We start from the raw sequence: 57,671 nt of genomic DNA, 5'->3' as shown, positions 1-57,671 counted from the left end.
TGCGCGACTGGCTGTCCACAAAGGACATCACACTCGGCTGGCGGCGGCACTGACCGGCCGTCATCCATCGTTCGGTTGATTCCGCCTCATCCCTTCGATGAGCGGATCCCGACCGGCCGACGGATTCCCGGGAAGCCGCCCACGCGGGACTCTCGATCACGGGTGAAACCGATCGAGAGGGGGCGGATACCCGTGGTCATCGAGACCGAGGGACTCCGGGAACGGTCCGGTGAGCGGGAACGCACGGAAGTCGCGCCGTTCGCCAGGGCACCGGTGCTGGCGATCGCCGGGGCGATGGGAGCGGTACTAGCGGCGACGGCCGGCCGCTACGGCTACTTCGGCGACGAGCTGTACTTCCTGGCGGCCGGTCGGCATCTGGACTGGGGGTATGCCGACCAGCCGCCGTTGTTGCCGCTCCTGGCGTGCCTGATGGACACGTTCGGCGCCGATTCTCCGTTCGTCCTGCGGATCCCGGCGATGCTGGCGATGGTCGCGGGCGTCGTGCTCACCGCCTTGATCACCAGGGAACTGGGCGGCGGCCGCAGGGCGCAGATGATCGCGGCGGCGGCCTTCGCGGTGTCCCTCCAGATGCTCGGCAGCGGGCACTACCTGGCGACCAGCACGATCGACCCGTTCCTGTGGACGCTGCTGCTCTGGCTGCTCGTCCGATGGGTCCGGATCCGCGCGGACAGGCTCCTGATCTGGAGCGGCGTGGCGACCGGATTCGCGCTGAACACGAAGTTCCTCATCGGGGCGTTCTGGATCGTCGCGCTGGTCGCCGCGGTGGCCTTCGGTCCCCGCGATCTCCTCCGCCGTCCGGCGCTCTGGCTCGGCGCGCTGATCGCCGCCGCGATGATCGCGCCCACCCTCGTGTGGCAGGCGGCCAACGGCTGGCCACAGCTGACGATGGGCGCGGCGATCTCGCGAGAGGTCTCGGCAGGCTGGGGCGGGCGGGCCACGTTCGTCCCGACCTTGGTGATGAGCGCGGGCGTGCCGATCGGGATGATCCTGGTCTGCTACGGACTGTGGCGGCTGCTGCGATCCGAACGCCTGCGGCCGTACCGGTTCCTGGGGTGGACGGCACTCGGCGTGCTCGCGGTGTTCCTGCTGGCGAACGGCCGTTACTACTATGCGGCGGGAATGTTCGCCCCGCTGTTCGCCGCCGCGGCGGTGGAGATCGAAGCGGGCCGGGCGTCGAAGTACTGGCGCTGGATCGCCACCTGGCCGGTGTACCTGGTGGCGGCGGTGATCGCGATCCCACAGGCGCTTCCGATCCTTCCGCGGTCGGCCATGGCGACCGCCCCGGAGTGGGTGCGGCCGATCTTCGCCGACGAGGAGATCGGCTGGCGGGAGATCACGGAGTCGGTGGCACAGGCGTACCGGGCCGCTCCCGATCCACCCCATACGGGCATCATCGCGGCGAGGTACTGGCAGGCCAGTGCGATCGACCACTATGGACCGGAGCTCGGGCTTCCGTCGCCGTCGAGCCCGAACCGCGGCTACGTGACGCTGCCGAGGCCGCCGGAATCGGCACGCGACATCCTGTTCGTCGGGAACGACCCTTCGGGACTTGTGCCGTACTTCACGCGAGTGCGCGAGGTCGGCGCGCTCGACAACCGGGCGGGGATCCAGAACGTGAGTCAGGGCATGAAAATCTGGCTGGCCACCGGCCGGAACGGGCCCTGGGACACGATCTGGCCGAAGCTCGCGGACTGGGGCTTCTGAGCCTCGCCGGTCCTCTCACGACCGACGCGCCACGCCGGTGGCACGTAAGGTGCGAGAGGACCGGCACCCGAGGGATCTGCGAGGAATGGATGGAAGCCGCCCACGCGGCCGAAACACCGACCGTGTCCGGCGCGGCGTTCGCCCGGCTCCCGGTGGCGTTGCTCGCCGCCGCGGCCGCGGCGGCCCTGCTGGCGACGGCGTGGCGGTACGGCTACTTCGGCGACGAACTGTACTTCCTCTCCGCCGGCAAGAGGCTGGCCTGGGGGTACGCCGACCAGCCGCCGGTGCTCCCGTTCCTGGCTCTGCTGATGGATTCGCTCGCACCGGGCAACGTCTTCGTCTTCCGGCTCCCCGCCGTCCTCGCGACGGCCGCCGGTGTGGTGTTCACCGGGCTCATCGCCTACGAGATGGGCGGGGATCGCCGGGCGCAGACCCGCGCCGCCGCCGCGTACGCGATCTGCGGACAGTTCCTCGGCAGCGGGCACTACCTGGCCACCTCGACGATCGACCCGGCCCTGTGGGCACTCATCGTGTGGCTGCTCGTGCGCTGGATGCGGACGCGCGACGACAACTTGTTGCTGTGGCTGGGCGTGGCGACCGCCGTCGCACTCAACGTCAAGCTCCTCGTCGCGACGTTCTGGGTCGCCGCCGGGATCGCGATCCTGGTCTTCGGGCCGCGGGATCTCTTGCGCAGGCCCAAACTCTGGATCGGCGCGGGTATCGCCGCGCTCTCCCTCGTGCCCACCCTCTGGTGGCAGGCCGCGAACGACTGGCCGCAACTGGAGATGGGCGACGTCATCGCCCACGAGACCACCGGCGGCTGGAGCGGCCGCGCCGGCTTCTTGCCCGCCCTGCTGACCGGCGCCGGGCTCGGCGGCGGCGTCGTCGGCGTCCTTTATGGACTCTGGGTCCTGCTGTTCTCGGCGAGGATGCGCGAGTTCCGGTTCCTCGGCTGGACCGCCATCGGCGTGATCGCGCTCTTCATCCTGTCCAACGGCCGGTACTACTACGCGGCGGGCATGTTCGGCGTCCTCTGGGCGGGTGCGGCCGTCCATTTCGGACAGGTGAAGCCGTCCCGATGGTTCCGCTGGGTCCCGACCTGGCCGGTGTTCCTGCTTTCCGCGCTGTACACCCTCCCCTACGCGTTGCCGGTGTGGCCCGCGGCCTGGCTCGCGGAAGGCCGGGACGTACCGCGCCCGGCGTACGCGCTGGAGGAGATCGGCTGGCCGGACCTCGCCCGTTCGGTCGCGGACGCCTATCACCGGCTCCCGCCGGAACAGCGGGAGCGCACCACACTCGTCACGGCCGGGTACTGGCAGGCCGGCGCGCTGGACCGGTACGGCGCCGACTACGGGCTGCCCGCCGTGTACAGCCCCAGCCGGGGTTTCTGGTACTTCGGGCACCCGCCGGAGACCGCGGACAGTGTCCTGTTCGTCGGGCCCGATCCCGCGCGGCTGCTGCGTTCGTTCACCGACGCCCGGATCGTCGCCCGCGTGGACAACGCGGCAGGCGTCCGCAACGTGAGCCGCGGGATGCCGATCTGGCTGGTCACCGGCCACACCGAAGCCTGGGCGACGGCGTGGCCGGGCCTGCGGGAATTCCGGGTCTGACCAGGCTTACGGGGTCCAGCCGGTCGACTCGGCCCAGGCGTCGGCCCGCGTGAAGGCCGCGTCGACCCAGAACTGCTTCTCGTCGGTGTACTGCTCGACAGTCCCGTCGCCGGCGTGCTTCGCGGCCATGGCGTTCTTGACCGCGGCGTAGGCGTCGCGTTCGTCCGGGTTCCGCCGCAGCCATTCCGGGAACAGCAGCGCGAGCCGCCATGCCGGTGTCTCCTGGGAACGGACGTGCAGGTTGGCCGGGCGGCGCGGATCGCCACCGAAGTGGAACCGCTTCGGCCAAGTCCCCTCTTCGCCGTGCGCGTCGTCGAACCATTCGCCTTCCGCGCGCGGGAACCCGGCGTCGGACAGCCGTTCGGCCAGCTCATCAGCCTTGTCCAAAGTGGACACCGTCAGCTGGAGGTCGAGGATGTCCTTGGCGGGCAGCCCCGGCACGGAGGTCGAACCGATGTGATCGACCCGCACGGCGTCGTCACCGGTCACCACACGGATCCGCGCGAGCGCCCGCTCGGCCTGCACCGGCCAGGTCTCGTCGTACGGCGCGATCTTCGGCGACATCGGCGCACGCGGCTTGCGGAGCCGCACGTTCGCCTCGAACGGGGTCAGCCTGTCCGCCCACAACGCGTCGACGTCGGCGAGCACGATGTCGGGCGCTCCGCTGTTGTCGAACCAGACGTCGGCAACGGCCCGGCGCTGATCGGTCGTCGCCTGCGCCTTGATCCGGGCACGCGCGTCGGTCTCGGCCATGCCCCGCGCCTCGACCAGACGGCGGACGCGGACCTCCTCCGGCGCGTCGACCATGACGACGAGGTGGTACATCGGCGCGAGCCCGCCTTCGACCAGCAGCGGGATGTCGTGGACGATGATCGCGTCCGGCGCCGCGGCCGCCATCAACTCCGCGGTCCTGGCGCCGACCCTCGGATGGACGATCGAGTTCAACCGCTTCCGGGACTCCTCGTCGGCGAACGCCTTGGCGGCGAGCGCGCCCCGATCGAGCGAACCGTCGGAGGCGAGGATGTCTTCCCCGAACGCCTCGACGAGCTCGGCGAGCCCCGCCGTCCCCGGCTCGACGACCTCCCTGGCGATCTTGTCGGAGTCGATGACGACGGCGCCGTGCTCGGAAAGCCGGTCCGCCACCGTCGATTTTCCGGCGCCGATTCCGCCGGTCAGGCCCACACGCAGCATGCCGGTCAGCCTAGTGGCGCGACCCTGGCCGACCGCCCAGGGTCACGGAACGGCCACACCGGGCACAGCCGGATGCAAAACGCAAGTTCATAGTGACGCGTTACACGACCTTTATGGGTGACACGCCGGGCGGTTACGCGGCTTCGGGAGCTTGATTGCGTACCGTGCGCGGCGAAGGTAGCCCACACGGAGGAAAGATGGCAGACGGTAAGCACGTCGGACGGCACCGGCTCGGAACGCCGGGGCTGGTGCACTGTGTCCTCCATCGTCCCGTGGCCGAGGCCCTCGCCGAATATCGGCGCACGTGGCTGAGCGCGCTCCTGGTCCCCGCCAAGCACAGCTTCGCCGGACTCCGTCGCAGGGCTCGCGCCGCCGCGCTCGACCGCATCTGGGTGCCGGCCGTCCGGCCCGCCACCTCCTGACGCACTCCCCCCGCGTTTAGTCCTCTAAATGCGGTATTTGCCGTGCCCAAGTACCACATCCGGAGGACTAAACGCGAAAAGAAAGCGGCCCCGGTCCGTGGAGGACCGGGGCCGCTGTCTGTCAGCTACTGGCTGAGCGCCTGGATCAGGCAGCGCCGCCCGAGAGCTTCTCGCGGAGAGCCGCGAGCTGCTCGTCGCTGGCGAGCGTGCCACCGCTCTTGGCCTCGGCCGGAGCGGAGGTGTAGCTCTGCTCGCCCGAGTCGCTCGAGGAAGAAGTGACACCGGTCGCGGCGTCCGCAGCGGCCTCGGCGTCGGCCTCGGCGGCCTTGACGACCTGCTTCATGTGAGCCTCGTAGCGGGTGTGAGCCTCGGCGTACTGACGCTCCCACTCCTCACGCTGCTTGTCGAAGCCTTCCTGCCACTCCTGGGTGTCCGGGTCGAAGCCTTCGGGGTAGATGTAGTTGCCCTCGGCGTCGTACTCGGCGGCCATGCCGTACTGAGTGGGGTCGAACTCGGTCTCCGGCGTGACGCCCTCGTTCGCCTGCTTCAGCGACAGCGAGATGCGACGACGCTCGAGGTCGATGTCGATGACCTTGACCATCACGTCGCCGTTGACCTGGACGACCTGCTCCGGGATCTCCACGTGGCGCTCGGCCAGCTCGGAGATGTGCACCAGGCCCTCGATGCCCTCTTCGACGCGCACGAACGCACCGAACGGAACGAGCTTGGTGACCTTGCCCGGCACGATCTGGCCGATCGCGTGGGTGCGGGCGAACTGACGCCACGGGTCTTCCTGGGTCGCCTTCAGCGACAGCGAGACGCGCTCGCGGTCCATGTCGACGTCCAGAACCTCGACCGTGACCTCCTGGCCGACCTCGACGACCTCGGACGGGTGGTCGATGTGCTTCCAGGACAGCTCGGAGACGTGCACCAGGCCGTCGACGCCACCCAGGTCCACGAAGGCACCGAAGTTGACGATGGACGACACGACACCCTTGCGGACCTGACCCTTGGCGAGCGCGTTGAGGAACTCGCTGCGCACCTCGGACTGGGTCTGCTCCAGGTAGGCGCGGCGGGACAGGACCACGTTGTTGCGGTTCTTGTCCAGCTCGATGATCTTCGCCTCGAGCTCGCGGCCGACGTACGGCTGCAGGTCGCGCACACGGCGCATCTCGACCAGCGACGCCGGCAGGAAGCCGCGCAGGCCGATGTCCAGGATGAGGCCGCCCTTGACGACCTCGATGACGGTGCCCTTGACGGGCTCGTCCTTCTCCTTGAGCTCCTCGATCGTGCCCCAGGCGCGCTCGTACTGCGCACGCTTCTTGGACAGGATCAGACGGCCTTCCTTGTCCTCCTTCTGGAGGACAAGGGCTTCGACCTCATCGCCGACGGTGACAACCTCAGCCGGGTCGACATCGTGCTTGATGGAGAGCTCGCGCGAGGGGATGACACCCTCGGTCTTGTAGCCGATGTCGAGCAGGACCTCGTCACGATCAACCTTGACGATGGTTCCTTCGACGATGTCGCCATCGTTGAAGTACTTGATCGTCTTGTCGATCGCTGCGAGGAAATCTTCCTCCGACCCGATGTCGTTGATAGCGACCTGCGGGGCCCCAGTGGGGGCGGTCGGGGCGGTGGCGGTGTCGGTCGTCATTAGGCGGGTTGCTCCGGTGGATGGGAAGTAGTGGGTTTGCGGTTAGTGCACCATGGGCTCTCCGGCATGAGGTGACCACACAAGCAAACGTCCACAGGGAACGACCGCGAGCATCACCGCATCCGGTGCGCGACCCCCTGACCCGGACGCTGAGCGAACCGGGGGAAAGAGCAGCGCGAACCCACTGCGCTAACAGATATCCTACGCGGCCCCCTGTACACGGCACAATCAGGGTCGCCCCCACGATCACGGCGGGCGGATAAACTGTCCCGCGAAGCCCTGACCTGGGGAAAGGATATCGGTTTGAGCCAGCAGTCCGCCACCGAGCCCGAACGGCACGCAGAGGCCGAGGAGCGGCTCGGCACCGCGGGGGTCGCCTACCGGGCGGTTTCCGCTCCCGAGGCGACGGCCGCGAACCTGGCGTGGTGGGACGCCGACGCCGACGACTACCAGGCGACCCACGGCGGCTTCCTCGGCGACGCGGACTTCGTCTGGTGCCCGGAGGGCGTCCGCGAGGCCGACGTGGCACTTCTGGGTGAAGTCGGCGGCAAGCGGATCCTGGAGATCGGCTGCGGGCAGGCGGCGTGCTCGCGCTGGCTCGCCGCGCAGGGCGCCGAGGCGGTCGCGACCGATCTGTCGGCGGGCATGCTGCGGCACGCGAGGGAGGGCAACGAGCGCACCGGCACCCCCGTGCCGCTCGTGCAGGCGACGGCGGAGTCGCTCCCGTTCGCCGACGCGAGCTTCGACGCGGCCTGCTCGGCCTTCGGCGCGGTCCCGTTCGTGGCATCGGTGGATGTCGTGTTCGCCGAAGTCCACCGGGTGCTCAAGCCGGGTGCCCGCTGGGTGTTCTCGGTGACCCATCCGATGCGCTGGATCTTCCCCGACGATCCCGGTCCGCAGGGCCTCACGGTCACCCAGCCGTACTTCGACCGCACGCCGTACGTCGAGGTCGACGAAGAGGGCGTCGCGACCTACGTCGAGTACCACCGCACCGTCGGCGACTACGTCCGCGCGCTCGCCGACGCCGGGTTCGCGCTGACGGACCTCATCGAGCCCGCCTGGCCGGAGGGACACTCCCGCACCTGGGGGCAGTGGAGCCCGTTGCGCGGCAAGCTCTTCCCCGGCACCGCGATCTTCTGCACCCAGCGGGGATGACGTCGGCGGCGGAGCGGCAACGGGCGCGGTTCGCCGCGCTCGACCCGCTGCTTCCGTCGCCGCCCCCGCTCCCGCCCGGCGAACCCCTGGAGGCGGGCGGCGCCATCGGGACGGTCGCGCACGTGCGGTTCGCCGCGGGTTCCTGGCAGCGGCTCTGGGGTCCGGCGCGGCTCCAGATCCTGTCGGCGGTCCTCCCCGCCGACGCCGGCGCGGGAATGAGCGCGCTGCTGTCCGCCTGGCGTGAGCGGATCGCCCTCGCCGACGCCGAACCCGATTCGGCGTGCACGGTCACCTGGCCCAGCCGGGACGTCGCCGTCATGCGGGCTTTTCTCGACCACGGGCTCGCGCCGCAGCTGGCGCTGGCGGTCCGCGCGCCCGCCAAGGGTGACGCGCATACCGTGCCCGGCGTGACCGTCCGGGAGTCCTCGGGCGGCGACCTGGAGGAGATCGTCGAGCTCCGGTTCGAAGAACTTCGCTACACCTCGTTCGTCGGCCACGGTGTCGTCCGGCCAGGGGCCAAGGCCCTGCTCGCGGAGGAGGTCCGGCGCGGCCTGCAGTTCGGCGGCCGTATCTGGATCGCCGAGGAGGAAGGGGTCACGGTGGGGATGGTGACCAGCGGAAAGCGCTCCCCGATCCCCGGTGACGCGCTCGCCGGCCGGCTGCCGCCGGGCGAGTGGGGCTACGTAGGGACGCTCGCGGTCACCGGCGCCGCGCGGGGCCGCGGCATCGGGCGCGCGCTGACCGCCGTCGCGCACGACGAGCTGTTCTCGCCGTCGCTGCGCGGTACCTTCGTCTCGTACAATCCCACCAATCCGCTTTCCCCGGTGTTCTGGCACCGGCAGGGTTATCGTCCACTGTGGACGACGTGGGCGGCGGGCCCCGCGTCGGCCCTGCGGTAGCGATGCCCGGCGCGGTCGACCCTGGGGACGGGATGGAAATCGAGAAGAAGTTGCTCGACGCGCACCGCACCCGGTTCGCGGCGATCGACCGGCTCCTGCCCGAAGCGGCTCCGCCCCCGGTCGTCGGCGAACGCGTGGACGCCGCCACGGCGTCGGGCGTCCAGGTCACCGGCGTGGTGCAGCGGCAGTTGCACGGTCCGGACGACGTCCCCCTGCTCTGGTCGGCCGCCGACGTGCGGCAGCTGTTCCCGTTCATCGGCGGCACCGGCACCGAGGGCATGGACGTGCTGCTGCGCGCGTGGCGGACGTGGATGGACGCCGAATCTCCCGGCGAGGATTCGTCGTGCGTGGTCAACTGGCCGAGCCGGGACGCCGAGGCGATCCGCGCCTTCCTCGACCACGGCCTGGTGCCGATGTCCGCGCTCGCCGTGCGCACCGGCCACCGCCGCGAAGACCCGGCAGGCGACGGGGTGACCGTCCGCCGGGCCCGGTACGAAGACTTCGACGACGTGCTCGCGATGGCCGTGTCGACCCACGACTACATCGGCCAGGTCGCCACCCGGCACCGCTCGAACGCCGCCGAACTGCTCGCCCCGGCACTGGAACGCGCGCTCGACAAGGACGCCCCACTGCTGTGGCTTGCCGAACGGGACGGCACGGTCGCCGCGTTCGCACACGCCGCCTGGGTGATTTCGTCACCGGGGTCGGCCGAGGCCGAACTGCTCCCCCACGGCCGCTGGGGCTACGTCAACAACGTCGTCACCGTGGCGGGACTGCGCGGGAGCGGGCTCGGCCGCGCCCTGATGTCCGTGGTGCACGAGGAGTTCACAGGCGACGGCGCGGACGGCACGTACCTCTATTACAACCCGACCAACCCGCTCTCTTCGGTGTTCTGGCACCGGCAGGGTTATCGTCCACTGTGGACGTCCTGGGAGGTCCATCCGGCGTCGGCGCTGCGCTGATCGAAAAGCAGGGTTAGCCGAAAGGCACGGCGAGTCGTCCGGTTTGCGGAGGTTTCGTCACTCTTGTGTGTGACATGGGCCCCCCACGGTTGTATACCTCCCAGGTCAGGGCTAACTTTTGAACTGACCAGTCAGTTTAAAGTTCCGCGAGTCACCGACCTGGGAGTTCTTCGTGCGGGTTCAAGCCGACAGGGTGTCCGTGACCGGACCCCACGGCACGTTGCTGTCGCCTACTTCGCTCACGGTTTCGGGCGGTGAGCTGGCGATCGTGCACGGCGAGCCAGGGGTCGGCGTCACCGCCTTCGGGCTGGCGCTGGCGGGCAGACTGAAGCCCGCCACCGGGACGGTGACCGTCGAGGGCGGCGACCCGCGGAAGGTCGTCGCGATCGTCGACTCCCCCGGTGTGAGCGAACCGGACGGCGCGTTGTCGCTGCAGGTCGTCGTCGGCGAGGAGCTCGAACTCGCGAAGCGCCCGGCGAACAAGGCTGCCGTGGCGAGCTGGCTGGCCGAGCACGACGCCGACGACCTCGGCACCACCCGGTTCGAGAACCTCGAAGCGGTGACGCGCACCCGGCTGCTCACCGCGCTGGCCGCCGGCCGCGAGGGCGTCGGCGTACTGGTGCTCGACACCCCGGACAGGCACACCAGCGACGTCGACAGCTGGGCGACGCTCGCCCGCGAGCACGCCGAGCGCGGCCTCGCCGTGATCGTGCTGACCGCCACCACCCCGGTTTCGGCCCTGCCGGAGAAGCCCGCTCGCTGCGGCGCTCTCGAGCAGCCCGACCCTGTGCGCTGTGCGCCCGTCGAGGCGGAGGCCGAGCCGGAGGAAACCGAAGAGACCGCGAAGACTTCAGGAGACCAGGAATGAACCCCGTCCGGATCGCCGCGAACGAGCTGCGCCGGCTGAGCAGCGGCACCCTGCCGAAACTCGCCATGGCCGCGCTCGTCCTGGTGCCGCTGCTGTACGCGTCCTTCTACCTCTACGCGAACTTCGACCCGTACTCGCGCCTGGACAAGCTGCCCGCCGCCGTCTTCACCTCGGACGCCGGTTCGAAGGACTCCGCCGGTGCGGAGCGCAATGTCGGCCGCGAAGTGACCGACGAGCTGGTCAAATCCGGCACTTTCCAGTGGCACGAGGTCTCCCCCGAGGAGGCCGCCAAGGGCGTCCGCGACGACAAGTACTCGTTCGCCATCGGCATCCCGCGTGACTTCTCCGCGGCGTTGCTGTCCTCGGGCAACTTCCAGCCCCAGCAGGCGACCATCACGCTGACCACCAACGACGCCAACAACTATCTGTCGGGGACCATCGCGAAACAGGTGGCCGAACAGGTCCGCAAGACGATCGCGGAGAAGGTCGGCAGCGAGGCGGCGGACAAGTTCCTGGTCGGTTTCTCCACGATCTACGGCAAGATCCAAGAAGCGTCGACAGGCGCTTCGCAGCTCGCAGACGGCGCGGGCAAGCTCAAATCGGGTCAGCAGCAGCTGGCCGACGGCGCCTCCCAGCTCGCCTCCGGCAGCTCCCAGCTGGCGACCGGGCTCGGCACCCTGAAATCCAGTACCGCCCAGCTCCCGGCCCAGACGAAGAAACTCGCCGATGGCGCCGGTCAGGTCGCCGACGGGAACCAGAAGGTCGCCGACGCGGCCTCGCTCGCGGCGACGGCCTCCGGGGACATCCAGGCCAAACTCGACGGCTACCGCACCCAGCTCGCGCAGGACCTGCGCGAGGCCGGCCTCCCCGAGACGAAGGTGCAGGAGATCCTCAGCCGCCTCGACACCCTCCGTTCGCCGGTCGACCAGGCGAACACGAAGATCCAGGGCGCGAACAGCCAGCTCATCCAGCTCGCCTCCGGCGCACGGCAGGTGTCCGACGGAGCACACCAGCTGGCTTCGGCCACGCCGCAGCTCACCAGTGGCATCGCGCAGGCCGCCGACGCTTCGGTGCAGATCCGGGACGGCGCCGCAAAGCTGAACGACGGCGAGAAGACCGCGGTGACCGGCACGAACCAGCTCGCCGACGGCGCCGTGCAACTGCGTGACGGACTCGCCGCCGGGCTCAAGGAGATCCCGAACCCCGACGACCCCACCCGCGCGGCGACCGCCAACACCATCGCCGACCCGGTCGCGGTCAACTCCTCCGGCGTCGCCTCGGCGGGGACCTACGGCGCGGGGCTCGCCCCGTTCTTCATCTCGCTCGCGACCTGGATCGGCGCGTTCGTGCTGTTCCTGTTGCTGCGCCCGCTCTCGACCCGCGCGCTGACCGCCGGCGCGTCACCGTTCAAGGTCGCGCTCGGCGGCTGGCTGTCCTCGGCGCTGCTGGGGATCGCGCAGGTGATCGTGCTCTTCGGCGCGGTGACCTGGCTGGTGGGCATCGACGTGGCGCATCCGCTCGGCGCGATCGGGTTCGCGGTGCTGGTGTCGCTGACCTTCACGTCCGTGGTGCACGCGCTCAACGCCTTCTTCGGTGCCGTCGGGAAGTTCCTCGGCCTGGTGCTGCTGGTGTTGCAACTGGTCAGCGCGGGCGGCACGTTCCCGTGGCAGACGATCCCGGACGCGTTGTACCCGTTGCACATCGTGCTGCCGATGGGTTACGCGATCGACGGGTTCCGGCACCTGCTCTACAGTGGCGCCTCGATGGAGATCCTCGGTGACATCGGTGTCCTGGTCGCGTATCTCGTCGGCGGGATCCTGGTTTCGACGCTGGCGGCGCGGAAACGGCGCACCTGGACGGTGTCGGCGCTGAAACCCGAGCTGGCGTTGTGAGTCCCCGGGGTGAGGCGACGAAGCAGAAGCTGTTCGAGGCGACGCTGAGGCTGTCCGCCAGCCGCGGCCTCGTCGGGCTGACGGTGGACGACATCGCGGCCGAGGCGAAGGTCGCCAAAGGCACCGTCTACTACAACTTCGGCAGCAAGGACGGTCTTGTCGACGCACTGCTGCGCTACGGCGTCGGTGTGCTCGCGGACCGGCTGCGCGCGGCCACCGGCGACGGCGACCCGATGGACGTGATCGAGTCGCAAGTGGACGGTGCGCTGGAGTTCATCGCCGAATACCCCGGTTTCTCGCAGATCCTGGTGAGCGAGATGTGGCGCACGCCAGGGACCTGGCACGAGACGCTGACGTTGCTGCGCGAGGAGATCATCTCGATCGTGCGCGACCAGCTCCACCGGCTGGACGCCGCCGGGCGGCTGCCCGACGGCGTCCAGATCCCGACGGCCGCGGCGGGCTTGTTCGGCACGATGCTGGTGGTCGCCCTCGACTGGCAGGTGTTCCAGCCGAAGCGGACGCGCGCGGACGTGCGGGAATCGGTGATGGTGCTGGTCCGGGGCCTCGGGCGTTAGCCGTAACTCGCGTGCTTGAAGCCGTAACTTGCGTGATTGGACTCGTAACTCGCGTGATCAGAGCCGTAAGACACGGTGCGGAGCGTGTTACGGCTCTGATCACGTGAGTTACGCCTTTAAACACGCGTGATCGGGGTTCAGGCTTCGGTGTCCCGGGCCCATTTCAGCTTGACCTCGAAGTTGCCTTCCAGGCCCGTTTTCGCGATCACCGCACCTGCCTGAGCGGTCAGCTTGACGCCGAACTTGAGCTCGACCTCGTCCGGTCCCCTTGTCATCGACCGGAAGGTGTCCAGTGCCGCCGTGGCCGCCTCCTTCACGTTCGCCAGCGCCGCCTCGAACGACCCTTTCGCGTCCTCGACCAGGTCGTCGCGCCGGGAGACGCGGGAGGTGCCGGGGACGGGGTCGATCTCGACGACCACCGAACCGCCGCCTTCGAGCGGGAACCGAGCCAGGTCGTTCACCGATGCTCCTTCACTGTCCACAGGGGATCTTCAACCATTCGCCCGGCTGGATGCTCTTCCGGACGTCTTCGAGTTGTTTCAGCAGGATGTCCAGCCGGTCGCGGTTACTCAGGTACTCCAGGACGGCGCGATGGAAGGCGCCGGTCATCGTCGCGGGCATCAGGTCCGAGGCGTCGAAGCACAGGGCGGACGCCGAGGTGATCCTGTCCGCGACCCGCCTGCTCACCTGATCCGGATAGACGTCGAGGCCGAGTTCCCGGTTGGCGGAAAACGCGTTCGCGCGGGCAATCGACGGCCAGATCCGCTGTGCCTTCTCCGAGGCCAGGAATTCGATCAGCCTCCGCGCCTGGGGCGTGTCCTGGAACATTCCGGCGAGGTCGGCGGCGACCTCGGAGACGTCGCGTCCCGGGAAGGACAGGAAGTCGAAATCGGTGCCCGGCTTGGGGAATGACCCATCCGGTCGCTTGAAGTTCTGGTAGCGGCTCATGATGAACGACGCCTGGTGTTCGAGCGCGCAGCCCGGCGGCTCGGTGAACATCGCCTTGCCCGCGTCGCCGAAGTCGGTCAGCAGCGCGGCCGCGGTGCCGCCGCGGATGGCGGCGGGTTCGAGCACGGAACCCCAGTCGCGCCAGGCCTGTTCGACCTCCGGCGAGGTCCACGGCAGACCGCCGGACGCCCATTGCCGGTACTTGTCCGGTCCCGCCGAGTGCAGCAGGATGTCTTCGATCCAGTCGGTCCCCGGCCAGCCCGAGGCCGGCGGGGCGCCCATCCCGACGCACCACGGGGTGCCGCCCGCCGCGGTCAGTCCGGCGGAATACGTGCGAAGCCCCTCGAACGTCGTCGGACGGATCCCGGTCAGCCGCGCCGGGTTGTACCAGATCAGGCTCTTCAGATCGGCCTTCACCGCGACGGCGTACAACTTCTGGGTGCCGATCTGCTGCAGGGTGACCCATTGCGAGCTGAACGACCGCGTCACCGCGGCGGAGAGGGCGTCGTCGAGCGGCAGCAGATCGCCCGACTTCTGGTACTTCGCCAGCACCCCGGCGTTGGGCAGGACGGCCACGTCCGGCGGTGTACCGCGTTGGACGTCCGAAGCGAGCACCTGGTCGACCGCGCGGGTGCCTTCGTAGAGGTAGTCGATCCCGGTGTCGGCCTTGAACGCGTCCAGCACCTGCCGGAACGCCTTCTCCTCCTCCCCTGTCCAGGACGCGAGGACGACGACCGGCCCGTCCTCCGCCGACGCCGAACAGCCGCCCGCGACGAGCGAGAGCGCCATCAGCACGGCCAGCAGGCGATTCACGGGCGGTACCGGTATTCGTCGATCCGGGCGTGCAGCCCGAGCAGGACCAGCGCGCCCGCGAGCAGGGTGCCCGCCGGGATCAGGAACTCCCGCCCGCCGGATTCGGCCGCGGCGGAGGCGTCGGCCGCCACCGCCTTCGCGCCCGCGGTGGCCACCCGGGTGTTGTCCGTCGCCACCGTGGTGGCCTGCCGTGCCCGCGCCCGGAACTCGTCGACGGTCACTCCGCATCCCTGCTCCTCGTCGCAGTACTCGGCCAGCAGGTCGGCGAGCCGTCGCTGGCCGGCGTCGTCGGCCGCCTTGATCTGCGCGGACCGCGCGGCGGCGACGCCGTCGAGCCGTTCCCCGACCGAATCCAGCCGGTCACGGCTGACCAGGGTGAACACCAGGGCGACCCCGATGGCCGCGATCAGCGCGGTCGCCACGAGCAGCGGGACGTTCGCCACGCGGCGGAACCGTTTCCGCAGATACAGCTGGGTGAGGACCAGCAGCGCCAGGAGAGCCAGCACCGGCAGGAGCCAAAGCGGAAGCATCGCGGGGCTCATCCCGGTGGCCGACAGTTGCCGGTTCAGCGCCTCGCGTTGCTTGCCCTGCAACGCTTCCAGCTCTTCCAGGACACCGCCCGCGGCGTGCAGGAGCCGTGAGGCGTGCCAGAGGTCGACGGCGCCGAGCACGGCGGCGTCCGGCTGACGGAAGTGCACGTCGGCCTGCCCGATGGAGCCCGAGTAGGCCGCGACCTGACTTTCCACCACCTGCAGCGCGTTACCGCCCGCCTCACCCGCCTGGTTGAACTCCGCGACCCGCGCGAGGCTCTGGCTCGCCAGCGCCAGCTGATTCGAGTACTCCTGCCCCGGACCGGCGAGTCTCGCCTCGCCGGAGGCGAAACTCGTGACCGCGGCGGCGTCGGCGGCCACCAGCGCGGCCCGCGCGGCGGTCACTTCGAGCACGGCCTGCGCGGTCCGGTCGCGGACGGTCTCGGCCGTCTTCTGGACGTTCTGGAACGCCCACAGCGAAACCACCAGGACCGCGAGGGTGAGCGCCAGCAGGGCGGTGCGGAGCCGGACCAGCCGTACGCGGGTCGCCGTCACGAAACCGCCTCGCCGAACGGTCTTCCGCAACCGACGCAGAAGTTCGCCCCGGCGGGCGAAAGGGCGGGGCAGTCGGCACAGGCGACCGGTGACGCGTCGGGCATCGGCCGATCTTCCTGCGGAAGGGCGATTTCCGAAACCCTCGACGGGATGACGACGTGCAACGCGTGGCTGCGTGTCGCGTCCGGGCGCAGGCGCACGACCCCTTTCTCCGCGTCCACGATCTCCACGACCCCCGCGAGACGGGTGAGCGTCTCTTCGTCGCCCGCGGCGGTGGCCAGCGCGACCGCCCGGCCCCATTCCCGTTCGGCCCCGGCCCGATCACCCGCCGCGTAGGCGTCGCCGCCCGCGGTCAGCGCGTCGCCGAGATCAGCCTGCGCCGCGTACTTCGAGACCATCGGGTGAATCAGCGTCGGCGGGATCGGGTCGTGGGTCCATCGCCCCGCGATGGCCAGCGCGTCCTCCTCGATCGTGGCGCCGGGAACGGGGACGAGTTCCGTCCACGCGAGCTGGCGGTCCTGCCCGTGGCTGGGTTCGAGGTCCGGATCGAGATCGAGGATCAGCTGGTAGTCCCGCGTCTCGTCACTCGCGAACGAGCCGAGCGAGAGCTCCAGTTCGCGGACGGCGACCTCGTGGCACCGGTCGGTGAGGTCGTACTCGTCAGGGAACACCTGCTTGATCGACCGCAGCCTGCTGAACGGCATGGTGCCGACGCGCAGCCGGACCTCGGGCAGCACCTTCGTCATCGCGTTTTCGATCAGCTGCCGGAAATCCTCCGCGAGCTTGTCGTCCTCGACGACGGAGTCGACGTTCCCGCGCAGCACCCGGCCGATCTGGGTGAGTTCGGCGGGTTCCCAGCCGTCGCCGATCCCCCTGGCGTCGCAGACGAACCGGCCCTCGCAGCTGTTCAGCACACTCATCAGGTCGGCCCTGGTCTGCGAATCGTTGCGGCCGTCGGTGAGCAGGATCGCGTGGCGGACGGCGTCGGGTACGCCTTCGAAAAGGTCGCGCGCCTTCGCGAGCCAGGCGCCCATCGCAGTGCCGCCGACGGCCGCCAGGTGCTCGACCGCGGCGCGTGCCTCCGCCCGGGTCGCCTCGGAGGCGATCACCAGGCCGTCCTCGACCGGGTAGATCATCTTCGCGCGGTCGGTGCCCTGGATGACGGCGAACCGCACGCCGTCGGGCAAGACGTCGATGGCCGCCACGGCGGCTCGCCGTGCTTCGCCGATCTTGGTGCTGGGGAAGCGCATCGAACTGGAGCAGTCGATCATCAGGACTTCGGCGGCCGTCCTGACGACGGCCGCCTCACCGCCGCGGGAGACCACCCGGACGATCGCCGTCATCGCCCGGTCCCGTTCGGCCAGGAACTTGTTCTGATGCACCTCAAGACCCAGACTCGGCTCCCCGCTCATCGCTCCCCTTTCTTCCCAGGTGAACCCGCGACCGCGATCGACCTCGGCAAGGCGCTCATACCAGCGTCACAGGTCTCACCGAGTTGGCGAGGTCGATCAGCACGTCGTGCGCTTCCGGCGCGGGCGCGTGGTGGGCGAGCCGCCGGTACGACTTGTCGAGCACGGTGCGAGCGCCCGTCTCGTCCGCCCGGAGGATCTCGCCGCCGGCGATCCCGTCCTGCCCGAGGAGCACGGCCGCCAGTCCCGTCTCGCGCACGGCCGTCACCAGCCGGTCGAGGGAGTCTCCGTCGAGGTCCAACGCGGCCAGCCGGACCACGGCGTCGTCGAGCTCGGCCGACGCCGGAAGGTCCCCCGTGCCCGGCATCGGCGCGGACAGCACCCGCACCCCGGCGATCCGCGCGGCCTCGTCGTAGCGCGAGAACTCCGGGACCTGGTCGAGGATTTCGACGGCGGCGGCCCGGTTTCCCCGCTGCAACCGGACCCGCGCGAGCCCGAACGCCGCGCTGACCTGGGACCGGTCCCGCACCCACAGGGCGTCGTAGTACCGCTCGGCGGCGGCCGCACCGTTGAGGTGCTCTTCGCAGAGGCCCAGCGCGAGTTTCGGCGGCTCCTCGCCGGGGATGTCGCGGTACACGGCGGTGAACTTCTCCTTGGCCGCGGCGAAATCGCCCGCGCCGAGCGCGAGCAGTCCCCGATGCCACGCCACCCGCCAGTCATGGGCGGCGCGCTCGCCGAGCAGCCGTTCGGACTCCGCCACCGCCAGTGCGCCCTCGACGGTCGCGCCGAGTTCCAGCTGTGCCCGGCACCGGCGGAATCCGACCTCCACCGAGCCCGGCACCTTGTCGAGTTTCTTCAGCAGCCGCGCCGCGTCGGGGGCCCGGACGGCACGGAGGAAGTTCGCCTGCGGATCGTCCGGATCCTCACGCGGCACCGGCAGACCGAGAGCTATCTCCACGGCAGACGGGCGCGCGCCGAGCGAGACCGGTGTCCCCCGCGTCCAGTGCTCCAGCGGCGGCGCCTGGCCGAGTCCCGCGTCGAGCAGGACCGCCCCTTCGGCGAACAGCGTCGATCCGGCGGGCCGGGATTGCTTGTCCCGCAAGGAAAGGATTTCGCTGAGCACGCCGTCGAGCTGGGCCAGCATCTCGCGCGCGGTCGCGAACCGCTGCTCGAACGGCGCGGTCGCCCGGTCGAGGACGCGGATGAACGATTCGATGCCGAACCGGACACCGCGCGCGTCCGTGGTGACCGACCAGCCGTCGCTGGCCTGGAAGAGCTCCCGCAACGTCACGCCGACGGTGTGGATATCGGACCGGACGGTGAGGCCGTGTTTCGCCCGTTCGCGCGGCGTCACCTGATAGTGCTCGGTCCCGACGGTCGGGCTCTCGTCGTCGGAGATCTTGCGGATGGCGCCGAAATCGATGAGCTTGATCCGCTTCTCGCCGTGGATCACGTTGTCCGGCTTCATGTCGCAGTACAGCAGGCCCTCGCCGTGCAGGTAGTCGAGCGCGGTCAGGATCTCGCGCCCGTACGCCACGACGTGCTCGACCAGCAGCCGCCCTTCGCTCGAATCCAGCCCGGCCCGGCCGCGGTTCTTGATCTCCCGCAAGGAGAGCCCGTCGACGAACTCCATGACGATGTAGCGGAACTCCTCGTGCTCGACCACGTCGAGGATCCGGACGACGTTCGGATGGTCCAGCGCGGTGAGCACCTGGCTTTCGGTCTCCGCGATCCGCACGGCGGCGGTGTTGTTCGTGTTGATCAGGCCCTTGAGCGCGACGTACCGGTCGCCGAGCCCGGAATCCGTTGCCAGGTAGACGAAACCGAGTCCGCCGCGCGCGACGCAGCCGAGTACGTGGTAGCGGCCGTCGACCACGTCACCCGCCGCGAGCTTCGGCGAGAAGGAGAACGGGGTCCGGCAGACCGGGCAGAATCCTTCGGTGGGCGCGGGGCCGCCGCCGATCGAGCGGCCGACCGGGGTGGCCGTGCACCCGTGCTTGCCACAGAACCGTTCCTCTTCCGGGACATGCGGTTCGGTCAGCAGGCGGCCCGCGAGGTCGGGGAGTTCGACGATCGGCAGCGGGACCCGGTCGTCCGCGGTCGCGTGGCCCGCGACCTGCTGGGAGCGGGTGACCACCGTGCTGGTGATCCTGGTCGGCGCCTCGCCGGGACCGGGGATCACCAGGGTCGGCTTCTCCCGCGGCGCGGGCTCTTCGGGTGTTCCGGGCGGCAGCCCGCAGATCTTGCAGAAGCCGGTCTTGCCGAGCATGCCAGGGCAGCCGTCGTGTCCGCAGGCCGTCATCCGTCGATCCGTTTCCGTACGGTGTCCGCGTAGCGCTCGACGGCGGCCGCCGCGGCCGCGAGGTCGCACGGTCCTTCGAAGAGCGTCCGCCACGCGGGGGCGTAGGCGGCATCCAGTTCGACGTCTTCGACGAAGCCGCTGTTACGGGCCATTTCCCCGTACGCGTCGAGCCTGGCGCGCAATTCCGCGCGCCGGGCGAGGTTCTCGTCGAGAAGGCGGCGAAAGTCGCGGGCGCGGTCGATGGTCTTGGCGACGGCTCGCTCGCAGACCGGAAGCTGCCGTTTCACCCACTCGGAGTCGCCGTCCTGCTCCGCCGACCGCAGTTGCGTCAACGCGCCGGTCAGCCGTCGTGCCTTGGCATGGACTTGTGGGACCTCGGTGAAGCGGGGCGCGTCGCCCAGATTGTCCTTCTCCAGCCGGCCGAGTTCACCCAATCGGATTTCCAGCAGGGCGAGGCGGCCCTCGATGTCGTCGTCGCCGGCGGGCAGGACGTCCGTGCTCGACCGGACCACGCTCACCCCCGGCGAGGTCTCCTCGCGGAAGGCCAGCGCGAGCCGCAGCCCGAGTTCGTGCGCGCGCTGGGCCAGCGGCACGAGCACGTCACCGACGAGTTCGTCGGGTTCGGCCGCTTCGTCGATCCCGTAGACGACGACCGTGCGGCCGGACCCGTGACGGCCGGCGGGCGAGTCCGCGGCGACGTCGAGCCGGTCGGAGATGCGGCGCCGGACCTCGTCCGCGGTCGTGCCGACCGCGTCGACGGCAAGCACGACACTGCCCACGGGCGGCACCGTCGGCCCGGTCGCGCTCCGGCCCGCTCCGTGTTCGCGGTCGGCGAGGACGACCGCGCGCCGCAACGAGGCGGCGACGGCGGAATCGTCCTCGCCCATGATGATCACCCGGACGTCCGCCTGGCCGTGGCCGCCGAGCCAGCGGGCGAATTCGCGGGCGAACAGCACGTCCATCGCGGGCGGCTCCGGGTACTGCATGAAACCGGGGTCGATCGCGGGACTGCCCTCGGCCCAGCGGCGCAGTTCCGGCAGGTAACCGAGCATGGTTTCGACCGGGATCATCCAGGAGACGCGGGCGGCCTCGGTCGCGTACCGGGTCGCGACCATGCCGACGACGTGCCCGGTCTTGTCGGCGATCACCGCGGAACCGCTGAATCCGTGGGTGATCGGCTCGGTGTCGGGAGTGCGGTGCAGCTGGACCCGTTCGAGACCGTGCCCGCCGTCGCCGACGACGGTCGCCAGCGACCACATGCCGTCCGAACCGGACGGGAAGCCGAACGCGCGGACGCGCTGGCCGTCCTCGAGTGCGGTCCGGTGGAGCGGGGCGCCGGTGATCTGCCCCTCGGGGTCACGCAATCGGAGCAGCGCGATGTCCCCGCCGTCGTCGCCGATGGGCGCCGCCTGCGCGACGATCGTGGCGATTCCCGGCTCCACACCGGGAAGCGCCACGAAATCCACCGCGACGCCGTCGTGGCCTTCGATCACATGTGCGCAGGTGAGGAGGTGTTCACCGTCGAGCATGGTCCCGGCGCCCAGGATCCGCCCACGATGATCGCGCAGCCGCACCCGCCAGCGTCTGCGCTCGGAAGTCACGCGGAAGACCCTACCGATCGTGAGTGGTAATGACGGTTCTGACCGTCATTACCACTCACGAGGCCTAATGCGCGGCGTCGTTCCAGGACCGTCCGTACCCGACCGAGACCTCCAGCGGCACGGCCAGTTCGTAGGCCGAGCCCATTCCCTGGCGCACCAACGCTTCCAGCTGCTCGCGCTCGCCATCGGCGACTTCGAGGACGAGTTCGTCGTGGACCTGCAGCAGCACGCGGCTCTTCAGCTTCGCCTCGGTCAGCGCCTTGTGCACGTTGAGCATGGCGACCTTGATGATGTCGGCCGCGCTGCCCTGGATGGGGGCGTTGAGCGCCATCCGCTCGGCCATCTCGCGGCGCTGCCGGTTGTCGCTGTTGAGGTCCGGCAGATAACGACGGCGGCCGAAGATCGTCTCGGTGTAGCCGACCTTCGCCGCGTCACCCACGACAGAGTGAAGATAATCGCGTACGCCGCCGAAGCGGGAGAAGTACGCCTCCATCTGTTCCTTGGCGTCTTCGGTCGAGATCCGCAGCTGCTGCGAAAGCCCGTACGCCGAAAGCCCGTACGCCAGGCCGTACGACATCGCCTTGACCCGGAAACGCAGTTCCGGCGTGATCTCCTCCGGCGGCAGCGAGAACGCGCGCGACGCCACGAACGTGTGCAGGTCCTCGCCGCTGTTGAAGGCCTGGATCAGGCCCTCGTCCTGCGAGAGGTGCGCCATGATCCGCATTTCGATCTGGCTGTAGTCCGCCGTCATCAGCTCGGCGTACCCGTCGCCGACAATGAAGGCGTCGCGGATGCGGCGGCCTTCCTCGGTGCGGATCGGGATGTTCTGCAGGTTCGGGTCGACCGAGGACAGCCGTCCGGTGGCGGCGATCGTCTGCAGAAGCGTCGTGTGGATGCGGCCGTCGTCGGCGACCGACTTGATCAGGCCCTCGACGGTGGTGCGCAGCCGGGTCGCGTCCCGGTGCTCCAGCAGATGCTGCAGGAACGGGTGCTCGGTCTTCTCGAACAGGCTCTGCAGCGCCTCGGCGTCGGTGGTGTAGCCGGTCTTGGTGCGCTTGGTCTTCGGCATGCCGAGCTCGTCGAACAGGATGACCTGGAGCTGCTTCGGCGAACCGAGGTTGACCTGCTTGCCGATGACCGCGTACGCCTCCTCCGCGGCCTGCGTGACCCGGTTGAGGTAGTGCGCCTCGAGGTCGGTCAAATGCTCGATGTCGACCGCGATCCCCGCCGCTTCGAGCCCGGTGATCACCTGCAGCAGCGGCAGTTCGAGCTCGGCGAGCAGCTGCGCGCCGCCGAGTTCTTCGAGCTCCTTGGTCAGCGCGCCCGCGAGCTCGGCGACCGCGCGGGCCTTGACCAGCTCGGCCTGGATCTCCTTCTGCTCCATGTCCTCGGCGCCGCCGTCGAGCAGCGAAAGCTGCCCGTCCCCGGTGTCGGCCTCGGAACGCAGCTCGCGGTGCAGGTACCGCAGGGCCAGGTCGTCCAGCTCGAAGGTGCGCTGACCAGGGCGGACCAGGTACGCCGCGAGCGCGGTGTCCATGACGAGCCCGGCGAACGTCCAGCCCCGCGCCCGGACGGCGTGCAGCGGGACCTTGAGCTCGTGGCCGATCTTCTGGATCTTCTCGTCGGCGAGCCAGGCCGTGAGCGCCTTGTCGTCCTCGGCGTCCATCGCTGTGACGTCGACGTACGCGCCTTCGCCATCTGCGGCCGCGAAGGAGATGGCCTTCAGATCGGCGCGAACCGAGGCACCGGTGGTGCGGAACGCCAGGCCGACCGGCTGGTCCTGGCCGGTGTGCGAAGACAGCCATTCCGTCAGCGCGCCCGGGGCGAGCTTCGAGCCGCTGACCTCGAAGCCCTCTTCGGCCTCGGGCTCGGCGCTCTGCAGAGTGGCGAAGAGACGGTCTCGCAGGACGCGGAACTCGAGCTCGTCGAACAGCGCGTGCACGGCCTCGCGGTCCCACGGGCGCAGTTCGAGCATGGTCGGGCCGAGCTCCAGCTCGACGTCGCGGATCAGCTCGGTGAGCTGGCGGTTCAGCATGACCGCGCCGAGATGCTCGCGCAGCGCGTCGCCGACCTTGCCCTTGACCTCGTCGACCCTGTCGATCAGCTCGTTGAAGGAGCCGAACTGCCTGATCCACTTCGCGGCCGTCTTCTCGCCGACGCCCGGGATGCTGGGCAGGTTGTCCGAGGGGTCTCCACGCAACGCGGCGAAGTCCGGGTACTGCGCCGGGGTGAGGCCGTACTTCTCCTCGACCGCCTCCGGGGTGAACCGCGTCATCTCCGACACGCCGCGCTTCGGGTACAGCACGGTGACCTGGTCGGTCACCAGCTGGAGCGCGTCACGGTCGCCCGTACAGATGAGGACGTCGAAGCCTTCGGCGGTCGCCTGTGTCGTGAGCGTGGCGATGATGTCGTCGGCTTCGTAGTTCTCCTTGGTCAGCGCCGGGATGCCGAGGACCTTCAGCACGTCCTCGACCAGCCCGACCTGGCCCTTGAACTCGTCCGGCGTGGCGCTGCGGTTGGCCTTGTAGTCCTTGAACGTCTCCGAGCGGAACGTCTTGCGGGAGAGGTCGAACGCCACGGCGAGGTGGGTCGGCGCCTCGTCGCGCAGCAGGTTGATGAGCATCGAGGTGAACCCGAATACCGCGTTCGTCGTCTGCCCGGTCTTCGTCTTGAAGTTCTCCGCGGGCAGCGCGAAGAACGCGCGATACGCCATCGAATGGCCGTCGATCAGCAGCAGTTTGGGCCGCTCGGCCTGTGCGGTGACGGGTGTGGCGTTGGCAACGGTCGTGTTCTCACTCGGGCTCACGGGAGCGAGTCTAGGGTGAGGGTCTGACAGTTCTCCTGTCGTGTCGGTTGCGGGCTGTCGGCGACGCCGCTCGGCCCTCTCGGCACAGGAACCGCCAGGCCCCGCGATCGGGGCGGCAGGGCGTCCTGAGGGCAGGACGTGAGAAAAACTCGATAACGTGCGCCCCGGCGACGCGGTCGCGGGTCGCACGAATGTTAAGGAGCGCTGCGTGACCGAACAAGCCCTCGAATCCTTCGCCGGGATCGACCCGGCCTTCGCCGGACAGCAGCTCAACGACAAGCTCGGGCTCGAAATCAGCGAATTCGGTCCCGAACGCGTCGTGGGCAGCATCCCGGTCGAGGGCAACCTCCAGCCGTATGGCCTCCTCCACGGCGGAGCGAACGCCGTCGTCGCCGAGGCGCTCGGCTCGATGGTGTGCGCGCTCAACGCCGGCACCGACAAGGCGACGATGGGCCTCGAACTCTCCTGCACCCACCACCGGGCGGTCCGATCCGGGCGGGTGACCGGGGTCGCGACGCCGGTGCACGTCGGCCGCGGGACCGTCACCGCCGAGATCGTGCTGACCGACGACCAGGGGCGCCGGTCCTGCACGGCGCGGCTGACGTGCGTGGTGCGGGAACGGCCGCCGGGCGTCTGAGGCGCTCTGGCTCTCGAAGTGTCATGAAAGGGTCGTTCAGGACGTTTTTCGTCCTGAACGACCCTTTCATGACATAGGCGGCTGCCGACTGGAAGTCCGTGAGGGCCTCCTTCACTACCTTGAGGGTAGGCAAGGAGGCCCTCACTACGTCCGAAGGTCGACGCCGGGGCGCCAGGTCCGTGCCGGAAGTACATGAAGGGGCCTTCATTGCGCCTAGGCGGTGTCCTGCGAATATCGCCTGCCGTGCTGACCTGCGAAAAGGGAGCGGGGGACCTTTGGTGTCGCGTTCCCGGCGGGCGGGGTGTGTGGATATAGGGACGTTGAGTGTCCCTATATCCACACACCGCTCGCTCGCTGTCAGGGTCGTCGCTGGCTGTGTGGATTTTGGTGCGTTGGATGACCCGAAATCCACACCGTCACCGCGCGAAGACCGCGAACATGACTTGCAGGACACGGCCCAGGTACATGAAGGGGTCCTTCACGTACTTTGAGGTCGTGGATCTCGACACGGCTCAGGTGCGGGCGTTCGCCGCCGCCGCCGACCACGGCCATTTCGGTCGCGCGGCAGAATCTCTGTTCCTCACCCAGCAGGCGCTGTCGAAGCGGATCCGGAAGCTCGAGGACGCCCTGTCGGTCCAGCTCTTCAGGCGCACCAACCGGTCCGTCGAACTGACCTCCGATGGTGACCGGTTCCTCCCGCACGCGCGCGAGCTGATCCGGGCCGCGGACGCCGCCGTCGCCGCGATGGGCCTGCAGGACCGCCCGCCACGTCTCGACGTCATCGACCCGCGACTGTCCCCCTTGTTCATGCTGCGGCGCATCGCCGAGCGCGACCCGGCCCTGGCGGTCGAGCGTGTCGCCGGGCGTGGGCTGGCCAATGCCCTCGACCCGCTGGTCCGCGGCGAGATCGACCTCGCGTTCGGCCGGGTCGCGGACCTCGGCCGCGAGGTGCCCGCGGAACTCGAGCACCGGCTCGTCCGGCTCGAACCGCTGGTCGCCCTTCTCGCCCCGGAACATCCGCTGGCGAGCAACGAAACGCTGAAACTGTCGGATCTGCGGAACGACGGTATCTGGATTCCGCAATTGGGCGGGCCGATCGAATGGCTTTCTTATTTGCAACGCCTATGCAAAGAATTCGACGTCCCGATCGACGACTCCGGGGTCAGTTACGACCTCCGGCACACACTGGAACAGACCCGTTACGGGAAGCAGCGGGTGACCCTTGCCGGCGCGGACATGGACCTCGCCTCCGATCTCAATCTGCGCGTCCTGCCCTTCGAGCCGTCGCCGTTGTTCCCGTGGTCGGTGGTGTGGCGGCGCGGCGAAGGCCCGGCCCTGCGGCGCCTGCTGGCGCTCGCCGGCCGGACCAGCCACGAAGAAGGTTGGTGCACCTACGATCCCGCGCGATCCTGGCTGCCGGACGACGACCTCAGGCAGCTAGGCGCTGCCCGGTGAGTCCGGTCGCGGTCTTCGCGCCCAGGCGGTCCCTGACGGCACGGGCGAATGCGCCCGAGTACAACCCGGTACGAGGGCGATCCGCCCACACCGCCAGGAACCACCTGGATCACGAAGCCCATCGACCAGACTCACCGGACAACGCCTAGGTGCCGGGCGAACCAGCGCGTGAGCTCGGCGTCGACCAGCTTCGCGTGTTCCGTCTGCGGAGCGGGTTCGAGGCCGGGCGCCTCGGCGAACCCATGCGCCATCCCGGAGATGGTGACGAGTTCGGATCGCCGCTCCCCCAACGCCTTGTGCAGGGCTTCGGCCGGTTCGGTGATCGAGACGTCGTCCTCCTCGCCGATGACGAGCAGCACCGGCGCGGTCAGTTCCTCGGCCCGCCGCACGTAGTCGTACTCGTTCGCGACCGCGCGGGACCGGTCCGACCAGTGGTAGGTGATGTCGTAGACCCGTTCGTTCGCCGCGATCACCGGCGCCAGCTGCGTCACCGGATTCACCAGCGCGGCCGCCGCCACCTCGATCTCGGCGTGGGTCAGCATCTGCAGTGCGACCGCGCCACCCTGCGAACCGCCGACCAGCCCGACCGGACCGTCCTCAATGGACAAGCGCGAGCGCAGCTCCGCCACCGCCGCCGGGAACTCCGCCTCGACCTGCTTGGTGAGCGGTTCGACGACGTTGAGCACGTTGTCCTCGCTCGCGAGGCGGAAGAACCCCTCGAAACCGCCTTCGGGAAACCGTTTCCCGGTCAGTGGCAACCCGAGGTGCACGCGCCACGCGTGCAGTCCCCGCATGGGCAGCGCCGCCGCCATGGCCGCCTCACTGAACGGCGCGCCCAGCAAATGCCAGGTCAGCACCAACGGCGCCGGGCGCTCCCGGTCCGACGGCGGCAACGCCACGAACGGAACTCCCGCGGCCACGCCTTCGATCGCTTCGACGCTCATCGTCATGTTCTCCCCTGTCCTCGTTTTCGGCTCTGGGAACAGCTAATCGCGAGGTCAGGGCCGAGATCCAACAGCCGTTCGGATCGCGACGACAACCATCGGTTGTCACGCGCAAGAGAAGCGGGGGCACGGTTGACGCCCTTTGGGGCAGCATTGCTACGACGAACGGCCGCCCACGAAGGTGCTGAAAAAGCGCAAGATACGCGGCCGAAACATGATCATTACCCACGAGCATGATCGACGTGGTACCGGTGAATCCCCAGCGTGACCAGCGGAGACTCGCCAACCGGCAACATTCGCCTTTTCGTGCAATTCGTTCTGGTTTCGACCGTCACGATGTGGACACAGAGTGATGGGCGTCTGGGCAGATCATGGCGTAGGGGGATATCTTCCTGCCCTAACCTAGCCCCTGTGTCGGGGGCAACGCCTACCGGCGGCTGGTTGGTCATGGGAGGTAGTCGGTGTCAGGAGTGCGTTTTGGACGGGTTTTCGCCGTCGCGGCGGCTGCGTCGCTGGCGCTGGCGGGCTGTGCCGGCGGCAGCAGCTCGTCCGGCAGCGGTGACAGCAGCACGCTGAAGATCGGGTTCATGGGTGACCTCACCGGTGAGAACTCCGGGATCGTGATCCCGCCCCGCAACGGCGCGAAGCTCGCTATCGACGAGTACAACAAGACGAACCCGGCGACGAAGCTGGAACTGAAGGAGTACGACAGCCAGGGCAAGCCCGAGCAGGCGACGTCGCTGATCGCGACCGCCGTCGGCCAGGACAAGATCACCGCGCTGATCGGCCCGGCCTTCTCCGGTGAGTCGAAGGCCATCGGCGGACAGCTGGAGCAGAACAAGATCCCGAGCGTCTCGCCGTCGGCCACCAACGCGGGTCTGTCCTCGAACGGATGGAAGTACTGGCACCGCGTCGTCGCGAGCGACGCCAGCCAGGGCCCGGCCATCGCCAACTTCCTCATCACGGCGAAGTCGCCCAAGAAGGCCTACATCATCTCGGACGACCAGGAATACAGTGTCGGCCTGGCCGACAACTTCGAGAAGACCTTGAAGGAGAAGAACGTCCCGGCCGAGCGCGACAAGTTCGCCAAGGACGCGTCGGACTATTCCTCGACCGTGCAGAAGGTCAAGGCCGCGAACCCGGACATCATCCTCTTCGGTGGCTACTACGCCCAGGGTGGCCGTCTGCTCAAGCAGCTGCGTGACGGCGGCGTGACCGCCACCTTCGCCACCGGTGACGGTTCGCTCGACGCCCAGCTGGTCAGCGGTGCGGGTGCCGCGGCCGCCGAGAAGGCCGTCGTCGGCTGCCCCTGCAACATCCCGGACGCCGGCTCCACCGACGAGTTCAGCACCAAGTACAAGGCCGCGTACAACGTCGACCCGGCGATCTACTCGAGCGAGGGCTACGACGCCGCGACCGCCATCATCAACGCGGTCAAGGCGGGGGCCACCACCTCGGAGAAGATCAACGAGGCCCTCAAGACGATCGACTTCAAGGGTGCCTCGAAGCAGATCAAGTTCAAGGAGAACGGCGAACCGTCGACGGACGCGATCAACATCTACCAGGTCACCGGTGGCGTCCTCAAGAACCTCGGCGTCTCGACCGAAGCCAAGCTCAACGGCTGACGGAGCAGATAGGAACACCTAACGGAAGCGGGGGCGCTGTGCGAACACAGCACCCCCGCTTCCCGCAAATGTGGCGAAAGAAATCCTCGCCCCGTCCCGTAAGGCATCCACGTCATGCTTCAAGATCTGCAAGCCCAGTTCCTCGGTAGCACCATCGGCGGACTGGTCGCCGGAAGCATCTACGCCCTCATCGCCCTCGGCTACACAATGGTCTACGGCGTACTCCGGCTCATCAACTTCGCGCATTCCGAAATCTTCATGATCGGGACGGTCACGTCCCTGTTCGTCCTGATCACCATCGCGGGCGGCACCGCCCCGATCACGCTCGGCGTGTTCGGGATGATCGCGGTACTGCTGCTGATCATCATCGCTTCGGCCGCCGTGTCCGGCGGTGCGGCGGTCCTGCTGGAGCAAGTGGCGTACCGGCCGCTCCGCAAGAAGGGCGCGACCCGGCTCGCCGCCCTGATCTCCGCCATCGGCGCCTCGCTGTTCCTGCAGGAGCTGTTCGGCCTCGAGATCATCGAATGGATCACGGACAAATCCGGCCGTGTGCAACAGAACGCGCCGCGGTTCATCCCGCACGACCCGCTGTTCCACATCGGCAACGGTGTGGTCCGCACGGACCACGTGTTCGTCGTCGTCGGTGCCGTGATCATGATGGTCGTCCTCGACCAGCTGGTCAGCCGCACCCGCATCGGCCGAGGTATCCGCGCCACGGCGCAGGATCCCGAAGCCGCCGTGCTGATGGGCGTCAGCATCGACAAGATCGTGCGTCTCACCTTCCTGCTCGGTGGCGCGATGGCCGGTGTCGCCGCGGCGCTGTACGTCATGGAGTACGAGAACACCGATTACCGCATCGGCTTCCTCCTCGGCATCAAGGCGTTCACCGCGGCCGTGCTCGGCGGTATCGGCAACCTGCGCGGTGCCCTACTCGGTGGCATCGTGCTCGGCCTGGTGGAGAACTGGAGTTCCATCTTCTTCGGTTCAGCTTGGAAGGACGTCACCGCCTTCGTGGTTTTGGTGCTGGTCCTGATGTTCCGACCCACCGGCATCCTCGGTGAATCGCTGCAGCGGGCACGCGCATGAAGGGCAACGAAGAAGTGTCTACAGAAAACGGAAAGCCCGCGCGCGCCGGGTTTCACCCCGTCGACGGCATGCGGGATTGGTGGGCACGCGCCCCGCATTGGCAACGTTATGGCGTGTACCTTGCCCTGATCATCGGCGCACTGATCCTTCCCGCGCCGGCGATCGGCTCGATCATGTCGCCGGAATCGGACTGGACCACGGTCCTGATCTTCCCGGTCGGGGTGTACATCCTGCTGGCGATCGGCCTGAACATCGTCGTCGGTCACGCGGGCATGCTCGACCTCGGTTTCGTCGCGTTCTTCGCGATCGGCGCCTACACGCTCGCCGTGATGGGCACCCTGCACGGCTGGGGATTCTGGGGCACGCTCGTGCTCGGCATCTTCCTGGCGGCGATGTCGGGGGTGATCCTCGGCGCTCCGACGCTCCGGCTGCGCGGTGACTACCTGGCCATCGTGACCCTCGGCTTCGGTGAGATCGTCCGGATCACCGCGACGAACACCGACGCCATCGGTGGCGCCCGCGGTATCACCAACATCCCGCACCCGGAGCCGATGTTCGGGACCGAGTTCCTGCTCGACCCGGCGCCGTACTACTACCTGATCCTCGCGGCGATCGTGATCGCGATCATCTTCTCGGTACGGCTGCACAAGAGCCGCGTCGGACGGGCGTGGGCGGCCATCCGCGAGGACGAGGACGCCGCCGAGTTGATGGGCGTCCCGACGTTCAAGTTCAAACTGCTGGCGTTCGCCATCGGCGCCATGCTCGGCGGTATGGCCGGTGTGATCTACGCCAGCAAGGCCGTCTTCATCGAGCCGAACAACTTCCCGTTCATCCTGTCCGCGACCATCCTCGCGGCCGTGGTGCTCGGTGGTGCGGGCAACCTGCCCGGTGTCATGCTCGGCGCCTTCCTGGTGGCCTGGCTTCCGGAGCGGTTCCGGTTCCTGTCCGAGTACCGCATCCTGATCTTCGGTGGTGTGCTGGTGCTGATGATGGCGCTGCGGCCGGAGGGTCTGCTGCCTTCGCGGCAGCGCAAGGCGGAACTACACGAAGGAACGGGCGGGATGGGTGCCATGGGCGCCGAAGTCGCGGGTCCGGATTCCGAGGCTTCGGCGGAGGTGACGAAATGAGCGCACTGCTCGAGTTCGACAACGTGACGATGCGCTTCGGCGGTGTCACGGCCCTGAAGGAAGTCAACCTCACCATCAACCAGGGTGAGATCTTCGCCCTGATCGGCCCGAACGGCGCGGGAAAGACCACCGTGTTCAACGTGGTCACCGGCGTCTACCGGCCGACCGAAGGCCAGGTGCGCTTCGGCGACACCCGGGTCGACGGGACGAAGCGGTTCAAGATCAACCAGGCCGGGATCGCGCGCACGTTCCAGAACATCCGGCTGTTCCACAACATGTCGGCGCTCGAGAACGTGATGGTCGGTGCCGATTCGCACCACAAGACCGGCGCGATTTCGGCGACACTCGGCCTGCCGAGGCACCGCAGCGAAGAGAAGCGGGGCCGCGAGCTGGCGAGGGAGCTGCTGGACTTCGTCGGGATCGGCCGGGTCGAGAACAACACCGCGAAGAACCTCTCCTACGGCGACCAGCGCCGTCTGGAGATCGCGCGTGCGCTCGCGACCGACCCGAAGCTGCTGCTGCTCGACGAGCCCGCCGCCGGGATGAACCCGGCGGAGAAGAACTCGCTGCAGCAGCTGATCCGCAAGATCCGTGACGACGGCCGTACCGTGCTGCTCATCGAGCACGACATGAGCCTGGTCATGCACATCAGCGACCGGCTGGCCGTGCTCGACTTCGGCCAGAAGATCGCAGAAGGGCTCCCCCACGAGGTGCAGAACAACCAGAAGGTGATCGAGGCTTACCTGGGGGTGGCGGAAGATGCTTCTTGAGGTTCAGGACATCAACGTCCACTACGGGAAGATCGCCGCGCTCAAGGGAATGACCATCGAGGTCGGCGAGGGCGAGATCGTTTCGCTCATCGGGGCCAACGGCGCCGGCAAGACCACGACGCTGAAGACGATCTCGGGGCTGCGTCCGCTCACCAGCGGCCGGATCCTCTTCGACGGCAAGGACATCTCGAAGACCCCCGGTCACAAACGGGTCGAACTCGGGATCGGCCAGTCACCGGAAGGCCGGGGCGTGTTCCCCGGTATGACGGTGCAGGAAAACCTCCTGATGGGTGCCTACACCCGCAAGGACGACCTGAAGGCCGACCTCGACGAGGTCTACGAGCTGTTCCCGCGGCTCAACGAACGCAAGACCCAGTTCGGCGGCACGATGTCCGGTGGCGAGCAGCAGATGATCGCCATCGGCCGCGCGCTGATGACCAAGCCCAAGGTGCTGCTGCTCGACGAGCCGTCCATGGGTCTGGCGCCGATGCTGATCGCGCAGATCTTCGACATCATCCGCGAGATCAACAAGCGTGGGACCACGGTCCTGCTGGTGGAGCAGAACGCGCAACAGGCGCTGAAACTCTCCGACCGCGCGTACGTGCTGGAGACCGGTCAAGTGGTCAAGAGCGCCCGCGGTGCCGAGCTGCTGGACGACCCGCAGGTGCGGGCCGCCTACCTCGGTGGTGACCTGGGCGTCTGACGCCTTTCGAAAGGGCCCCGTCGCTTTCGCGGCGGGGCCCTTTCTCATCCCAGCTTGATGTCCGTGCCGGTGACGTTCTTCATGTCGGTCAGCGTCGGGCCGCCGAAAGCCCGCAGCGCCGCGGGTTTCGCCTCCTTGGGGAGATCGAAGTAGAGATCGAACTCGACCCGCACGCCGCGCCCGAGCTCGAACTTGTCCGGCTGCCGTTTGATCGTCATCGCCTGGTTGTCGACCGCGATCACCGCGCCGGAATCGGTCACCAGTTGCTGGCGCCGGGTGTCGAAGAGGATCCCGGACACACCTTTCCCGGTGACCACCAGCCGGAGCCGGACGAACTGTCCCTTGGCGTCGAACTCGGCGTGGCTGCCGGCGAGGCTGGGGAGCCCGGCGGCGAGTCCGATCACCGCGAACTCGGTCTCCCCGTTCGTCGCCGGTGGCAAGTGCAGGGCGGTCTCGTCCGGGCGGACCTCGCGGGCGGGGAGGTCGTAGACGGGTTTGGCGGGCGGTTGTTCTTGCTCGGCGGAGCACCCCGCGAGCAGGAACAGGACCGAAGCCGCCGCTGTCAGGCACTTTCTCATCGGGCGCACTCCACCCTCAGGTGTGGCCAACCGTCGACCTCCGGCAGTCGTATCGGGCCGATCTCCTCCCCTGGCAGGAAACGCACCGTCGTGCCGGTCGTACCGTCGTCGGCGATCGGCGCGGGGAAGTCGAAAAAGCGCAGATCCTTGGTCGACATGACCGGCTTCTTCACGAACCCGCCATTCCCGTCCGCGCGGGTGGCGGTACCTCGTCCGTCGTCCGCCACGGAGACCGAACCGTCGGGGTGGACCGTCACGGTGGCATGCCCGCCACCCGTGCTTTCGGCCTCCTCGGCCGCATAGGCAAGCACTTCGAGGACAAGGTGCGCGACTCCACCGGGGGCGAACTCTTCGGGGTTCGGGCGGACCAGCGCCAAATGCTCGGCATCGACCGAACCGGCCCAGTCGTGCGTGGTGTTGCGCCATCGGGCGTCTGCGTCACTCACCCCGCCGATTCTGCCTGGTCCGGAGCTACTCTGCGGCTGTGGAGTTACGACGTCTTCGATATCTGTGTGCCGTCGCCGAGGAAGGGCATCTCACCCGCGCCGCGGAGCGCCTCGGCATCCGGGCGTCGTCGCTCAGCCAGCAGATCATCGCCTTGGAACGGGAACTGGACGCGACCCTGTTCGTCCGCACCCAGGCGGGGATGACGCCCACCGCCGCCGCGCTGGCGTTGCTCCCCCACGCCCATCGGATGCTGGAGGAGGCCGATCTCGGCGCGCGGGCCGTCCGCGACACCGTGGACCGGCCGCTCCGCATCGGCGTGACACCGGGCGCGCCGCCGTCCGTGCTCCCCGCCCTGTACTCGAAAGGGGCGGAGATCGACGACGTCTCCGCCACACGGCAGCTCGAACTCCTCCGCCGAGGTGCGCTCGACGCCGGTCTGCTCGCCCTGCCGGAAGACGTGGACGGCCTGCGGGTCGTCGTCGTGAGCGAGAGGCCGTTGGGAGTACTCGTCTCCGACGCTCATCCGCTGGCACGGTCCGAGGACGTGGGTTGGGAGGACCTCACCGGGCTGGACCTCCTTCTGTACGAACGAAAGCTGGCTCCGGGCTATCACGACGCGCTCCTCGCGGACTGCGCCGCGGCGGGCTGGCGGCCGGCTCAGGTGCGCGCCGGGCCGCCCCGGCGGTCGTTGTTCGTCGCCGAATTGCGGCACGGCGGTGACGTCGTCGCCTTGCGTCCCAGGGAGGAACCGGCCGAAGGTCTGCGCTGGCTGGCGTTGCGGGAGGCGCCTGTCGTCCAGCACGCGCTCGTCTGGGACCCGGCACATGAGTCTTCGGATCGGATCGCGGCATTGGTATGACAGCGCCCACATCGGTTCTCCGCGCCGCCCGCTGGACGTCGCCTCTTCGGTGATCCCGAACGGCCGTTCGGATCCGCCTCGTGGACAGCGTCCTCCGTCTCGCGGTTACCTCAGGGTGCCCGTCAACGGAGGAGGAATGTCATGCGACAGTGGGGTTTCGTGTACTTGGCCGATGGTTGCGACCCGGCACGCGATGTGTCCCGTGTGGACAGTGGGGAATGCCTGACGGTGCTGATCGGGGTCGGCCGCGTGGACCAGGTCGTCACCGCTGCCCGGCGACTGGTCGACGAAGGGGCGCAGCTGATCGAGCTGTGCGGCGCGTTCGGTCCGGTATGGACGGCACGGGTGATCGACGCGGTGGGAAGCGAGGTCCCGGTCGGAAGCGTCATGTACGGCGCCGAGGCCACGAAGCAGCTTCACGACCTGTTCGAGCTCGGGGCCTAGCAGTCCTCGAGGTGTGCGGCGTCGACGCAGGCGGCGGGCTCGGTCCGGCTGGTCGCCTGGTACAGCAGGGTGTACAGCGTCTCGCGCTGATCCTTGTCGAGCGCTCCGAGCACCTCGTCCTCGACGGCGGCGAGGGCGAACTCGGCCTTGGCGAGTTGCTTGGCGCCGACGTCGGTGAGTTCGACGATGTGCCGCCGCCGGTCCTCCGGTGACCGCCTGCGTTCGATCAGGTTCGCGGACTCGAGGTCGTTCAACAGCCCGACGACGTTCGTGCTGTCCATCTCCAGCGTCTTCGCGAGGTCCTGCTGCGAGCAGCCGCCCAGGTCGCGCAGCACGGTCAGTGCGACGAGATGCCGGGGCCGCAGACCGAGCGGCGTCAGGACGGACTCGCTGCGCAGCCGGATCCGGCGGGTGACGTGGTCGAGCAGCGCGCCGCAGCGATGCGGGGGCTGGTTCACGACCGGGAGTTCGGGCACTCGTCAAGTGTACGTTCCCTCATGATGACCGCCACAGCATCAATGGTTTGCGTTACACTAACTATCTGTGCAAGATAATAGACATGACGAACCTGCTGCACATCGACTCGAGCATCACGGGCGAGCACTCGACCAGCCGCCGCCTCACCGCGCGGGCGGCGGCCACGTGGCGCGCCGCGCATCCGGAGGGCACCGTCACCTACCGCGACCTGGGCGCCGACCCGCTGCCACATCTGGGCGCGGCGGCCAACACCGCCAAGTTCGTGCCGCCGGAGCAGCACACCCCGGAGCAGGCCGCGGCGTGGCGGCTCATCACGGAACTGGTCGACGAGGTGAAGGCGGCCGACACGATCCTGCTGGGCCTGCCGCTGTACAACTTCGGCCCGCCGAGCACGGTCAAGGCCTGGGTCGACCACCTGATCGTGCCCGGGCTGACGCTCGACGCCGAGACCAGGGAAGGCCTGCTCGGCGACCGCGACTTCATCGTCGTGACCTCACGCGGCGGCGGATACGGCGAAGGCACCCCGCGCGAAGGGTGGGACCACGCGCAGTCGTGGATCCCGCACGGCGTCTCGCTGACCGGCCTCGAACCGCGGTTCGTCACCGCCGAGCTGACCATGGCGAAGACCAACCCGGCGATGGCGGACCTCATTCCGCTGGCCGAGGCCAGCCAAGCCGAGGCCGAACGCGTCATCGACGCGCTGTGGGTACCCGTCGCAGCCTGACTCGGCACCAGTGACCTTGCTCGCCTCAGGTACATGAAGGACCCCTTCCTGTACCTAGCCTTCATGTACTGGGGAAGGTGTGAAGGTCGGGTTTCCTCGGCTGAGCCGAGGGAAGGGGGCCTTCACGCGCCACCGTTGTGACTGTTGTGGCTGATGGTGCTTGTGGGGCGAATGTGGCGGTTATCGAGTCCGTGAAGGCCTCCTTGAGGGACTCTGGGTCCCTCAAGGAGGCCTTCACGGACCGGGCCTGGCACCAACCGCAGCCGGGACCACGTAGGTACCTAAGCCACCCTTGGCTCTAACGTCCTCACTACTCACAAGGTCCAACATCGGCGATGTCACGTGACTGATCGGACGACACACGTGATCCGGCGGACGACACGCGTGACTGGATGGACGACACGACAGCCACTTTGTCCCTAGCCGCCCTTACCACTCACGAGGACTCAGCCGATGCCCGCGGCGAACACGTGCATCGCGGTGTTCGACGGCAAGGTCACCGCGACGACCTCCTTCCCCGCGGTCAGCGGGACGGAGTTCGCGAACACCCGGTACGGCGTGGTCGGATACGCCGCCCCCGCGCGGGTGTTCTTGCCCAGCACGGTCGCCACCGTGGTCGCGCCGTACTGGGCCGGATCGGCGCAGCACCAGTTGGGGAATCCGAGTTCGGCCTGACTGGTACTACCGTCGGCATAGCGGACGACGACAGTGCCCTTCGCCGTGCCCGTACCGGTTCCCGCCAACACCAGCTTGGCGCCCGTTCCTCGCACCGCGATGGTCTGGCCGGACGCGAGGACGTTGTCCTTCTGCCCGGTACCGGTTTGCGGCCAGGTGAGCTGAGCACCGAGTGCGGAGAAGCCGGCACCGGGTTTGAGACCGGCTTCGGCGAGCCCTTCCGCGCGGAAACTGCTGCCACCGCCGTCGATGTCCCCCACCGCGACGTGGGCCGCGTCGGTGACGCCGACATTGCCATAGGCCGCGGCCAGCGAAGCGTGCGGCACGGTGACCGTCACCGAGTCGGTGACCCGATTCTCCCCGAGCCGCGCCTGGTACGACGCCGACGCGGTGAGCTGGTAGTCGTCCGGTTTGATTCCCGCGTCCGGGGTCACCTTCACCGGGACCCGCACGGTCTCGCCGGGCATCACCAGTCGCGGCCCGGCCGGTACCTCGGCGCGGAATCCGTTGGCGGGCACGGAGAACTTGACGTTCCGGACCGGCAGCGGCGTGCCGTTGGTGAAGCTCAGCGTGCCCGTCGCGGTCTGCCCGGGACCAGCGACCGCCGGCACGGAGAGGGCGACCGAGCCGTTGCGGTCCTCGGGGAAGATCCCGCCGACCGCGCTCGTGCCGAACAGCCGGACGTCCTGACGGTCACCGGCACCGATCTTGCCGGTCTTGACCCGCGCGACCCCGCCGGCGGCCGGATCGAACCACCAGCCCGACGCCGCCGCGTCCAGTTCGGCCTTGCTGCCGTATTGCCGCAGGATCGAGGTCCCGGCCAGTACGGTCGCGGGCTTGCTTCCCGTGTGGACGGTCAGCTGGTAGTTCCGCGACGCCGGTTTCCCGGCGTAGGAACCGGAACTGGCACCGATCCCGACCGTCACCGTGCCCAGTCCGGACGTCGGCGCGTCGACGGTGAACGTCTGCTTCGCCTGATCGCCGTTCTTGTAGGCGCGAGTCACGCCGTCGTCCTCGGTGAGCGTGAACGAACCCTTGCCCTGCGGATAGACGTCGAGATCGAGCACGCCCTTGTCCCTGGTCTGCCACGACTTCGTGCCCTCGGCCCACATCGGCACCACGGCCCCGGCGCGGACGAACAGCGGCAGTGTGTCGAGCGGTGCGTCGTAACCGTCCACAGTGGTCGGTCCGGTGTAGGTCTTGCCGCTCCAGTAGTCGACCCAGGTGCCCTTCGGCAGGTAGATGCCGTTGCGCACGGTCGAGTTCTCGTACACCGGCGCGACCAGGAAGTCCTTGCCGGACAGGAACTCGTACTTCGCCTTCTCGCCCCAGACGTTCGGGTCGTCCGGGTATTCGAGCGCCAGCGGGCGGACCTGGCCGACGCCGGTCTTGTGCGCCTCCACCGAATGGCTGTAGGTGTAGGGCAGCAGCCGCTCCTTGAGCAGCAGGTACTTGCGGTTGATCGAGGTGTACGGCTCGCCGTGGCGCCACGGCTGCTTGTCCGACGCGGCCCAGCCGTCCATCGTCATCGAGACCGGCAGGAACGCCTTCCACTGCAGGTCGCGGACGTAGGTCTGCGGGCTGCCGCCGAAGATGCCGTCGATGTCGCCGGTGTTGTACGCGATCCCCGACGTCGTGGCGCCGGCGTAGGTCGGGATCTGCCACTTGATGTAGTCGTAGGAACCGGCCTGGTCGCCGCTCCACAGCACGCCGCAGCGCTGCGCGCCCGCCCAGCTGACCGGCGTCCAGACGAAACCGCGCGCGTCGCTGTTGTCCTCGATGCCCTTGTGCGCGGTGTCGCAGGCGTCCAGCGCGAATTGGTATCCCGGGCCGACCCACGCGACGTCGAGTTTGCGGACCCGGACCCCGGCCTTGACCTCTTCGACCTGGTTCGGCACGCCGTTCTCGGTCCACAGCCCGAGTTGCATGTTGTTCTTGCGGAGGCCTTCGCCGGTCTGCTGGAGGTTTTCGTACCCGCAGCCGTAGCCGTCGTTGACGAGCATCCAGCCGTTGGGCATCCCGTGCTCGGTGTACCCCTCCGCGACCTTCACCGCGTCCAGGGTGTGCCGTTCGCCGCGGTTGGCGTTGTGCAGGTAGCAGTCGGCGTCGCCGTGTTCGAGACCGTAGAGCGGTGGCAGGAATGGTTTCCCGACGAGATCGGTGTAGCCGGTGATGACGTCCTTGAGCCCGTCGCCGACGACATACGTCGCGTCGAACCGGCGCTCGTCGTGCGTGGTGCGCACCGGCTCGGTGAAGGCGTAGGTGCCTTGCGCGAAGGTGTTGCGCAGCACGCCGTATCCCGCCGTGGAGGCGTAGAACGGCTGCGAATTCGGGGCCCCGCCGTCGTTCCAGTTGTAGTCGGCGAAGATCCGGATCGTCCGGTCGCGGTGGCTGAACCGGCCGTTCTGCTCACCGCCGCCGACGAACTGCTCGGCCGCCGTTCGTGCCAGGGTCTGCGTGGTCTGCTTGCCGGTCCAGGACAGCGGCGCCGACTCCTCCCAGAGCCGCTTGCGGTCCGCGCCGTCGTACAACGCGAGCCGCAACGGGTGTTTGTACGCCCGCAGCGTGGCCTTCGCAGTGGAAACCGCCCAGTAGTCCCCCTTGTCGGTCCTCTGCGGCGTCACCGGCTCGCCGGTGCGCGGCAGCACGATCTTGCTCCCGGCCGGATCGGTGAACGTGCCGTCCGGCGCCAGCCAGATCCGGACGGCGCCTTCGGCCGGGAAGCTGACGCGCACCGCGGCGCTTCCCGAGTTCAGGGTGACCGTGGCGCCGTCGCCGGAGATCCCGGTCAGATCGCCCAGTTTGCCGGACGACGCCGCGGCCGGATCGGCGTGGGCGGCGACCGGGGAAAGCCCGAGTAAGGCCACTGCGGCCAAACAACTCAGGGATTGCGCAACTCTGCTCATTCGAGACACCTTTCGCGCATGAATACGCAAGATGGTCTCTGTATAGCGCACGGTTCGCGCAAAGTCATCCGCCGAAGCGGTGCTGCCGACTTTCGTCGGGTCGTACGAAGATCCTTATGGGGCAACGGGTGTGCGCGCCCTGGATGTCATGAAAGGGTCGTTCAGGACATATTTTGTCCTGAACGACCCTTTCATGACACTCGGGAGCGGAGCGGTCAGACGGCTTGGACCTCGACACCGGCGGCCTCGAACGCCGCCAGTACCTTCGGGTCGGCGTTCGAATCGGTGACCAGCGCGTGCACCTGCGGCGTCGCGCAGATCCGCGCGAACGCGCGGCGGCCCAGCTTCGAACCGTCGGCGACCGCGACGACGCGTTCGGCCCGCTCGACCATCAGCCGGTTGATACTCGCCTCGCCTTCGTGGTGCGCGAAGGCGCCGGCGTCCGCGTCGAACGCGTCGACGCCGAGGAACAGCAGGTCGATCGTCAGTTCGCTGAGGACACGGGTGGCCAGCGGACCACTGAGCTCGAACGACTGCGGACGCGCGACCCCGCCGGTGACCACGATCTTCACGTGTGGCCGCACCGCCAGTTCGTGCGCGATGTTCAGCGCGTTGGTGACCACCGTCAGCCCGGGTGAATCACGGAGACTGGCCAGATCGGACCGCGTGGCCAGCGATCGCGCGACCCCGGCCGTGGTCGTCCCACCGTTGAGGCCGACCACCATGCCCTGTGCCACGAGTGCCGCCGCGGCGACGCTGATCCGCTGCTTCTCGGGCACGTGCCGCGCGGTCTTGTAGCGCAACGGCAGGTCGTAGGCGAGGTCGTTGGCCACCGCACCACCCCGGGTGCGGGTGAGCAACTGCTGCTCCGCCAGATGATCGAGGTCGCGCCGGATCGTGGCCGCAGAGACGTTCAACTCCTCGGCCACGTCCTCGACGTCGATCTTTTCCCGCTGCCCCAGCAGGTCCAGCAGGGTGCTCAGCCGTTCGTGCCGGGCCATCGGCGCCACTCCTAGCTCGCTGCGGCCTATCGCGCATGACGTTGCGCTGTTGGCCACTGTTTCGAGCAGTATGCTGCATCGCGGTTGTCCGCCGCGAGCGGCACGCCGGTCGAGTGGCCCGGCCGCTCACTTCATCCGGAAGTCAAGGTGTTCCGGCAGCGGTTCGTTCGAAACCGCCGCCCAAGTGTCCGATAAAGACGTTTCCCCTTCCCTGATGTTCGCGACTTCGAAACCGGTGTCGTACACGGCCTTGGCCCCGGCGACGTCGCCTTGGGCGAGCAGGGTGCGGGCGGTCAGCAAGGCAATCCGCCCTTCCCGGGGAAGCCCCTCCAGCAGCGCACTCGCCTCTTCCGGGAGGCCCGCCGCGAGTTGCGCCGCGATCGCCTCGACGACCAGCGGCCGCACCGACGGCGCGAGAGTGACCGCTCGCCGGTACAGCCAGGCGGCCTCGTGCCCGGCCGTGGCGACCGCGAGATTCCGCAGGGCCCAAGGGTTCTCGTCCACCGAGACCGATTCACGCCAGGCGCGGACCGCGTCCGAATGCCGTCCGGCCGCCCAGTGCGCGACACCGCGGTGATACCAGGTCAGCCAGTTCTTCGGGGCGTACTCCATGAGATCCGCCCAGTACCTGTTCACCAGCGTCGGCGGCGGTACGGCGAGCGGATCCCCGTCCGGCGGCGTCCCGTCGAGCAGAGCGAGCCAGGGCTCCTGGTCCGGCCCGAGCGATTCGTCCGGGAACGGCGTACCGGGCAGGCACATCGGCGCGCGCCGGTTCTCCAGCGCACCCCAGCCGGAACCGGTGGCCAGGAACGATTCCGGGGTGACGTCGGCGATCTTCCGCCAGTCGTCGTGGTATTCGTCCATGGCTTCCGCCGACGGCAGACCGGCGGCGACGGCCTCACACGCCGTCGCCCAGTCTTCCCCGTGCGCCGCCGCGGGATCCGCGGTGACCGGGCCATAGGCCTCCAGCCAGTCCCAGCTCTCCCCAGGCGGCAACCGCAGATGCTCCAGCTGAGTGCGGGCCAGCCCGGCCTGGATCTCCAGGTAGCCACCGGCATCCGGGGCAAGCCACTCCTGCCAGCGGCGCCCACCGGTGGACTCGCCCCACAGGAACAGTTTCCGGCCGCGCAACCGGCCGGTGGACAGCTGGGCCAGCCCCGTCCCGTCCGCCTCGACGGCAGCGACCCACGGCCTTCCGGTCACCTCGAAGAAGTAGTCCGCCGCGGCTTCGGCGCGGGCCGGATAGGTCAGCTCGCCGGGGACGCCGACCAGGTCGAGCCGTCCCGAATAACCGTAGTGCCACGCCTGGGTCGCGGGCGCCAGCACGCGGGTGCCTTCGTTCTGTGGCACCGCGATGTTCGACCACCAGTACACCGGGACGTCGTAGGGATGCGGGTTCCGCACCCGCACGGCGACGAGCAGCCGATCCGACCCGTCCGGCAGCCAGAAGTCGATCTGGTACGGCAGGTCGCGGGTGCGTTCCCACTCCCACAACCGCAGCACCGGCGTGCCGTCCGGGCCCTCGATCTCGGCGGCGAACATCGGCTCGCAGGTCAGCGTCGTATGCCCGGTGCTCCCGAGGTTCCACTCGACGCCGCCGGCGAACCACGCGTCCCGCAGCGCGAGGTTCGCGGGCTGGAAGACCGGATTCCGGTAGAGCAGTTCGCGTCCGGACGGCTTGTGGACCAGCGAGTACAGCCGCCCGCCCAGCGACGGCAGCACCGTGGCGCGCAGCTTGTCGTTCTCCAGCACCAACGCCGGGAGCTCGCGTTCCGTGCGCTCCCGGGTGTAGCCGTCCTGAAGCAGGCACGGCAAAGGTGTGTCCAGACGGCCGTAGCCGATGTTCTCCGCCAGGTCCGGTGGCAGCTCGTCCACATTGGACACCTTGGCCACCGCTTCGGGTTTCCGGAGCGGCGGCAACGGGTTCTCCGGCCCCAGCTCGGCGGCCGGGAGCAGCAGACCGGTGCGGTACAGGCGGGTCATGCGTCCGGGAGCCTGTCACCCGTCGCGGCGTCGAACAGGTGCACCGCACCCGGTTGCGGGGTCAGGGAGATCGGCTCGCCACGCTGCCACGGGGACATCCCCGGCGTGCGAACGGTCAGCACGCGGTCGCCGTCCCGGCAGTAGAGGTACTGGTCGCTGCCCAGTTCCTCGACGACCTCGACGATGGCTTCGAAACCGCCGTCGCCGATCGTCCAGCCCTCGGGCCGGACACCGACGACGATGCCGGGGCCGGCCAGCGCCGACCGCTGCGCCGCGGTCAGCGGCAGCCGCGTGCCACCGGCGACGGCGCCACCACTGTCCACAGTGGTCTCCAGCAGGTTCATCGCCGGCGAGCCGATGAACCCGGCGACGAACACGTTGACCGGCTTCGCGAACAGCCCGACGGGCGTGTCGCACTGCTGCAGGATCCCGTCCTTCAGCACGGCGACCCGGTCGCCCATGGTCATCGCCTCGACCTGGTCGTGCGTGACGTAGAGCGTGGTGATCCCCAGCCGTCGTTGCAGGGAAGCGATCTGCGTCCGCGTCTGCACCCGGAGTTTGGCGTCCAAGTTGGACAGTGGTTCGTCCATCAGGAACACACTCGGCTCGCGCACGATCGCGCGCCCCATCGCGACGCGCTGCCGCTGGCCGCCGGACAGCTTCGCGGGCTTGCGGTCGAGGTACTCGGTCAGGTCGAGCACGGCGGCGGCCTCGCGCACCTTGCGTTCGCGTTCGGCCTTCGCCATTTTCGCCAGCTTCAGGTGGAAGCCGATGTTCTCCCCCACCGTCATATGCGGGTAGAGCGCGTAGTTCTGGAACACCATCGCGATGTCCCGTTCCTTCGGCGGCAGTTCGGTGACGTCGCGATCGCCGATGTGGATGGAGCCGTCGTCGACGCCTTCCAGCCCGGCGAGCATCCGCAGCGTGGTCGACTTCCCGCAGCCGGACGGGCCGACCAGCACCAGGAACTCGCCGTCGGCGACCTCGAGATCGAGGCCGTCGACCGCGGGACGTTCCACTCCGGCGTAGAACCGGGTGGTGTCGGAGAAGGTCACGGTGGCCATCAGGTCCTACTTTCCGGCGCCGAGGGTCATGCCGGTGATGATCCGGCGGGCGAGTACGAGGTAGAGCACGAGCATCGGGAGCACGACGATCGCCACACCGGCGATCAGGCCGCCGTACTCCGACTGGTAGCTCGCGGCCCCGTAGAAGGTGAACAGCGCGCGGGACAGCGTGAAATGCGCCTGGTCCTTGAGGAACACGATCGCCAGCAGCGTCTCGTTCCACAGGCCGATGGCGTTCAGCGTCAACGCGGTGATCATGCCGCCGCGGGTCAGCGGCAGCATCACCGAGAAGAACGTGCGCGTCGGTGAGGCGCCGTCGAGCGCGGCCGCCTCCTCCAGTTCGTCCGGCAGCGACCGGAAGAAACCGGTCATCAGGAACACCGTGAACGGGATGGACAGTGCCACGTACAGCACGAACAGGCCGTACTCGTTGTCCATGTGCACTTTGCTGAGCACCACGAACAGCGGGATGATCACGGTCTGGAACGGCACGCCCATGCCGATCGCGACGACGTTCGTCATCGGACCGGCACCGCGGACGCCGAGCCTGGTCAGCGCGTACGCGCAGGGCGCCGAGACAACGACGGTCACGACCGTCGCCAGCCCCACCAGGACCACGGTGGTCAGCACCGCGTCGCCGAAACCGGCGTTGTTCCAGGCGTAGATGAAGTTCCGGAACGGCTTGCCGTTCTTGAACCATTGGTACGGCAGGTCGAACGGCTTGGTGAAGATCTCCACCGGTGTCTTGAACGACGCCGTGAGCAGCCAGTACAGCACCAGGATGTTGCCCGCGGTGAACAGCCACACGATCGTGGTGCCCAGTATCCGCAACGGGCTGAACCGCTTGGAACCGGGCGCCGGACGCGGTTTGCGTGGCGGCTTGCGCACCGGTTTCGCCGGTCGCCGCGCGGGCGCCTCGACGTCGGTGACGGACATTTCGTCTCCCTCAGAACTGGATCGCGTCACGGCGCATCAGACGGCGGAGCAGGACGACGAGCACGGACACCAGCGCGATCATCGCCACCGCGCAGGCACAGGCGGCACCGAAGTCCGGCGTGCCGTTCGAGCCGAAGGTCCGGTCGAACACGTAGATCCCCAGCGTCCACGCCTCATTGGGCGGGGCGTAGGTGCCGGGACCGGCCAGCACGAACACCAGCTCGAAGATCTTGAGCGCGTTGATCGTCCACAGCACCCCGGCGACGCCGACGACGTCCCAGGTCATCGGCAGCGTGATGTTCCTGAACTTCTGCCACGGCGACGCGCCGCCCAGTTCGGCGTCCTCGTAGAGATACGGCGGGATGCGGTCGACCGCGGCCATCAGGATGGTGATGTAGAAGCCCGAACTGGCCCAGATCAGCGAAGCCGTCACCACCCCGGTCACATTGGACGGTGCGAGGAACTTCGCCGCGTCCGCGCCGAGGCTTTCCAGCACGTAGTTCGCCAGCCCCTGTTTCCCTGGCTGGTACTTGAACACGAAGCCGAGGAACATGCCGAGCGCCACCGGCGCCACGATGTTCGGGAAGAACAGGATGGCGCGGACGATCTTGCCGCCCCTCATGTCCCGCAGCACCATGGTGAACAGGAAGGCCAGCGCGAACGTGCCGATCCCGCCGAGGAACACGTAGATCAGCGTGTTGCGGAAGGCGTACTGGAACGAGTCGCTCGCCCACATCTGCGTGTAATTGGTGACGCCGTTGGGTTCGGGGGTGTCGCCCGCGCCCGCCCAGCTGGTGAAACTCAGCACCACGGTCGCGAGCGTCGGCAGGACCAGGAAGGCCAGGTACAGCACCAGCGCCGGCGCGGCGAACGGCCAGAACAGCCGTTTCTTGCGGCGCAGATGAGCCCCGGCCTTCACGGCCCGCGCCGGCGGTGTTGTCGGCGTCGTCGGCGTCGTGACCGTCGCCATCAGCCCTGGTTCTTCCAGAACTCGGCGCTTTTGACGGCGAGCTGGTCCACGAACTGCTGCGGGGTGAGCTGGCCCTTCAGCAACGCGATGTCGGCCGGGTCGAAGACGTCGGTCTGCCATTTGCCGCCGGCGACGCCGTCGATCCCGTCGTACTGCAGGACGTGCTCCTTCTTCGGGTCGTCCAGCGCGGCCTTGACCTGCTTGAGGTCGTCCGGCACGGCGAGGTCGGCACGCGGCACGAGGTTGTCGGCCACGATCGGGATCCCGGCGAGCAGGTCCTTGTTGAGGAAGTAGGCGATGAACGCCTTGGCCGCCTCTGCGTGCTTGGCCTTCTTGGTCACCGAGAAGCCGATCGACATCTGCTCGACGGTGTCGTGCGTGGCGCCTTCGGGCATCGGGAACTGGAAGGAGCTGTAGTTGATCTTCGTCCCGGCGCCCTGCTTGTCCAGGTACTCACGGGTCTCGCTCGGCGCCCAGCTGCCGACGTAGAGGAACCGGGAGTCGCCGTCGGCCCAGCGCTGCTGCACCTGCGGGAACTTCGCCGCGTCCCAGCCGTCGATGAAGTACTTGGGCAGCTTCGCGGTTTCGGTGGCGGCCTTGAGGAAACCGGGCTCGGTCTTCCACGACTGGCCGGTCTTGTCGGTCGCCGCCTTGTACAGCCCGCCCGCGCCGACGAACCGCTCGGCGAGCTGGGTGTAGTAGTACATGTTGTAGAACGGGATGTCGCCGTCGAGGCTGATGGCGGCCTTGCCGTCGGACTTCGCCTTGTCGAACAGGGCGATCAGCTCGTCCATCGTCTTCGGCTGCTGGATGTCGCCGGCGGTGTCCTTGTTGAACCACCAGGCGCTCGACTGGATCGTGTACGGGACCATGAAGTTGTGGCCCTCGCGGTCCTTGTTCTGCGGGAAGTCGTACGAGCTCGGCGAAAGCACGTCCTTGACGGTCTTGTCGCCCTCGCCGACCTTCATCGCGAACACGTCGTCGACGCTCTGCGTGCCGCCCGGCGTCATGACCGCCGCGCCGACCTTGCTGACGTCCTGGTCGAACAGATCCGGCACCGCGTCGGTGTTCAGCGCGGGCACCAGGTTCTGGGTGTAGGCCTTACGGCCCAGCCACTGCACGTCGACCTTGACGCCGGTCTTCTCCTGGAAGCATTTGAAGGCCTTCTGGAGGACCTTGCCCTGAGGCTCGTCGGCCGTCCACATGGACCAGTACGTGAATTCCTTGTCCGTCGCGGGTTTCACTCCCGCTTCCGGACAGGGCGCGTTGAGGAACTGGTCGACGCCGGGGAGCGCGTTCTCGCCGGTGCCACCGGCCACGTCCCCGCCGCCGCATCCCGCGAGCAGGAGCGCCGCCCCTGCCGTCAATGCCGTCAGCCTGCCTACCCGCATCCGCCACCACCTGGATCGAAGATCACACAAGTTCTGCTTGTTGTTGCGCAGTTTTGTGAGGTTTCACGCACATGTCAACACTCAATCGCGCAAAGTCTGCTCAATCGTCACCTTGACCGGTTCAACATGATCAAGCGTGAGCACTCCCAGCAGCCGCCGCACCTCGACGGCCACCGCCGCCCTTCCCGCACCGAGGTACTTCCGCGGGTCGACGCGCTCCGGATGCGCGCGCCAGTCTTCCGCGGCCGCGGCGGTGAACACCTTGTTCAGCTGGGTGGCGATGTTGATCTTCGTCATCCCGGCCCGCACGGCTTCGGCCAGCCCCTGGTCCGGCACGCCCGACGAACCGTGCAGCACCAACGGCACCGGCACCCGCTCCCGCAGCCTTGCGATCAGTTCGAAGTCCAAGGCGGCGTCACGGGTGAGCATGGCGTGCGAACTGCCCACCGCCACCGCGAGGGCGTCGATGCCGGTGGCCGCGACGAACTGCGCCGCCTCGTCCGGATCGGTGCGCGCGCCGGGTGCGTGGACGCCGTCCTTGCCCCCGACTTCGCCGAGTTCGGCCTCGACCCAGACCCCGTGGTCGTGGCAGTACGCGGCGACTTCCCTGGTCGCGCGCACGTTGTCGGTGTAGTCCAGTTTGGACGCGTCGAACATGACGGAGCCGAAACCGAGCGAGACCGCCTCACGGACGAGGTCGGCCGATTCGGCGTGGTCGAGATGCACCGCGACCGGAGTGACGGCGCCTCTCGCCGCGGCCAGCGCCGCCGTGCCCACCGGCGCCAGTGAACCGTGGTACTTCACGGCGTTCTGGCTCAGCTGCAGGATCACCGGCGCTTCCGCCGCGGCCGCGCCGTCGACGATCGCGGTGATGTGTTCGAGCTGGATCGCGTTGAACGCGCCGCCGCCGTGCCGGGCCGCCGCGGCGGCACCGACGATCTCCCCGGTTCCCACCAGAGGCATGACGTCTCCTAATCCGGGCGGGCGCGCACGGCGACCAGCCCCTGTTCGGCTTCGTAGTGCGCGAGGTCGACGTCCCCGGCCAGCGGGCCCAGCACGGCCGCCCCGGACAACGCGACGGCGCGGCGCAGGATGTCCGGCCACGGTTCGGCGCGGCTCAGTCCCAGCGCCAGCGCCGCCACGACCGCGTCGCCGGCGCCGGTGGTGTTGCCACTGAGCACAGTGGACGGTGCCGCGTGCCAGGTGCCGGATCCGGTCACCGCCAGCAGCCCCTCCGGGCCCAGCGAGACGACGACGGCGCCGGCCCCTGCCTTGCGTAGTTCGGTCGCGGCGGCCACCGGATCCCGCAGGCCGGTGACCTCGCGCAGTTCGTCGGCGTTCGGTTTGACCACGGACGGCCGCCCGGCCAGTCCGGCGAGCAGCGCCTCGCCGGAAGTGTCCAAGATGGACGGTCCACGACCGAGGAGTCCGGCGTACCCCCCGGCGCCCGGCGGGAGGCTGCCCGAGCAGACGAGCACGTCCGGTTTCCGGGCCCGGACGGCCGCCGCAAACGCTTGCCACTCGTCTTCGGCGAGCCGCGGCCCCGGCTCGTTCAGCAACGTGACCGAGCCGTCGCCCGCCAGAACCGTGGTGGTACGCCGGGTCTCCCCGCCGATCGGGACCGCGGTGGCCGGAATGCCCGCCGCCGCGAGGTCGCCGACAACGGCGGTTCCCGTCGCGCCACCTGCGGTGAAGATCGCGCGGACGTCGGCGCCCAGCGTGTGCAGCACCCGGGCGACGTTGACGCCCTTGCCGCCCGCCCGGTGCCGCACTTCCCGCACCCGGTGCACGTCACCGGGCCGCAGACCGTCCACTGTGTAGGTGACATCCAGCGCGGTGTTCGGCGTGACGGTGACGATCACGGCTGCCTCATTGTCTGTTGGTGAACCCGCGACCGCGATCGACGTCGGCAGGACGCTGCCTGGTCTTTCCTGTCACGGATGCGAATAGGGCGCCCTGCCACCGCGATAGCGGGGCCTTCGGCCGGGGCGGGTTCACGCGTCCGGGCACTTTTCCGAATACCTCACAGCTCCGCCAACGAGCTTTCAGGTGAGGACGACGGAACGAGTGAGGCTGCGGGGGTTGTCCGGGTCGAGTCCCTTGCGGGCGGCGATGGCCCCGGCGACACGCTGGGCGCGGACGAGGTCGGCGAGCGGATCCAGGCCGCTCTCGACGAACAGGCCGCCCGCGCGGGCGACGTCGTCGGCCAGCCCTTCCGGCGCCTGTCCGAACATCCACGTCACGCGGCCGGGTTCGCTGATGCTGATCGGCCCGTGCCGGTAGTCCCACGCCGGGTACGACTCCGTCCACAGCAGACACGCCTCGCGGAACTTGAGCGCGGCTTCGTTCGCGATGCCCACCGACCAGCCGGTGCCGAGGAAGCTGAACTGCTCCGCGGCGACCAGTTCGTCGGGCAGCGGTTCGGCGAGCACGCGTTCGGCCTGGTCGGCGACCGCGGTCAGGTCCTCGCCGAGGTGCGCGCGCAGCATCGCCAGCGCCGTCGTCGCGAACCGGGTCTGCACGACCGAGCGTTCGTCCACGACGGACAGGTCGACGATCGTGTCCGCGGCGGCGTCGATCTCGCGGGGCACGCCGGTGATCGCGATGGTCGGCGTCCTGCCCCGCAGTTTCGCCAGCAGGGCGTGGACCTCGGTCGTCGTACCCGACCGGGTCAGCGCCACGACGTGGTCGTAGCCACGGCCCTCCGGGAACTCGGAGGCGGCGAAGGCGTCGGTCTCGCCGAGCCCCGCGGACTCGCGGAGGACGGCGTACGCCTGGCCGATGAACCACGACGTGCCGCAGCCGACGATCGCGACCCGCGCGCCCGGCGGCGGCAGCAGATCACTGTTCGCCGAGGCCAGCGCCGCCGCTTCCCGCCAGCAGCCGGGCTGGCTCGCGATCTCCGCCGCCATGAAGGTCCCGCTCATGAACTCCCCATCCGTGCCAGTTGTGCGCAATAGCTGTCACGTTAGGTGCAGTTTTGTGCAACGTCAATGCTCTGTTAGCGCACTTTCACGCATTTGACTCGCGCAGATGTGCAGGATGGACTGGCGGTGACCGGCGTCACACTCGAAGCTGTCACAACCTCTCCGGCCCACTCGTCATGTGTGCAGGAACCGACCGAGAGGAAAGATCATGGAACCGCGCGTCAACCTGTTCGAGAACGAGGTCATCCTCAAGTACGCCAAGCGTCTCGGCGCCGCGAACCGGCCGATCGAAGAGTCCTCGTTGCCGCACGCGACCCAGGAACTGGTCAAGCTGCGCGCCAGCCAGATCAACGGCTGCGGCTTCTGCACCGACATGCACAGCAAGGACGCCGCGCACGCGGGCGAGACCTCGGTGCGGCTCAACCTGGTCGCCGCCTGGCGGGAGGCGAACGTGTTCACCGAGCCTGAGCGCGCGGCGCTGGCGCTCACCGAGGAGGGCACCCGCATCGCCGACGCGCACCACGGCGTCAGCGACGAAACCTGGGCGCAGGTGCGCAAGCACTACGACGAGGAGCAGATCGGCGCCCTGATCGCGCTGATCGCCACGATCAACGCGTACAACCGGCTCAACGTCATCGCCAGGACGCCGGCGGGCGACTACCAGCCCGGCATGTTCGACTGATCCTCGCGTCCAGCGACAACAGGATCGCTTCGCCGGACAACGATCGAGCTGCCACGGGCTGATAAACCTGCGGAAACACGCGATCCGGAGGTTCAGCCCGTGCAACTCGACGTCCGTTTCTTCCCGGTGACCGGGACCCATCCGCTCAGCACCGACCTCGTCGGGCTCCGCGCGAACTTCCACTACGGCTCCGGGAACGTGCTGGAGCAGCACTACGCGGACCGGACGACGATGATCTGGACGGGTGTGTCCGGCGACTTCGCCGGTGTCCGGCAGAAGGAGGCGACACTGCGTGTCTTCGAAACCGGACCGGCGCAGTATTTCGTCACCTGGTATGAAACCGGAACCGTCGCTACGGCCGCACACGGTGAGGTTTTCGACGGCGGTTACCCCATCGCGGTGATGGCCGACTTCGGCCGTCTGATCGCGACGGCGGCGTATACGAATCCGCGTGAGGACGGCGGGCAGTATTTCCTGGTCGACCAGGCGACCATCGAGATTCTGGAGCGGCCGCACGGGTGGCCGTCCTTTCCCGCGACAAAGTCCTCCGCCGAAAGTTAACCCGGAGCGCTCGCCGGGTACCAGCTGGACATGAGTCGATCAACGGTCGAGCATCCGTCCCGATCGAAGAGCGGGCATCTGACGGTGCCACAAGGCGTCGCGCTGTACGTCGGCGCGGTCCTCGGCACCGGCCTGCTGGTCCTCCCGTCACTCGCCGCCAAGGCGGCGGGGCCGGCGTCGCTGATCGCCTTTCTGGTGCTGGTGCTGGTCTCCGCGCCGGTCGCGGCGACCTTCGGCGCGCTGGCGGGCCGGCATCCGGACGCCGGCGGGCCCGCGACATTCGCCTTGCGGGCGTTCGGGCCGAAGACGTCCGCGGTGACCGGCTGGTGGTTCTATTTCGGCACCCTGGCGGGAATGCCCGCGGCCAGTGCGTTCGGGGCGACCTATGTGACCGAACTGATCGGTGGTGGCCGGACCATGACGATGGTCTTGGCCGCCGTCCTGGTCCTCATCGCCATCGGGGTGAATGTGTTCGGTGTGCACCTGTCCGGCCGCGTGCAATTGGTGCTCACCGGTTTTCTCGCCGTTCTCCTGGTCGGCGCAGTGGTACTCGCGGCGCCGAAAGCGGACACCGCCAATCTCCAGCCGTTCGCACCGCACGGATTCGCCGGTGTCGCGACCGCGATCAGCCTGCTGGTGTGGTCCTTCACCGGTTGGGAAACCGTCACTCATCTGGCCCCCGATTTCCGGAAACCGAAGCGGGACATGCCACTCGCGACGGGAATCTCCATCGTCATCATCGGCGTGCTCTACCTCGCCGTCGGCGGGATGACGATTCTCGTGCTCGGGCCGCGCGCCGGTGAGACCCAGGCGCCGCTGGCGGCGATGCTCGGGGAAGGGCTCGGGACTTCGGTCCGCGTGGTCGCCGCGGTGATCGCCGTGGTGGTGACACTGGGGGTGCTCAACGTCTTCGTGGCGAGCATGGCGAAACTCGGCGCCGCGCTGGGCCGCGACGGCGCGCTGCCGCGGTGGCTGGCCAAGGGCAGCCAGGCGGGCGACGTGCCGCGGCGCAGTCTGCTGGTGGTGACCGTGGGGACCGCGATCAGCTTCCTCGTCGCGATCCTCACCGGATTCGAACTGGAGCAGGCGCTGCGCGCGGAGAACGCCTGCCTGATCGGGATCTATCTGATCGCGATGGCCGCCGGGGTCCGGCTCCTGCCGTCCGGCGGGAAACAGCGGTGGCTCGCGGTGCTCGCGACGGTGCTGGTGTTCGGTGTCCTCGTCCTGGCGGGCTGGTACCTGCTGTTCGCGGCGGCGCTGGCACTGGGAGCGCTGCTCTACTTGAAGTTCTCCAAGCGGAGCCAAGTGTCCTGAAGGGGCCCTTTGAGACGTTGAAGGTCTCAAAGGGCCCCTTCAGGACATCGGGCTTCGACGCGGGGCCTCAGGCGGCGACGGACTTCGCCAGGTCGAAGTACTCCTTCAGCGGCATGGCCACCATGCTTTCGGTGCGCATCGAACCCGACTGGGCGATGAGCGACATCGCCCCGAAGGCGGCACGCGGGTCGTCGCGCAACTCCAGGACGATCAGGTAGTCGTATTTGCCGAGCAGGTTCCACGCGGTGACGATCCGGACGCCCTGTTCCTCGAGCCGTACGGTCAGTTCGGTGAACCTGGCCAGTTCCTCCGCTTCGGTCTTGCAGGCTTCATCGGTCGCGTTGGCGAGGACGACGGTGTGCACGTTCACTCCTTTCAGGTGGCGAGATCCTTGCGGATCGCGCGGTGCAGGAAGGTCTCCGACGTCCGGAGCGGGAAGTGGTCGCCGGGTACTTCGCGAGTGGTCACGTCCGCGGTGGTGAACTCGTCCCATCGGCGCAGGCCGTCCTTGTCGACGTGGCCGTCGGAGAGACCGCGGAACGCCGAGATGGGGCAAGGAACCGGCGGTCCCTCCTGGTATTCGTAGGTCTCCGCGAGCGTGTAGTCGGCACGCAGGCCGGGCAGGAACTCCTCCCGCAGTTCGGCGTCGGCGTGGATCTCCGGCGGCAGCCCGCCGAGCCGGGAAACCTCCCGCAGGAATTCGCGATCCGGGAGTGCGCGCAGGTCACGGCCACGCGACGCTTCGACCGGCGGCACGGCGCTGCCGGAGACGAACAGTCGCCGCGGCGAACCGGAGAGCACACGCACGGCTTCGAAGGCGATGACGGCACCGAGGCTGTGCCCGAAGAACGCGAAATCCTCATCGGCCGCACACTGCTCGACGACCGACTTCGCCGCGTCCTGCAGGCTCAGCGGCTCGTCTTCGGACGGCCGAGGATGCTGGATCGGGACCACCTCGATCTCCGGTGCGAGCGCCTTGATCCAAGTGCGGTAGCCGGCCGGGGTGCCGCCGGCGTGCGGAAGACAGTAGAGCTTGGTCATCACGCCTCCGATCGGGTGCCGGCCAGGATCCCGTCGCAGGTCGGATCCTGGATGAACCGGGCGAGGCTGAGCTCCAGCGACGTCGAATTCCGCACCCTGGCGACGAAACGGGCGGCTTGCAGCGATGTCCCGCCAAGGTCGAAGAAGTCCGCGCCGGGATCGACGGAGCCCTGCCCGAGCACGTCGGCCATGAGCCGCCGGACGGCGCCGCGCGGACCGTCCTCGTCCTGAAGCTCCTCGGCGCCGTCGAAGCCGGCTGAAAGCGCGGAGCGGTCGATCTTCCCGTTGGGCATCAAGGGAAAGATGTCCATCACCTCGATCCGGCTCGGCACCAGGTGCTCCGGCAGCCGGGTGCGCAGTTCGGCCAGGAGGTCTCCGGTGTCGGGCCGCTCGCCGAAACAGGTGACGAACGCGTCGAGCCGGACGTTCTCGACCGGTTTGACCACCGCCTGACGGACTGCGTCCAGGCTCTCCAGCGCCGTTTCGACCTCACCGGGTTCGATGCGGAAGCCGCGGATCTTGACCTGCTCGTCGACCCGGCCCAGGAATTCGATGACGCCGTCGTCGCGATACCGGGCGAGGTCGCCGCTGCGGTAGACCCGGGCCGCCGGATCGGGCGAGAACGGGTCGGGCAGGAACCGTTCCGCGGTCAGGTCGGGACGGAACCGGTAACCGCGTGCGAGACCGGCGCCGCCGACCAGCAGTTCTCCGGCCGCACCACGCGGGACGGGCATCCCCGTGTCGTCGACGAGGTACACGGTGACGTTGTCCAGCGGGACACCGATCGGGACGCCGTCGCCGACGTTCTCCGGCGTGCAGTGCCAGGACGTCACGTCGACGCTGGCCTCGCTGGGGCCGTAGAAGTTGTGCAGTGCGGCCCAAGGGACGGTGTCGAACACGCGGCGGCACAGCTCGGGCGAGAGGGCTTCGCCGCCGGAGAATAGGTAGCGCAGCGCGGTGGCTTCCTTGAGCCCTGGGCGTTCTTCGAGCAGAACGTCCAAAAGGGACGGTACGAGCGGGACCGCGGTGATCCCCTCGTCCACGATCGTGCGGGCGAGGGTCGCGGTGTCGCGTTCGGACCCCAGCGGCGCGAGGACGACGCGGGCGCCGTTGACCAGTGCGCCGAAGATCTCCATCACGGCGATGTCGAACGACGGGGACGTGTGCTGGAGCACCGAATCGCCGGGCCCCAGCGGGTACGCCCTGGTGTCCCAGGAAAGCCGGTTGACGAGACCGCGGTGTTCGATCTCGACGCCCTTCGGCTCGCCGGTGGACCCCGAGGTGTAGATGACATAGGCGAGATCGTCGGCGGTGGCCTGTTCCGCGGGCGGATCGTCCGGTCCTTCCCGGACGGCGGGCTCGGTGTCGAGGCGGATCACCGTCGCCTCCGTTTCGGGCAGCCATTCGGTGAACCAGTCCTGGGTGAGCACGATCCGGGCCCGGCTGTCGGTGAGCATGAAGCCCAGCCGCTGCTCGGGATACTCCGGATCCAGCGGCAGGTAGGCCGCGCCGCTCTTGAGCACGCCCAGCAGTGCGACGACGAGGTCGGCGCACCGCGGCAGGCAGACCGCGACCAGCGAACCCGGTCCGGCTCCGTGTTCGCGCAACAGATGCGCGAGCCGGTTCGCCCGGCTTTCGAGTCCCGCGTAGGTCAGGGACGGTTCACCGGCCATGGTGACGGCGATCTGGTCACCGTGTGCCGCGGCCGCCGCCCCGACAAGGTCGTGGACACGTTCGAATTCCAGCGGTACTTGGGCGCCGCGGCGCCACGACACGGGAATCCGGCGTTCGAGCGCTGTCCGCCGGTAGGGAGTGGCCGCGGGTGACGGCATGTCACGGACCGCGTCGATGTCGGCGACTAGGCGGGCTCCGGTGTCGAGCATCCGTCGATGGCAGGCGCTCACGGGCTGCGGATCGGTGAGGCCGGAAGCGCCGAAGACGTGCACGGCCTGCACGACGGCGTCGTAGGCGTGGCCGCGAACCGACCGCGCGAACAACGCGACCTCACGGGGGTCGGCGACTCCCCGGTCGGCCTCGCCCGCGAGCTGGTAGAGGCGCAGGCGCAGCCCGTCGATCGTCACCGACCGCGCGGCCAGTGGCAGGGAAACCCCTTGGAACCGGGCGATCGGGCCGCCGAACTGCTTCCGTTCCCGCGCCCTGGCCGCCGCGAGCCGCAGCGCACGATGGCCGAGTCCCAGCAGATGCGCGCTGAGCCGCAGCCACCACGACGGACGTTCGGCACGTCCGGGCGGGACGGCGGGGAGATCGAGCCGGAGCCTGCGCCGTCCGGTGATCGCGTCGCCGATCAGGCCGTCGGTGACCGTGTTCTGTTGCTCGGCGAGGATTTGGGCGGTCATGATGTGCTCGGCCACCGCGGTGTCGCGGATCGCGAAGCCGAGTTCTTCCGCGGCCAGCACGGCTTCGGTCTCCCCGAGGCCGAGACCACCACGGCCGACGTCGAGCGTCAGGCCGAGCACACCGTGCCGCGCGCAACCGCTCCAGAGGTCGTCTTCCGCCGACGGCGCGAACGCCGAGGCCAGCCGGGTGCGGAGTTCTTCCTGTGCGTTGGACAATCCCGTGCGCATCAAGCCACCTCCCGCGCTTCGTCGAAGAGCGCGGCCGAAACGGTGGCCAGCATCATCTCCGAGGTCCCGCCCGCGACCGTGAGCCCGGGCGCCTCGCTCAGGGCGGTGGTGAGCTCGACGTCATCCGTCGGCAGGCCGTCCACCCGGTCGGCGGCGGCGGGACGGCGGGCCGCGACCTGTTCGCGTCCGGTGAACGCCTCCCGGACCGACCAGACGAGGGCGGCGACCCGGCTGGTGAGCTCGCTGGTCCACCATTTCGCCCCGGCGGCGGCCGCGGCGGCGTCCTCACCACGGGACAGCAGATCGACGGCGTGCCAGGTCAGCAACCGCGCGGCGGGCAGATCGGCCTGCAACCCCCGCACGTCGGAGACGGCACGCGCGGGCAGTTCGAACCGGGTGAGCAGATCGAACCACCGCTGGGCGTGCCCGTAGAAGTAGACGCCGGTCCGTTCCACCGCCAGTACCTCGTTCACCAGCTGCCAGGCCTCGCCCTCGGTACCGACGAGGGCGTCCGCGGGCAACCGGACGTCGTCGAAGACGATGTGGTCGAACGCCTCCGGGTTGAAGCCCGGGATCTCGCCGATCCGCACGCCATCGACGTGCAGCGGCACCAGGAAGATGCTGAGCCCGGCGTACTTGCTCTTGCCCTCGCCGGTGCGGGCCAGGCAGATTCCGTACTCCGCCTTGTTCGCGCCGACGTTCCAGATCTTCTCGCCCGACAAGCGCCATCCGTCTCCTTCGCGTTCCGCGTGCGTGGCGAGACCACCCAGGTCCGAGCCCGCGTCCGGTTCGCTGTAGAGGACGACGAAAAGCCGTTCCGCGGCGGCCATCGCCGGGAGGAACCGGGCCTTCTGCTCGTCGGTGCCCGCCACGAGCAGGGTCGATCCGGCGTTGTCCACGGTGTTGACCCGCGCACTGTCCGGCACCCCGGCCAACGCCATCTCCTCCGCCACGATCGCGGACTCCACAAGGGACAGTCCGAGGCCGCCGTACTCGGCCGGCCAGTCCGGCGCGAGCCAGCCTCGCTCCCCCAGCCTGCGGTAGGTCAGGTCCGGATGTCGCCATGGCCGGGCGCGCCGGGCGCGGACGAGGTCTTCGCGGCACCGCACCCGCAGGAGTTCGCGCACGTCCTGCCGCAACCGCTCCTGCTCGGGAGTGAAAGTGAAGGGTGGTGTGAACATCGAGTCTCCTCAAGTCCGTACGCGCGCGGGCTGTGACCGCGCGGCGGCCATCTCCGCGAACCAGCGTTCGAATCCCGACGGCCCGCTGTCGCGGAGGACGGTGAGCGCGTGGCTGCCGACGATGAACCCGTCGGCGCCTTGCCGGGCGACGGCGGCGACGTCACCGGGGGCCCGGATGCCGAAGGCCGTGTAGACGGGCAAATCCGGGCGAACCGCGCGGATGTCGTCGATCCTGCGGCCGAGTCCACTGTCGACGGTGCCCGCCCGTCCGGTCTCCGAGCTGAGCGCGAGATACACGAACCCGTCGCCGCTTTCGAGCATGTCCCGCTCCTCGACGGTCACAGGGTCCGCGGACACCCGCAGCGGCGGCACCAGGGCGATGCCCCGGCGGCGCGCCCGTACCGCGTGTTCGGGGAACGGCCGGATGTCGTGCTCGCAGAGCAGGCCCGCGCAGCCCGACAGGATCTCGTCACCGGCACGCCACTCGTCCACGGACGGCCAGGCCGACCGGTAGACGACACCGACCCGGACCGGCGCCTCGGCCAGCCAATCGTGAAGCCGTGGAGAGCGCGGGTCGAGATCGCCCGTTCCCGCCTTCGCCAGCGCATCGGCGACGACCCCGCCGGTGCTGGCGGAGAAGCTTGTGGCGAGCAGGATCGGG

The 57,671-nt window shown here is 68.8% G+C and carries 51 protein-coding genes (2 of these 51 cut by a window edge); 23 read left to right on the top strand and 28 right to left on the bottom strand.

Going from position 1 to position 57,671, the window contains the following annotated elements; all coding sequences use genetic code 11:
* The 3 genes from DMH03_RS30145 to DMH03_RS30135 form a co-directional block, all read left to right on the top strand.
* Positions 1-53 carry the end of a DUF402 domain-containing protein gene (locus DMH03_RS30145; protein WP_125795341.1) on the top strand. The gene continues 463 nt to the left of window position 1, outside the view, so the window shows 53 of its 516 coding nt (coding positions 464-516); its start codon lies off the left edge, out of view; it ends in the stop codon at positions 51-53.
* 139 nt (positions 54-192) lie between these two features.
* On the top strand, positions 193-1,725 hold the full coding sequence (locus DMH03_RS30140) for a glycosyltransferase family 39 protein (protein ID WP_125795340.1): 1,533 nt from the start codon (positions 193-195) through the stop codon (positions 1,723-1,725).
* Between the two features lie 89 nt (positions 1,726-1,814).
* On the top strand, positions 1,815-3,335 hold the full coding sequence (locus DMH03_RS30135; RefSeq protein WP_125795339.1) for a glycosyltransferase family 39 protein: 1,521 nt from the start codon (positions 1,815-1,817) through the stop codon (positions 3,333-3,335).
* 6 nt (positions 3,336-3,341) lie between these two features.
* Here DMH03_RS30135 and coaE read toward each other — a convergent pair whose 3' ends face one another.
* Positions 3,342-4,526, bottom strand: a complete 1,185-nt coding sequence (gene coaE / locus DMH03_RS30130) for a dephospho-CoA kinase (RefSeq protein WP_125795338.1) — start codon at positions 4,524-4,526, stop codon at positions 3,342-3,344.
* A 197-nt stretch (positions 4,527-4,723) separates the two neighbouring features.
* On the opposite strand from coaE, the gene DMH03_RS30125 reads away from it, so the two are divergent.
* A complete protein-coding gene (locus DMH03_RS30125) occupies positions 4,724-4,948 on the top strand; it encodes a hypothetical protein (RefSeq protein ID WP_125783199.1) in 225 nt (74 codons plus the stop codon).
* Positions 4,949-5,093: 145 nt separating this feature from the next.
* Here DMH03_RS30125 and rpsA read toward each other — a convergent pair whose 3' ends face one another.
* A complete protein-coding gene (gene rpsA / locus DMH03_RS30120; protein WP_125795337.1) occupies positions 5,094-6,602 on the bottom strand; it encodes a 30S ribosomal protein S1 in 1,509 nt (502 codons plus the stop codon).
* 303 nt (positions 6,603-6,905) lie between these two features.
* On the opposite strand from rpsA, the gene DMH03_RS30115 reads away from it, so the two are divergent.
* The 6 genes from DMH03_RS30115 to DMH03_RS30090 all read left to right on the top strand — a co-directional run bounded on the left by DMH03_RS30115 (position 6,906) and on the right by DMH03_RS30090 (position 12,953).
* Complete coding sequence (locus DMH03_RS30115; protein ID WP_125795336.1) at positions 6,906-7,757, top strand: class I SAM-dependent methyltransferase; 852 nt, start codon at positions 6,906-6,908, stop codon at positions 7,755-7,757.
* The gene (locus DMH03_RS30110; protein WP_125795335.1) at positions 7,754-8,656 is read left to right on the top strand and encodes a GNAT family N-acetyltransferase; all 903 of its coding nucleotides are present in this window, start codon (positions 7,754-7,756) and stop codon (positions 8,654-8,656) included. The genes DMH03_RS30115 and DMH03_RS30110 overlap by 4 nt, the downstream gene beginning before the upstream one ends.
* 32 nt (positions 8,657-8,688) lie before the next feature.
* Entirely contained in the window at positions 8,689-9,618 is a 930-nt protein-coding gene (locus DMH03_RS30105) for a GNAT family N-acetyltransferase (RefSeq protein ID WP_125795482.1), read from the top strand.
* Positions 9,619-9,790: 172 nt separating this feature from the next.
* On the top strand, positions 9,791-10,486 hold the full coding sequence (locus tag DMH03_RS30100; RefSeq protein WP_125795334.1) for an ABC transporter ATP-binding protein: 696 nt from the start codon (positions 9,791-9,793) through the stop codon (positions 10,484-10,486).
* Positions 10,483-12,378 (top strand): YhgE/Pip domain-containing protein, encoded by a 1,896-nt coding sequence (locus tag DMH03_RS30095; RefSeq protein ID WP_125795333.1) that lies wholly within the window; start codon positions 10,483-10,485, stop codon positions 12,376-12,378. The genes DMH03_RS30100 and DMH03_RS30095 overlap by 4 nt, the downstream gene beginning before the upstream one ends.
* Entirely contained in the window at positions 12,375-12,953 is a 579-nt protein-coding gene (locus DMH03_RS30090) for a TetR/AcrR family transcriptional regulator (protein ID WP_125795332.1), read from the top strand. The genes DMH03_RS30095 and DMH03_RS30090 overlap by 4 nt, the downstream gene beginning before the upstream one ends.
* Positions 12,954-13,090: 137 nt before the next feature.
* On the opposite strand, the gene DMH03_RS30085 is transcribed toward DMH03_RS30090, so the two are convergent.
* The 7 genes from DMH03_RS30085 to polA form a co-directional block, all read right to left on the bottom strand.
* Entirely contained in the window at positions 13,091-13,414 is a 324-nt protein-coding gene (locus DMH03_RS30085) for a CU044_2847 family protein (RefSeq protein WP_125795331.1), read from the bottom strand.
* Positions 13,415-13,424: 10 nt separating this feature from the next.
* The gene (locus DMH03_RS30080; protein WP_125795330.1) at positions 13,425-14,714 is read right to left on the bottom strand and encodes an ABC transporter substrate-binding protein; all 1,290 of its coding nucleotides are present in this window, start codon (positions 14,712-14,714) and stop codon (positions 13,425-13,427) included.
* Positions 14,711-15,799, bottom strand: coding sequence for a hypothetical protein (locus DMH03_RS30075; RefSeq protein ID WP_125795329.1), 1,089 nt, complete (start codon positions 15,797-15,799; stop codon positions 14,711-14,713). The genes DMH03_RS30080 and DMH03_RS30075 overlap by 4 nt, the downstream gene beginning before the upstream one ends.
* Positions 15,796-17,211 (bottom strand): VWA domain-containing protein, encoded by a 1,416-nt coding sequence (locus tag DMH03_RS30070; RefSeq protein ID WP_125795328.1) that lies wholly within the window; start codon positions 17,209-17,211, stop codon positions 15,796-15,798. Before DMH03_RS30070 ends, DMH03_RS30075 begins: the two co-directional genes overlap by 4 nt.
* 55 nt (positions 17,212-17,266) lie before the next feature.
* Positions 17,267-19,510, bottom strand: a complete 2,244-nt coding sequence (locus tag DMH03_RS30065) for a serine/threonine-protein kinase (RefSeq protein WP_125795327.1) — start codon at positions 19,508-19,510, stop codon at positions 17,267-17,269.
* Positions 19,507-21,111: a serine protease gene (locus tag DMH03_RS30060; protein ID WP_233611714.1), complete on the bottom strand. Its 1,605-nt coding sequence runs from the start codon at positions 21,109-21,111 to the stop codon at positions 19,507-19,509. Before DMH03_RS30060 ends, DMH03_RS30065 begins: the two co-directional genes overlap by 4 nt.
* 64 nt (positions 21,112-21,175) lie before the next feature.
* Entirely contained in the window at positions 21,176-23,917 is a 2,742-nt protein-coding gene (gene polA, locus DMH03_RS30055; protein ID WP_125795326.1) for a DNA polymerase I, read from the bottom strand.
* A 208-nt stretch (positions 23,918-24,125) separates the two neighbouring features.
* On the opposite strand from polA, the gene DMH03_RS30050 reads away from it, so the two are divergent.
* Positions 24,126-24,554 carry a PaaI family thioesterase gene (locus tag DMH03_RS30050; protein ID WP_125795325.1) on the top strand — a complete coding sequence of 143 codons (429 nt, stop codon included), beginning with the start codon at positions 24,126-24,128 and terminating at the stop codon, positions 24,552-24,554.
* Positions 24,555-25,049: 495 nt separating this feature from the next.
* Positions 25,050-26,009: a LysR family transcriptional regulator gene (locus DMH03_RS30045; protein ID WP_125795324.1), complete on the top strand. Its 960-nt coding sequence runs from the start codon at positions 25,050-25,052 to the stop codon at positions 26,007-26,009.
* 131 nt (positions 26,010-26,140) lie between these two features.
* Here DMH03_RS30045 and DMH03_RS30040 read toward each other — a convergent pair whose 3' ends face one another.
* Positions 26,141-26,959: a S9 family peptidase gene (locus DMH03_RS30040; RefSeq protein ID WP_125795323.1), complete on the bottom strand. Its 819-nt coding sequence runs from the start codon at positions 26,957-26,959 to the stop codon at positions 26,141-26,143.
* A 464-nt stretch (positions 26,960-27,423) separates the two neighbouring features.
* On the opposite strand from DMH03_RS30040, the gene DMH03_RS30035 reads away from it, so the two are divergent.
* The 5 genes from DMH03_RS30035 (at position 27,424) to DMH03_RS30015 (ending at position 32,264) form a co-directional block, all read left to right on the top strand.
* Positions 27,424-28,578: a branched-chain amino acid ABC transporter substrate-binding protein gene (locus DMH03_RS30035; RefSeq protein ID WP_125795322.1), complete on the top strand. Its 1,155-nt coding sequence runs from the start codon at positions 27,424-27,426 to the stop codon at positions 28,576-28,578.
* Positions 28,579-28,692: 114 nt separating this feature from the next.
* Positions 28,693-29,664: a branched-chain amino acid ABC transporter permease gene (locus DMH03_RS30030; RefSeq protein WP_125795321.1), complete on the top strand. Its 972-nt coding sequence runs from the start codon at positions 28,693-28,695 to the stop codon at positions 29,662-29,664.
* Positions 29,661-30,791 (top strand): branched-chain amino acid ABC transporter permease, encoded by a 1,131-nt coding sequence (locus DMH03_RS30025; protein WP_125795320.1) that lies wholly within the window; start codon positions 29,661-29,663, stop codon positions 30,789-30,791. The genes DMH03_RS30030 and DMH03_RS30025 overlap by 4 nt, the downstream gene beginning before the upstream one ends.
* Positions 30,788-31,561, top strand: a complete 774-nt coding sequence (locus DMH03_RS30020; protein ID WP_125795319.1) for an ABC transporter ATP-binding protein — start codon at positions 30,788-30,790, stop codon at positions 31,559-31,561. The genes DMH03_RS30025 and DMH03_RS30020 overlap by 4 nt, the downstream gene beginning before the upstream one ends.
* Complete coding sequence (locus tag DMH03_RS30015) at positions 31,551-32,264, top strand: ABC transporter ATP-binding protein (RefSeq protein ID WP_125783240.1); 714 nt, start codon at positions 31,551-31,553, stop codon at positions 32,262-32,264. Before DMH03_RS30020 ends, DMH03_RS30015 begins: the two co-directional genes overlap by 11 nt.
* A 44-nt stretch (positions 32,265-32,308) precedes the next feature.
* Here DMH03_RS30015 and DMH03_RS30010 read toward each other — a convergent pair whose 3' ends face one another.
* Entirely contained in the window at positions 32,309-32,842 is a 534-nt protein-coding gene (locus tag DMH03_RS30010; protein WP_125795318.1) for a hypothetical protein, read from the bottom strand.
* Positions 32,839-33,288 (bottom strand): ATP-binding protein, encoded by a 450-nt coding sequence (locus tag DMH03_RS30005; protein ID WP_125795317.1) that lies wholly within the window; start codon positions 33,286-33,288, stop codon positions 32,839-32,841. The genes DMH03_RS30010 and DMH03_RS30005 overlap by 4 nt, the downstream gene beginning before the upstream one ends.
* A gap of 38 nt (positions 33,289-33,326) precedes the next feature.
* Between DMH03_RS30005 and DMH03_RS30000 the strand changes: the two genes are divergently transcribed.
* Together DMH03_RS30000 and DMH03_RS29995 are read left to right on the top strand one after the other, a co-directional pair.
* Positions 33,327-34,148, top strand: coding sequence for a LysR family transcriptional regulator (locus tag DMH03_RS30000; RefSeq protein WP_125795316.1), 822 nt, complete (start codon positions 33,327-33,329; stop codon positions 34,146-34,148).
* Between the two features lie 141 nt (positions 34,149-34,289).
* Positions 34,290-34,592, top strand: coding sequence for a DUF6506 family protein (locus DMH03_RS29995; RefSeq protein WP_125795315.1), 303 nt, complete (start codon positions 34,290-34,292; stop codon positions 34,590-34,592).
* Here DMH03_RS29995 and DMH03_RS29990 read toward each other — a convergent pair.
* Complete coding sequence (locus DMH03_RS29990; RefSeq protein ID WP_125795314.1) at positions 34,589-35,068, bottom strand: MarR family winged helix-turn-helix transcriptional regulator; 480 nt, start codon at positions 35,066-35,068, stop codon at positions 34,589-34,591. The genes DMH03_RS29995 and DMH03_RS29990 overlap by 4 nt on opposite strands.
* An 83-nt stretch (positions 35,069-35,151) precedes the next feature.
* On the opposite strand from DMH03_RS29990, the gene DMH03_RS29985 reads away from it, so the two are divergent.
* The gene (locus DMH03_RS29985) at positions 35,152-35,793 is read left to right on the top strand and encodes an FMN-dependent NADH-azoreductase (RefSeq protein WP_125795313.1); all 642 of its coding nucleotides are present in this window, start codon (positions 35,152-35,154) and stop codon (positions 35,791-35,793) included.
* A gap of 446 nt (positions 35,794-36,239) precedes the next feature.
* On the opposite strand, the gene DMH03_RS29980 is transcribed toward DMH03_RS29985, so the two are convergent.
* From DMH03_RS29980 to DMH03_RS29935, 10 genes are all read right to left on the bottom strand, one after another.
* Positions 36,240-39,374: a TIM-barrel domain-containing protein gene (locus DMH03_RS29980; protein WP_233611712.1), complete on the bottom strand. Its 3,135-nt coding sequence runs from the start codon at positions 39,372-39,374 to the stop codon at positions 36,240-36,242.
* Positions 39,375-39,589: 215 nt separating this feature from the next.
* Positions 39,590-40,375 carry a DeoR/GlpR family DNA-binding transcription regulator gene (locus tag DMH03_RS29975; RefSeq protein WP_125795312.1) on the bottom strand — a complete coding sequence of 262 codons (786 nt, stop codon included), beginning with the start codon at positions 40,373-40,375 and terminating at the stop codon, positions 39,590-39,592.
* Between the two features lie 126 nt (positions 40,376-40,501).
* Positions 40,502-42,358, bottom strand: coding sequence for a DUF5107 domain-containing protein (locus DMH03_RS29970; RefSeq protein ID WP_125795311.1), 1,857 nt, complete (start codon positions 42,356-42,358; stop codon positions 40,502-40,504).
* The gene (locus DMH03_RS29965; RefSeq protein ID WP_125795310.1) at positions 42,355-43,422 is read right to left on the bottom strand and encodes an ABC transporter ATP-binding protein; all 1,068 of its coding nucleotides are present in this window, start codon (positions 43,420-43,422) and stop codon (positions 42,355-42,357) included. The genes DMH03_RS29970 and DMH03_RS29965 overlap by 4 nt, the downstream gene beginning before the upstream one ends.
* A 6-nt stretch (positions 43,423-43,428) precedes the next feature.
* A complete protein-coding gene (locus tag DMH03_RS29960; RefSeq protein ID WP_125795309.1) occupies positions 43,429-44,358 on the bottom strand; it encodes a carbohydrate ABC transporter permease in 930 nt (309 codons plus the stop codon).
* Between the two features lie 10 nt (positions 44,359-44,368).
* Positions 44,369-45,328 (bottom strand): carbohydrate ABC transporter permease, encoded by a 960-nt coding sequence (locus DMH03_RS29955; RefSeq protein WP_125795308.1) that lies wholly within the window; start codon positions 45,326-45,328, stop codon positions 44,369-44,371.
* Positions 45,328-46,719: an ABC transporter substrate-binding protein gene (locus DMH03_RS29950; protein ID WP_125795307.1), complete on the bottom strand. Its 1,392-nt coding sequence runs from the start codon at positions 46,717-46,719 to the stop codon at positions 45,328-45,330. Before DMH03_RS29950 ends, DMH03_RS29955 begins: the two co-directional genes overlap by 1 nt.
* Positions 46,720-46,800: 81 nt before the next feature.
* Positions 46,801-47,682: a class II fructose-bisphosphate aldolase gene (locus DMH03_RS29945; protein WP_125795306.1), complete on the bottom strand. Its 882-nt coding sequence runs from the start codon at positions 47,680-47,682 to the stop codon at positions 46,801-46,803.
* Between the two features lie 8 nt (positions 47,683-47,690).
* Positions 47,691-48,581, bottom strand: coding sequence for a 1-phosphofructokinase family hexose kinase (locus DMH03_RS29940; protein WP_125795305.1), 891 nt, complete (start codon positions 48,579-48,581; stop codon positions 47,691-47,693).
* Positions 48,582-48,764: 183 nt separating this feature from the next.
* The gene (locus DMH03_RS29935; protein WP_125795304.1) at positions 48,765-49,646 is read right to left on the bottom strand and encodes an SIS domain-containing protein; all 882 of its coding nucleotides are present in this window, start codon (positions 49,644-49,646) and stop codon (positions 48,765-48,767) included.
* Between the two features lie 208 nt (positions 49,647-49,854).
* Between DMH03_RS29935 and DMH03_RS29930 the strand changes: the two genes are divergently transcribed.
* From DMH03_RS29930 to DMH03_RS29920, 3 genes are all read left to right on the top strand, one after another.
* A complete protein-coding gene (locus DMH03_RS29930; protein WP_125795303.1) occupies positions 49,855-50,328 on the top strand; it encodes a carboxymuconolactone decarboxylase family protein in 474 nt (157 codons plus the stop codon).
* A gap of 99 nt (positions 50,329-50,427) precedes the next feature.
* Positions 50,428-50,889 carry a MoaF C-terminal domain-containing protein gene (locus DMH03_RS29925; RefSeq protein WP_125795302.1) on the top strand — a complete coding sequence of 154 codons (462 nt, stop codon included), beginning with the start codon at positions 50,428-50,430 and terminating at the stop codon, positions 50,887-50,889.
* 30 nt (positions 50,890-50,919) lie between these two features.
* Entirely contained in the window at positions 50,920-52,203 is a 1,284-nt protein-coding gene (locus DMH03_RS29920; protein WP_233611711.1) for an APC family permease, read from the top strand.
* 67 nt (positions 52,204-52,270) lie between these two features.
* On the opposite strand, the gene DMH03_RS29915 is transcribed toward DMH03_RS29920, so the two are convergent.
* The 5 genes in view from DMH03_RS29915 to DMH03_RS42160 are tightly spaced (at most 11 nt apart) and all read right to left on the bottom strand, a layout consistent with a single transcriptional unit that may run on beyond the window.
* On the bottom strand, positions 52,271-52,567 hold the full coding sequence (locus DMH03_RS29915; RefSeq protein ID WP_158633134.1) for a GYD domain-containing protein: 297 nt from the start codon (positions 52,565-52,567) through the stop codon (positions 52,271-52,273).
* A gap of 11 nt (positions 52,568-52,578) precedes the next feature.
* Positions 52,579-53,244 carry a thioesterase II family protein gene (locus DMH03_RS29910; RefSeq protein WP_125795300.1) on the bottom strand — a complete coding sequence of 222 codons (666 nt, stop codon included), beginning with the start codon at positions 53,242-53,244 and terminating at the stop codon, positions 52,579-52,581.
* Positions 53,244-55,829 (bottom strand): amino acid adenylation domain-containing protein, encoded by a 2,586-nt coding sequence (locus tag DMH03_RS29905; protein WP_125795299.1) that lies wholly within the window; start codon positions 55,827-55,829, stop codon positions 53,244-53,246. Before DMH03_RS29905 ends, DMH03_RS29910 begins: the two co-directional genes overlap by 1 nt.
* Complete coding sequence (locus DMH03_RS29900; RefSeq protein WP_125795298.1) at positions 55,829-57,010, bottom strand: acyl-CoA dehydrogenase family protein; 1,182 nt, start codon at positions 57,008-57,010, stop codon at positions 55,829-55,831. The genes DMH03_RS29905 and DMH03_RS29900 overlap by 1 nt, the downstream gene beginning before the upstream one ends.
* A 9-nt stretch (positions 57,011-57,019) precedes the next feature.
* Positions 57,020-57,671: the 3' portion of a tryptophan synthase subunit alpha gene (locus tag DMH03_RS42160; protein WP_158633133.1), read on the bottom strand. 143 nt of this gene lie beyond the right edge of the window; 652 of the gene's 795 nt are visible here — the last part of the coding sequence; its start codon lies off the right edge, out of view; the stop codon is at positions 57,020-57,022.

The sequence above is a fragment of the Amycolatopsis sp. WAC 01376 genome (assembly GCF_003947415.1).
Classification (GTDB): Bacteria; Actinomycetota; Actinomycetes; order Mycobacteriales; family Pseudonocardiaceae; genus Amycolatopsis.
The sequence above is the reverse complement of the archived record's forward strand: the minus strand, read 5'-3'. Positions and strand labels throughout refer to the sequence as shown.

Bases quoted from the DNA above. Each gene is read 5' to 3' on its own strand.
- DMH03_RS30020 (WP_125795319.1), top strand. From the start codon at position 30,788: ATGAGCGCACTGCTCGAGTTCGACAACGTGACGATGCGCTTCGGCGGT.
- DMH03_RS29905 (WP_125795299.1), bottom strand. From the start codon at position 55,829: ATGCGCACGGGATTGTCCAACGCACAGGAAGAACTCCGCACCCGGCTG.
- DMH03_RS29920 (WP_233611711.1), top strand. From the start codon at position 50,920: ATGAGTCGATCAACGGTCGAGCATCCGTCCCGATCGAAGAGCGGGCAT.
- DMH03_RS29960 (WP_125795309.1), bottom strand. From the start codon at position 44,358: ATGTCCGTCACCGACGTCGAGGCGCCCGCGCGGCGACCGGCGAAACCG.
- DMH03_RS29955 (WP_125795308.1), bottom strand. From the start codon at position 45,328: ATGGCGACGGTCACGACGCCGACGACGCCGACAACACCGCCGGCGCGG.
- DMH03_RS29980 (WP_233611712.1), bottom strand. From the start codon at position 39,374: ATGAGCAGAGTTGCGCAATCCCTGAGTTGTTTGGCCGCAGTGGCCTTA.
- DMH03_RS29975 (WP_125795312.1), bottom strand. From the start codon at position 40,375: ATGGCCCGGCACGAACGGCTGAGCACCCTGCTGGACCTGCTGGGGCAG.
- DMH03_RS29965 (WP_125795310.1), bottom strand. From the start codon at position 43,422: ATGGCCACCGTGACCTTCTCCGACACCACCCGGTTCTACGCCGGAGTG.
- DMH03_RS29935 (WP_125795304.1), bottom strand. From the start codon at position 49,646: ATGAGCGGGACCTTCATGGCGGCGGAGATCGCGAGCCAGCCCGGCTGC.
- DMH03_RS30010 (WP_125795318.1), bottom strand. From the start codon at position 32,842: ATGAGAAAGTGCCTGACAGCGGCGGCTTCGGTCCTGTTCCTGCTCGCG.
- DMH03_RS29945 (WP_125795306.1), bottom strand. From the start codon at position 47,682: ATGCCTCTGGTGGGAACCGGGGAGATCGTCGGTGCCGCCGCGGCGGCC.
- DMH03_RS30105 (WP_125795482.1), top strand. From the start codon at position 8,689: ATGGAAATCGAGAAGAAGTTGCTCGACGCGCACCGCACCCGGTTCGCG.
- DMH03_RS30070 (WP_125795328.1), bottom strand. From the start codon at position 17,211: ATGAGCGGGGAGCCGAGTCTGGGTCTTGAGGTGCATCAGAACAAGTTC.
- DMH03_RS30135 (WP_125795339.1), top strand. From the start codon at position 1,815: ATGGAAGCCGCCCACGCGGCCGAAACACCGACCGTGTCCGGCGCGGCG.
- DMH03_RS30040 (WP_125795323.1), bottom strand. From the start codon at position 26,959: ATGACGATGAGCGTCGAAGCGATCGAAGGCGTGGCCGCGGGAGTTCCG.
- DMH03_RS29950 (WP_125795307.1), bottom strand. From the start codon at position 46,719: ATGCGGGTAGGCAGGCTGACGGCATTGACGGCAGGGGCGGCGCTCCTG.
- coaE (WP_125795338.1), bottom strand. From the start codon at position 4,526: ATGCTGCGTGTGGGCCTGACCGGCGGAATCGGCGCCGGAAAATCGACG.
- DMH03_RS29930 (WP_125795303.1), top strand. From the start codon at position 49,855: ATGGAACCGCGCGTCAACCTGTTCGAGAACGAGGTCATCCTCAAGTAC.
- DMH03_RS30015 (WP_125783240.1), top strand. From the start codon at position 31,551: ATGCTTCTTGAGGTTCAGGACATCAACGTCCACTACGGGAAGATCGCC.
- DMH03_RS30065 (WP_125795327.1), bottom strand. From the start codon at position 19,510: ATGACGGCCTGCGGACACGACGGCTGCCCTGGCATGCTCGGCAAGACC.
- DMH03_RS29900 (WP_125795298.1), bottom strand. From the start codon at position 57,010: ATGTTCACACCACCCTTCACTTTCACTCCCGAGCAGGAGCGGTTGCGG.
- DMH03_RS30025 (WP_125795320.1), top strand. From the start codon at position 29,661: ATGAAGGGCAACGAAGAAGTGTCTACAGAAAACGGAAAGCCCGCGCGC.
- DMH03_RS30030 (WP_125795321.1), top strand. From the start codon at position 28,693: ATGCTTCAAGATCTGCAAGCCCAGTTCCTCGGTAGCACCATCGGCGGA.
- DMH03_RS30095 (WP_125795333.1), top strand. From the start codon at position 10,483: ATGAACCCCGTCCGGATCGCCGCGAACGAGCTGCGCCGGCTGAGCAGC.
- DMH03_RS29995 (WP_125795315.1), top strand. From the start codon at position 34,290: ATGCGACAGTGGGGTTTCGTGTACTTGGCCGATGGTTGCGACCCGGCA.
- DMH03_RS29970 (WP_125795311.1), bottom strand. From the start codon at position 42,358: ATGACCCGCCTGTACCGCACCGGTCTGCTGCTCCCGGCCGCCGAGCTG.
- DMH03_RS30125 (WP_125783199.1), top strand. From the start codon at position 4,724: ATGGCAGACGGTAAGCACGTCGGACGGCACCGGCTCGGAACGCCGGGG.
- DMH03_RS29910 (WP_125795300.1), bottom strand. From the start codon at position 53,244: ATGACCAAGCTCTACTGTCTTCCGCACGCCGGCGGCACCCCGGCCGGC.
- DMH03_RS29985 (WP_125795313.1), top strand. From the start codon at position 35,152: ATGACGAACCTGCTGCACATCGACTCGAGCATCACGGGCGAGCACTCG.
- DMH03_RS30110 (WP_125795335.1), top strand. From the start codon at position 7,754: ATGACGTCGGCGGCGGAGCGGCAACGGGCGCGGTTCGCCGCGCTCGAC.
- rpsA (WP_125795337.1), bottom strand. From the start codon at position 6,602: ATGACGACCGACACCGCCACCGCCCCGACCGCCCCCACTGGGGCCCCG.